General features: G+C 50.7%; 45 protein-coding genes and 1 other annotated feature. Of the genes, 25 read left to right on the top strand and 20 right to left on the bottom strand.

Annotated elements, in window-relative coordinates:
- Nucleotides 1–219: 219 nt before the first annotated feature.
- Entirely contained in the window at nucleotides 220–3,072 is a 2,853-nt protein-coding gene (locus DEF47_RS24495) for a VWA domain-containing protein (RefSeq protein ID WP_012187809.1), read from the top strand.
- A 65-nt stretch (nucleotides 3,073–3,137) separates the two neighbouring features.
- Here the strand turns inward: DEF47_RS24495 and DEF47_RS24490 are convergent, their stop codons facing one another.
- On the bottom strand, nucleotides 3,138–3,647 hold the full coding sequence (locus DEF47_RS24490) for a GNAT family N-acetyltransferase (RefSeq protein WP_012187808.1): 510 nt from the start codon (nucleotides 3,645–3,647) through the stop codon (nucleotides 3,138–3,140).
- Between the two features lie 106 nt (nucleotides 3,648–3,753).
- Here DEF47_RS24490 and DEF47_RS24485 point away from each other — a divergent pair, with 106 nt between their 5' ends.
- The 8 genes from DEF47_RS24485 to DEF47_RS24450 all read left to right on the top strand — a co-directional run bounded on the left by DEF47_RS24485 (nucleotide 3,754) and on the right by DEF47_RS24450 (nucleotide 17,869).
- Nucleotides 3,754–4,617: a MerR family transcriptional regulator gene (locus DEF47_RS24485; protein ID WP_012187807.1), complete on the top strand. Its 864-nt coding sequence runs from the start codon at nucleotides 3,754–3,756 to the stop codon at nucleotides 4,615–4,617.
- A gap of 1 nt (nucleotide 4,618) precedes the next feature.
- The gene (locus DEF47_RS24480) at nucleotides 4,619–5,350 is read left to right on the top strand and encodes a DUF4386 domain-containing protein (protein ID WP_012187806.1); all 732 of its coding nucleotides are present in this window, start codon (nucleotides 4,619–4,621) and stop codon (nucleotides 5,348–5,350) included.
- A gap of 370 nt (nucleotides 5,351–5,720) precedes the next feature.
- Nucleotides 5,721–6,647 (top strand): bifunctional riboflavin kinase/FAD synthetase, encoded by a 927-nt coding sequence (locus DEF47_RS24475; protein WP_287045376.1) that lies wholly within the window; start codon nucleotides 5,721–5,723, stop codon nucleotides 6,645–6,647.
- Nucleotides 6,648–7,005: 358 nt separating this feature from the next.
- Nucleotides 7,006–10,659, top strand: a complete 3,654-nt coding sequence (rpoB, locus tag DEF47_RS24470) for a DNA-directed RNA polymerase subunit beta (RefSeq protein ID WP_012187804.1) — start codon at nucleotides 7,006–7,008, stop codon at nucleotides 10,657–10,659.
- Between the two features lie 78 nt (nucleotides 10,660–10,737).
- Complete coding sequence (locus tag DEF47_RS24465; protein WP_012187803.1) at nucleotides 10,738–11,430, top strand: LAGLIDADG family homing endonuclease; 693 nt, start codon at nucleotides 10,738–10,740, stop codon at nucleotides 11,428–11,430.
- 17 nt (nucleotides 11,431–11,447) lie between these two features.
- The gene (gene rpoC, locus DEF47_RS24460; protein WP_012187802.1) at nucleotides 11,448–16,079 is read left to right on the top strand and encodes a DNA-directed RNA polymerase subunit beta'; all 4,632 of its coding nucleotides are present in this window, start codon (nucleotides 11,448–11,450) and stop codon (nucleotides 16,077–16,079) included.
- 156 nt (nucleotides 16,080–16,235) lie between these two features.
- Complete coding sequence (locus DEF47_RS24455) at nucleotides 16,236–17,036, top strand: hypothetical protein (protein WP_012187801.1); 801 nt, start codon at nucleotides 16,236–16,238, stop codon at nucleotides 17,034–17,036.
- Between the two features lie 11 nt (nucleotides 17,037–17,047).
- Nucleotides 17,048–17,869, top strand: a complete 822-nt coding sequence (locus tag DEF47_RS24450; RefSeq protein WP_012187800.1) for a hypothetical protein — start codon at nucleotides 17,048–17,050, stop codon at nucleotides 17,867–17,869.
- A 28-nt stretch (nucleotides 17,870–17,897) separates the two neighbouring features.
- Here DEF47_RS24450 and DEF47_RS24445 read toward each other — a convergent pair whose 3' ends face one another.
- From DEF47_RS24445 to DEF47_RS24415, 7 genes are all read right to left on the bottom strand, one after another.
- Entirely contained in the window at nucleotides 17,898–18,278 is a 381-nt protein-coding gene (locus DEF47_RS24445) for a YbjQ family protein (RefSeq protein ID WP_012187799.1), read from the bottom strand.
- Nucleotides 18,279–18,280: 2 nt separating this feature from the next.
- Nucleotides 18,281–18,820: a D-glycero-alpha-D-manno-heptose-1,7-bisphosphate 7-phosphatase gene (locus tag DEF47_RS24440; protein WP_012187798.1), complete on the bottom strand. Its 540-nt coding sequence runs from the start codon at nucleotides 18,818–18,820 to the stop codon at nucleotides 18,281–18,283.
- A gap of 80 nt (nucleotides 18,821–18,900) precedes the next feature.
- Entirely contained in the window at nucleotides 18,901–19,431 is a 531-nt protein-coding gene (locus DEF47_RS24435; protein ID WP_502697259.1) for a D-sedoheptulose-7-phosphate isomerase, read from the bottom strand.
- Between the two features lie 144 nt (nucleotides 19,432–19,575).
- Nucleotides 19,576–20,649, bottom strand: coding sequence for a serine/threonine protein kinase (locus tag DEF47_RS24430; RefSeq protein WP_012187796.1), 1,074 nt, complete (start codon nucleotides 20,647–20,649; stop codon nucleotides 19,576–19,578).
- Between the two features lie 9 nt (nucleotides 20,650–20,658).
- Nucleotides 20,659–21,906 carry a serine/threonine protein kinase gene (locus DEF47_RS24425; protein ID WP_012187795.1) on the bottom strand — a complete coding sequence of 416 codons (1,248 nt, stop codon included), beginning with the start codon at nucleotides 21,904–21,906 and terminating at the stop codon, nucleotides 20,659–20,661.
- A 2-nt stretch (nucleotides 21,907–21,908) separates the two neighbouring features.
- Nucleotides 21,909–23,015, bottom strand: a complete 1,107-nt coding sequence (locus DEF47_RS24420; RefSeq protein ID WP_041305112.1) for a glycosyltransferase — start codon at nucleotides 23,013–23,015, stop codon at nucleotides 21,909–21,911.
- Nucleotides 23,016–23,324: 309 nt separating this feature from the next.
- Nucleotides 23,325–24,053, bottom strand: coding sequence for a LysM peptidoglycan-binding domain-containing protein (locus DEF47_RS24415; RefSeq protein ID WP_012187793.1), 729 nt, complete (start codon nucleotides 24,051–24,053; stop codon nucleotides 23,325–23,327).
- A gap of 175 nt (nucleotides 24,054–24,228) precedes the next feature.
- Between DEF47_RS24415 and DEF47_RS24410 the strand changes: the two genes are divergently transcribed.
- Nucleotides 24,229–24,888 carry a PspA/IM30 family protein gene (locus DEF47_RS24410; protein ID WP_012187792.1) on the top strand — a complete coding sequence of 220 codons (660 nt, stop codon included), beginning with the start codon at nucleotides 24,229–24,231 and terminating at the stop codon, nucleotides 24,886–24,888.
- A 64-nt stretch (nucleotides 24,889–24,952) separates the two neighbouring features.
- On the opposite strand, the gene DEF47_RS24405 is transcribed toward DEF47_RS24410, so the two are convergent.
- The 5 genes from DEF47_RS24405 to DEF47_RS24385 all read right to left on the bottom strand — a co-directional run bounded on the left by DEF47_RS24405 (nucleotide 24,953) and on the right by DEF47_RS24385 (nucleotide 30,221).
- Nucleotides 24,953–26,548, bottom strand: a complete 1,596-nt coding sequence (locus DEF47_RS24405) for an ABC transporter ATP-binding protein (RefSeq protein ID WP_012187791.1) — start codon at nucleotides 26,546–26,548, stop codon at nucleotides 24,953–24,955.
- 18 nt (nucleotides 26,549–26,566) lie between these two features.
- Complete coding sequence (locus DEF47_RS24400; RefSeq protein WP_012187790.1) at nucleotides 26,567–26,818, bottom strand: hypothetical protein; 252 nt, start codon at nucleotides 26,816–26,818, stop codon at nucleotides 26,567–26,569.
- A gap of 135 nt (nucleotides 26,819–26,953) precedes the next feature.
- A complete protein-coding gene (locus tag DEF47_RS24395; protein ID WP_012187789.1) occupies nucleotides 26,954–28,048 on the bottom strand; it encodes an alpha-hydroxy acid oxidase in 1,095 nt (364 codons plus the stop codon).
- 90 nt (nucleotides 28,049–28,138) lie between these two features.
- The gene (locus tag DEF47_RS24390; protein WP_012187788.1) at nucleotides 28,139–29,242 is read right to left on the bottom strand and encodes a hypothetical protein; all 1,104 of its coding nucleotides are present in this window, start codon (nucleotides 29,240–29,242) and stop codon (nucleotides 28,139–28,141) included.
- Between the two features lie 64 nt (nucleotides 29,243–29,306).
- The gene (locus tag DEF47_RS24385; protein WP_012187787.1) at nucleotides 29,307–30,221 is read right to left on the bottom strand and encodes a DMT family transporter; all 915 of its coding nucleotides are present in this window, start codon (nucleotides 30,219–30,221) and stop codon (nucleotides 29,307–29,309) included.
- Between the two features lie 251 nt (nucleotides 30,222–30,472).
- Here DEF47_RS24385 and rplS point away from each other — a divergent pair, with 251 nt between their 5' ends.
- The 6 genes from rplS to DEF47_RS24355 all read left to right on the top strand — a co-directional run bounded on the left by rplS (nucleotide 30,473) and on the right by DEF47_RS24355 (nucleotide 35,713).
- Entirely contained in the window at nucleotides 30,473–30,829 is a 357-nt protein-coding gene (gene rplS, locus DEF47_RS24380; RefSeq protein ID WP_012187786.1) for a 50S ribosomal protein L19, read from the top strand.
- Between the two features lie 81 nt (nucleotides 30,830–30,910).
- On the top strand, nucleotides 30,911–31,579 hold the full coding sequence (locus DEF47_RS24375; RefSeq protein WP_012187785.1) for a class I SAM-dependent methyltransferase: 669 nt from the start codon (nucleotides 30,911–30,913) through the stop codon (nucleotides 31,577–31,579).
- A gap of 48 nt (nucleotides 31,580–31,627) precedes the next feature.
- The gene (gene rnhB, locus DEF47_RS24370) at nucleotides 31,628–32,251 is read left to right on the top strand and encodes a ribonuclease HII (protein WP_012187784.1); all 624 of its coding nucleotides are present in this window, start codon (nucleotides 31,628–31,630) and stop codon (nucleotides 32,249–32,251) included.
- 55 nt (nucleotides 32,252–32,306) lie between these two features.
- Nucleotides 32,307–32,849: an SH3 domain-containing protein gene (locus DEF47_RS24365; RefSeq protein ID WP_012187783.1), complete on the top strand. Its 543-nt coding sequence runs from the start codon at nucleotides 32,307–32,309 to the stop codon at nucleotides 32,847–32,849.
- Between the two features lie 10 nt (nucleotides 32,850–32,859).
- Nucleotides 32,860–34,059 carry a tryptophan synthase subunit beta gene (gene trpB / locus DEF47_RS24360; protein ID WP_012187782.1) on the top strand — a complete coding sequence of 400 codons (1,200 nt, stop codon included), beginning with the start codon at nucleotides 32,860–32,862 and terminating at the stop codon, nucleotides 34,057–34,059.
- A gap of 40 nt (nucleotides 34,060–34,099) precedes the next feature.
- Nucleotides 34,100–35,713: a PD40 domain-containing protein gene (locus DEF47_RS24355; RefSeq protein WP_012187781.1), complete on the top strand. Its 1,614-nt coding sequence runs from the start codon at nucleotides 34,100–34,102 to the stop codon at nucleotides 35,711–35,713.
- A gap of 195 nt (nucleotides 35,714–35,908) precedes the next feature.
- On the opposite strand, the gene trpS is transcribed toward DEF47_RS24355, so the two are convergent.
- The gene (trpS, locus tag DEF47_RS24350) at nucleotides 35,909–36,895 is read right to left on the bottom strand and encodes a tryptophan--tRNA ligase (RefSeq protein WP_012187780.1); all 987 of its coding nucleotides are present in this window, start codon (nucleotides 36,893–36,895) and stop codon (nucleotides 35,909–35,911) included.
- Between the two features lie 48 nt (nucleotides 36,896–36,943).
- Nucleotides 36,944–37,187: a binding site (T-box leader), on the bottom strand.
- 321 nt (nucleotides 37,188–37,508) lie between these two features.
- On the opposite strand from trpS, the gene DEF47_RS24345 reads away from it, so the two are divergent.
- From DEF47_RS24345 to DEF47_RS24320, 6 genes are all read left to right on the top strand, one after another.
- The gene (locus tag DEF47_RS24345) at nucleotides 37,509–39,257 is read left to right on the top strand and encodes an ABC transporter ATP-binding protein (protein WP_012187779.1); all 1,749 of its coding nucleotides are present in this window, start codon (nucleotides 37,509–37,511) and stop codon (nucleotides 39,255–39,257) included.
- Between the two features lie 117 nt (nucleotides 39,258–39,374).
- On the top strand, nucleotides 39,375–41,186 hold the full coding sequence (locus tag DEF47_RS24340) for an ABC transporter ATP-binding protein (protein WP_012187778.1): 1,812 nt from the start codon (nucleotides 39,375–39,377) through the stop codon (nucleotides 41,184–41,186).
- Between the two features lie 74 nt (nucleotides 41,187–41,260).
- Nucleotides 41,261–42,334, top strand: a complete 1,074-nt coding sequence (locus DEF47_RS24335; protein WP_012187777.1) for an adenylate/guanylate cyclase domain-containing protein — start codon at nucleotides 41,261–41,263, stop codon at nucleotides 42,332–42,334.
- 196 nt (nucleotides 42,335–42,530) lie between these two features.
- Nucleotides 42,531–42,968, top strand: coding sequence for a WXG100 family type VII secretion target (locus DEF47_RS24330; RefSeq protein ID WP_012187776.1), 438 nt, complete (start codon nucleotides 42,531–42,533; stop codon nucleotides 42,966–42,968).
- A gap of 366 nt (nucleotides 42,969–43,334) precedes the next feature.
- Complete coding sequence (locus tag DEF47_RS24325) at nucleotides 43,335–43,475, top strand: hypothetical protein (RefSeq protein WP_287045375.1); 141 nt, start codon at nucleotides 43,335–43,337, stop codon at nucleotides 43,473–43,475.
- A gap of 121 nt (nucleotides 43,476–43,596) precedes the next feature.
- Nucleotides 43,597–44,538 carry a TolB family protein gene (locus tag DEF47_RS24320; protein ID WP_041303814.1) on the top strand — a complete coding sequence of 314 codons (942 nt, stop codon included), beginning with the start codon at nucleotides 43,597–43,599 and terminating at the stop codon, nucleotides 44,536–44,538.
- Nucleotides 44,539–44,656: 118 nt separating this feature from the next.
- Here the strand turns inward: DEF47_RS24320 and DEF47_RS24315 are convergent, their stop codons facing one another.
- From DEF47_RS24315 to DEF47_RS24290, 6 genes are all read right to left on the bottom strand, one after another.
- Nucleotides 44,657–45,136, bottom strand: a complete 480-nt coding sequence (locus DEF47_RS24315; RefSeq protein WP_012187773.1) for a hypothetical protein — start codon at nucleotides 45,134–45,136, stop codon at nucleotides 44,657–44,659.
- Between the two features lie 9 nt (nucleotides 45,137–45,145).
- On the bottom strand, nucleotides 45,146–45,754 hold the full coding sequence (locus DEF47_RS24310; RefSeq protein WP_012187772.1) for a hypothetical protein: 609 nt from the start codon (nucleotides 45,752–45,754) through the stop codon (nucleotides 45,146–45,148).
- Between the two features lie 45 nt (nucleotides 45,755–45,799).
- The gene (locus DEF47_RS24305; protein WP_012187771.1) at nucleotides 45,800–46,978 is read right to left on the bottom strand and encodes a DNA double-strand break repair nuclease NurA; all 1,179 of its coding nucleotides are present in this window, start codon (nucleotides 46,976–46,978) and stop codon (nucleotides 45,800–45,802) included.
- 294 nt (nucleotides 46,979–47,272) lie between these two features.
- Nucleotides 47,273–48,592: a gluconeogenesis factor YvcK family protein gene (locus DEF47_RS24300; RefSeq protein ID WP_012187770.1), complete on the bottom strand. Its 1,320-nt coding sequence runs from the start codon at nucleotides 48,590–48,592 to the stop codon at nucleotides 47,273–47,275.
- 29 nt (nucleotides 48,593–48,621) lie between these two features.
- A complete protein-coding gene (locus tag DEF47_RS24295; protein WP_012187769.1) occupies nucleotides 48,622–49,293 on the bottom strand; it encodes a hypothetical protein in 672 nt (223 codons plus the stop codon).
- Nucleotides 49,294–49,303: 10 nt separating this feature from the next.
- Complete coding sequence (locus tag DEF47_RS24290) at nucleotides 49,304–50,050, bottom strand: class F sortase (protein WP_012187768.1); 747 nt, start codon at nucleotides 50,048–50,050, stop codon at nucleotides 49,304–49,306.
- 137 nt (nucleotides 50,051–50,187) lie between these two features.
- Between DEF47_RS24290 and DEF47_RS24285 the strand changes: the two genes are divergently transcribed.
- The 3 genes from DEF47_RS24285 (at nucleotide 50,188) to DEF47_RS24275 (ending at nucleotide 53,324) form a co-directional block, all read left to right on the top strand.
- Nucleotides 50,188–51,441 carry a DUF3095 domain-containing protein gene (locus tag DEF47_RS24285; RefSeq protein ID WP_012187767.1) on the top strand — a complete coding sequence of 418 codons (1,254 nt, stop codon included), beginning with the start codon at nucleotides 50,188–50,190 and terminating at the stop codon, nucleotides 51,439–51,441.
- A gap of 34 nt (nucleotides 51,442–51,475) precedes the next feature.
- Nucleotides 51,476–51,847 (top strand): response regulator transcription factor, encoded by a 372-nt coding sequence (locus DEF47_RS24280; protein ID WP_012187766.1) that lies wholly within the window; start codon nucleotides 51,476–51,478, stop codon nucleotides 51,845–51,847.
- Nucleotides 51,848–52,001: 154 nt separating this feature from the next.
- Entirely contained in the window at nucleotides 52,002–53,324 is a 1,323-nt protein-coding gene (locus DEF47_RS24275) for an RtcB family protein (RefSeq protein WP_012187765.1), read from the top strand.
- Nucleotides 53,325–53,468 lie beyond the last annotated feature (144 nt).

Raw genomic sequence — 53,468 nt, 5'->3', positions numbered from 1 at the left:
TCACCCCCAACCCCTCTCCCACTGCGGCGGGAGAGGGGAGTTTAGCGCAAGGGTTTCACACGAAAAATGGGGTGAGGGAACCCAATCTGATGATTTAGCGTTCATGCTATTCAGTTGAAGTCTAAATCGAAACGTTCAACAGTTCGGCGTTTGCTGGCGCAAGCTGTTCATGGAGAGGTTCCCGATGCCATTGGCATTTGGCCTTGCTAGGATGAAGTTATGCTATCGTTCGTCCGACCAGAATATCTCTGGTTTTTGCTGGCGCTGCCACTGGTCTGGCTGTTGGGCTGGCTCAATAACCGTGGTCGCACAGGCCAACGCCGTTGGTGGGCCTTGGGCTTACGCACGCTATTGCTGCTGTGTTTGATCGGCAGCCTTGCCGGAACCCAAGTACGCCAACCAGTTCAAAACCTAACCACGGTATTTTTGCTCGATAGCTCCGACTCAATTGCCCCGGGCCAACGCTCTAACAACGAGCAATTTATTGCCCAAGCGCTCGAAACCATGCAAGAAGGCGATAAAGCTGCCGTCGTGGTGTTTGGCGAAAACGCTTTGGTTGAGCGGGTTCCCTCTGAAATTCAGCGCTTAGGCACAATTCAATCGGTGCCAATTGCTGCGCGTACCGATATTAGCGAAGCAATTCAGCTTGGTTTGGCGCTGTTTCCCGCCGATACCCAAAAACGTTTGGTGTTGCTCTCTGATGGTGGCGAGAACAGTGGCCGCGCCTTGGAGATGATCCCACTGGCGCAACGCCGCAATGTGCCAATTGATATTGTGCCAACAGGCATTGGCCAAGGCAACCCCGAAGTGGCAATTAGTGCCTTTCGGGCACCATCAGCCGCCCGTTCAGGCCAAGAAATTCAGTTGATCGCCACGATTGAAAGTAATACCGCCCAATCAGCCCAATTGCGCTGGCGAGCCGATGAGCAAATTGTACTGGAAGAAGCGATCAATCTACCAGTTGGCACGAGTAGCTTTACCACAACGCTCGTTGTCAACGATCAAGGCTTCCATCGCTATAGTGCCCAAGTTGTGCCAACCAGCGATACGCGTGCCCAAAATAATGTGGCGGCTTCGTTGGTGCAAATTGGTGGCCCGCCCAAGGTGCTGCTGGTTGAAGGCGAAGTCGGCGATGCAAGTGCGCTCAAGCCAGCACTCGAAGCTGCCAACCTTGTACCAGTCGTTGTTCCAGCCACTGGCTTGCCCACCGATTTAGCAGCATTGAGCGATTATGAAGCAGTCTTGTTGCTGAATGTGCCGTCGCGCGATATCGATCAAGATACCCAAAAATTATTACGCTCGTATGTTGGCGACCTTGGGCGTGGCTTGGCAATGATCGGCGGTCGCCAAAGTTTTGGCGTGGGTGGCTACACGGCCACCCCCATCGAAGAAGCCTTGCCCGTCAATATGGATGTGCGCAATCGCCAACAACGCCCTGATATTGCTTTGGTGTTTATCATCGACAAATCGGGCAGTATGGATGCTTGTCACTGTAACGGTGGCGATATGGCGGCGCGTGAAGGTGGTGGCACGCGCAAAATCGATATTGCCAAAGAAGCGGTGGCTCAAGCCGCTGCGGTGCTGGGCAAAGACGATAAATTGGGTGTCGTGACCTTTGATGATTCGGCGCATTGGACGATTGAACTCGATAAAGTGCCCAGCCAAGATGATGTTGTCGCGGCTTTGGCTCCTGTGCCACCAAGCGGCCAAACTAACGTGGTTAGTGGCATGAACGCTGCCTATGAGCAATTGCGCCAGAGCGATGCTAAAATCAAACATGCGATTTTGCTGACCGATGGTTGGGGCCATGCTACCGATATCGGATCAATCGCCGAAAATATGAACAAAGATGGCATTACGCTCTCGGTGGTTGCAGCAGGTAATGGCTCGGATAACGCTTTGCAACGCTATGCTGAGCTGGGTGGTGGACGTTATTATCCAGCCCGCGTGATGGAAGAAGTGCCGCAAATCTTCTTGCAAGAAACGATTCAGGCGGTTGGCACTTATATCGTTGAAGAACAATTTACCCCGGCTTATGCTGGCGATAGCCCGGTGCTGGCCGATTTGCAAGAAGGCTTGCCAAGCTTGTTGGGCTATAACGGCACAGTCGAAAAAGATAACGCTCAAGTTATTTTGACTGCCAGCGATGGCTCTCCCATTTTGGCCCAATGGCAATATGGGCTTGGCCGGAGCATCGCTTGGACGAGCGATCTCAAGGGCAAATGGGCCTCAAACTGGGTCACATGGGAAGAATTTCCACGCTTCACGGCGCAGTTGGTTGGTTGGCTTTTGCCACGTATCAGCAACGATAATGTCAGTGGTGAGGCCTCGTTAATTGGCAGCGACGTGCAAATTGATATTGTTGCCAACGACGAGAAGGGCAATCCACAAACTGCGATGAACGTCAATGCTCGTTTGATCGGGCCAACTGGCGAGGCGATTGATGCAACCTTGGCTGAAGTTGGGCCTGGCCAATATCGCGCACGGGTGGCTAGCCCAATTGCTGGCACCTATTTGATTCAGGTGATCGGCAATGATGCAAACGGCAAGCCAGCCTTTGCCCGCACCTTGGGCTTGATTGTTCCCTACTCGCCAGAATATCGCCAAGGCCAATCTAACCCTGAATTGCTGAGCACTTTGGCCAAAGCCACTGCGGGCCGCAGCTTGAGCCAACCAATGCAAGCGTTTGATCATACGCTGGATGCAGTGCGCCGCGCTACGCCTATTGATTTGGGCTTGTTGTTTGCAGCTTTGGTGTTGCTGTTGCTTGATATCGCAATTCGCCGCCTCAACTTGCGCCGCAAAGATTTTGCCGCCTTGCAAGCAGCTCGCAAAGAGCGCCAAACGATTGCTGCCGCCCCAACTGCCACAATGAACAGTTTGCAGGGAGCCAAGGGGCGTGCCCGCCAGCAAATGTTCAGCGATAAGAGCGAGCGCGAAGTTAAGCCCAAAGAAAACCCAGCAACTACGCCATTACCAAGTACACCAAACAATCCAACCAAAGCCGTTGATGAAGCCGAAGATCCACTCGAACGGCTCCGCGCCGCCAAAAATCGTGCCCGCAGGCAATAAGCTTTGATCCACGAAGGCCACGAAGAGCACGAAGAACTATTCTTTGTGTTTCTTCGTGGCCAATATTATTCATTCTGCGTGAAATTCCGATCCCCGCTCCCCAACAACCGCTCCCCAGACTTTACGTTCTTAACCAAGTATGTGGGTTGCTCATGCTCAACCTCAAAGCCGCAGGCCTGATAAAAACTTGCGGCTTCAGGATTATCAGCTAGCACCCAAACCGCGCTTATCGTCTGTTCGCGCATCCATGCTTCCATTGTTTGCAAGAGGGCTTGACCGATGCCTTTACGCCGCCAGTGGTGATGCACGCCAATTTCGTAGAGCAAGACCTCACTACCTTCGCCTGAGCGCAACGGCACAACCACACAGTACAAAAAGCCCGTAATGATTTCAGCCTCACGCGCGACCCAATATAACACCGCTGGATTGGCCAAAAATTGGCGTGCCGCTTGATCATCAAGCGCGGTCAGTGGTTCATCAGTTTCAGGTTCAAGCCCAAATAGCGCATCATCCAAAGCCAATTGTTGAATAATCGCCTCGTCGCCAACCCCCAGCCGATCGATAGTGATTGCCATAATTCAAACTCCTTACACTGTAAATCTATTTTAAAAATTGCTGCTTGACTCTGCCACTGTGATAGGGTGTAGCATCAACGACATCAGATTTACAAGGATGGTTGCTATGTTCAAGATTGGTGAATTTTCGCGTTTGGCTCAAGTTTCGGTGCGGATGCTACGCCATTACGACAAATTAGGCTTGCTCATTCCCAACCAAATTGATCAATGGACTGGCTATCGTTACTACTCAGTTGAGCAATTGCCACGGCTGCATCGCATTGTGGCACTCAATGGCCTGGGGCTAAGTCTCCAACAAATCGGCGAATTATTGAACCACGATGATCTTTCGGCTGATCAACTGCGTGGGATGTTGCGCCTGCAAGAAGCCCGCTTAACTGCTGAACTGGCCAAAAAGCAAGCCCAACTAGCCGAAGTCAGTGCTCGCTTGGCCCAAATTGAACATGAACAAGAGCCATGGCCCTATGCCATGATGCTCAAATCGACCGCTGCTGAGCCGATTGTCAGCATGCGAGCGATTGTACCAAGCCTTGATCAAATGGGTTATTACTGTCATCGGCTTTATGCATCGCTGTATCAACAAGTGCAACAGCAGCGCATTCCAATCCTTGCCCAAGAAATTACGATCTATCACAACGAGGAGTTTATCGAAACCGATATTGGAGTCGAAGTAGCAGTCAGTTTGGCCGAGCACAATATGGCTCAATTGCCCGATAGCAACATCAAGTTTCAAACCCTGCCTAGCCTCGAATTGGCCGCAACCCTCGCTTTCGAAGGCAGTTTTAGCGAAATTCACGCCGCCGCTTTGGCGCTGTTGGGCTGGGTTGGCTTGCACAACTACGAAATGATTGGGCCACTGCGCGAATTTCATCGTTCAGGGCCAGCCCACAATGCTCAAGGCGGCATTCAAGAGCCAGCGGTAATTGAATTACAACTACCAATCAAACTACGAGATAATGAAAGGAATTAAGATGATCGCCACCAAAGCCTATCCTACAACCAACCAAACTGAACGAAGCATGACCAGCACCTATCGCTGGGCAGCCGGATTACTTTTCGCTCAATTTAGCGTGTTTCTAGTTGCCTTTTTGGTGCTCAGCAGCGCAATCGATTGGCCTGCCAGTCTCGATAATCCAGCTTCGCAATCGTTGCCCTTGATTCTACAAGAACGCTCGGCAGTTGCACTCGGCTATACGGCCTATTTCCTTTCGGCAACTATGCTTATTCCGATCGCTTTGCTACTATGGCAAATTCTGGCGAGCGAAAGCGCCTTGATGCGGGTTACGGCTGGCTTGGGTATGTTGGCAGGCTTTGCCAAATTGCTGGGGATTGGGCGCTGGTTGTTGATGATGCCAACCCTTGCCGAACAATATAGCGCCACCAGCGATCCTAACCTACGCGCCACCATCGAAGTGATTTACACTAGTTTCAATAATTATGCTGGCGGTGTTGGCGAGCAAATTGGCGTGGCCTTGTTTGGTGGTTTATGGACGGCGGGCGTAGCCTTGACGATTCTACGCCAAACAACATTGCCGCGCTGGCTGGGCTATAGCGGGCTGATCGCCGCCGCCAGTGTGTTGGTTTCGCTAATCGAACTCTACGGTATTAGTGCTGGGCCAATGTTGACGGTCAGCGGCAGCCTTTGGCAATTTTGGCTGATTACGCTTGGTGGTATGTTGTTGCGCCATAAATCCAAAGCATAAACTTATTCTTACAACTATTATTAAGGAAATTGAAGGTATAGTCCCTCACCCCCAACCCCTCGCCCACTGCGGCGGGCGAGGGGCGTTCCCTATCATCATGATGGACGGTTCCCCCTCGCCTCGCGTGCGGGAGCGGGGGCTAGGGGGTGAGGGATCGCTGACAATCCTTACCCCTAAAACCTTACCCAAACTCACCTATTTTCATCCCCGCATCCTTCATCCTTCATCCTTCGCCAACTCTGCGCCTCTGGGTTAAAACATCCTAGCCCCTGATCCCTAACCCCCTGATCCCTCGCAACCTTTGCTATTTACCAATGACAATGGTATCTTGTGAGGCGATATTGGCAACTTTATGAATTGGAACCAGGCCATGCATTTTGCTGAACTTGCCAGCGTGCACTATCAAACTCCAACGCTCTTAACTATTGGCAAATTTGATGGCGTGCATCAAGCCCATCAACAACTCCTGCGCCGTTTGGTCGAACGCGCTCGCCAGCACAATTGCCATAGCGCGGTCTTGACCTTCGATCCGCATCCTGATGAGATTTTGCGGCCTGAGCGTGAGATTCGCTACTTAACCACAATCAATGAGCGAGCAGCATTAATGCAAGAGCTAGGCATCGATTTGCTGGCGGTGTTGCCGTTCACCCATGCTACCTCGCAGCTTAGCCCCAAGGCTTTTTTACAATTGCTCTTGAATCATGTGCCAGTTCGTGAATTGTGGGTTGGCCCAGATTTCAAGCTTGGTCATCGCGGCACTGGCACAATTCCGGTTTTGCAGGAGTTTGGCCAAGAGTTGGGATTTACGGTCGAGCCAATTCCCTACTGGACGCTTGATGGCGAGATTGTTAGCTCAACTGCGATTCGCACTAGTTTAGCTGCTGGCGATGTCCAAACTGCCAATCATTATCTTGGGCGGGCATTTAGCTTGCAAGGCACGGTTATACCAGGCGATCAGCGTGGGCGCAAGATTGGCTTTCCAACCGCCAATGTGCAAATTGCCAGTAATCATACGTTGCCCGCTGATGGTGTTTATGTTTGCAAGGTTCAGTTGCTTGATGATCGGCGTAGTTTTGGCGCTGTGACCAACATCGGCGTGCGGCCAACTTTTGGCGTGCTTGGTCGCGCAGTTGAAGCTCATTTATTTGATTTCAACGAAGATATTTATGGTCGCCCGTTGCGAGTTAGCTTTTTACAACATATTCGCGGCGAACAAAAATTTGCTGGCATCGAACAACTGGTGGCCCAGATTGGCCGCGATGCCCAATTTGCCCGTGAATGGCTTGCCAACGCCTAAAAAACCAACCCCTTTTTTAGAATTCAAAACATTTGTGCGAATTTCTAAAAAAAGGGGTTGACTTCTACCGAGCGCGAGAGTATAATGCCCGCAAGTTTAAACCTCGTATTGTCTCTTGACACCTCCAACCGTTGGTGCTATAATCTCCTTTTGCAAAAATAGCTTTTCGTAGTGTTTGGACGAGGCTTTCGATCCACGCCAAGAACTTAAACCAATACCACGCCATTGGGCGTATTTTTCGTTGCGCTGCCGCCAAAAGCAGTCAAACTCGCAGCCGGACAACCACAAGTCGCATTTTTGACTACGGGTGTTTGGAGGTGAGCATTTTGTGCTTTTGCGGGGCTAGGGAGCGAAGCTGATGCCGCAAGTTCAGTCAACTGTTATCCTGCCACCGCTGATCACGTCCAGTATCTTCCGCGATGACCAAGGTCGTGCGATGATCGCATCACGTCGGAGTTTTGCTCGCATTACCGATGCGATTGAATTACCGAAGTTGATCGAAACCCAGATCGATTCGTTTCGCTGGTTTCAACGTGAAGGGCTACGTGAATTGTTCGATGAAATTAATCCCATCGACGATTTCACGGGCAAAAACCTAGAGCTTTCGTTTAGCGATTATGAGTTCGGCGAACCCCGCTATAACGAATTTGAGTGCCGTGAACGTGATATGACCTACGCCGCCCCCCTGCGGGTTCGCGTGCGCTTGAAGGTCAAAACTACCGGTGAAATCAAGGAAAGCGATATCTTCCTTGGTGACTTCCCATTGATGACCAATAATGGGACGTTTGTGATCAACGGCGCAGAACGGGTTGTTGTGTCGCAGTTGATTCGCTCACCTGGCGTGTATTTCAAGGAAGAAAAAGAGCCAACCAGCGGTCGTTCGCTCCACAGTGCTAAGTTGATCCCCAACCGTGGTGCTTGGCTGGAGTTTGAAACGAATAAGCGCGATGTGCTTTCGGTCAAGGTTGACCGCAAACGTAAGTTGCCAGTCACGATCTTGATCCGCGCGGTGCTCGGCTTATTTGGCGATAAACCACTCGATCAATGTGGGCTGAATGAAGACGTTATCGCCTTATTCGCCAATGTCGATGTTAACCGCGACCACCAATATATCGCTTCAACCTTGGATAAAGATCCATCAACCAATGCCAAAGAAGCGATTATGGAATTGTACAAGCGCTTGCGCCCAGGCGATCCAGCAACTGTCGATAACGCCCGTTCGTTATTGGAAACCTTGCTGTTCAACGCCCGCCGCTACGACTTGGGCAAAGTCGGTCGCTATAAATTAAATCGCAATCTGTGGGAAAAAAGCCGCCTCTTCGAAGGCCAAGAAATTCCCAGCCTAACCATGCGCGTGCTCAGCAAAGCCGATTTGTTCAAAATCGTCGAGCGCTTGATCGATCTCAATAATGGGATTGGCAACCCCGATGATATTGACCACCTCGGTAACCGCCGCGTGCGGACTGTCGGCGAATTGATTCAAACCCAATTCCGCGTCGGTTTGCTGCGTATGGAACGGGTGATCAAAGAACGCATGTCGTTGCAAGAACCAGAAGCTGCAACTCCCAATGGCTTGATCAATATCCGGCCTGTGGTTGCCGCTATGCGCGAGTTCTTCGGCGGTTCGCAACTTTCCCAGTTCATGGATCAAACCAATCCATTGGCTGAGTTGACCCACAAACGCCGCCTTTCAGCGCTTGGCCCTGGTGGTCTGAGCCGCGACCGTGCAGGCTTTGAGGTTCGCGACGTTCACCACTCGCACTATGGCCGGATCTGCCCGGTTGAAACGCCTGAAGGTCCAAACATCGGTCTGATCGGTACGATGTCAACCTTTGCACGGGTTAACGAAATGGGCTTCCTTGAAACGCCCTATCGCCGTGTCTATCGCGAAGTTGATAATGCCCCGCTCTGGCTTGAACGTGGCATGACTACCCGCGATGTGCGCCACCTCAGCACTGGCGAGTTGATCGCTCGCGCTGGGGCACGGGTCGATGCTGAATTAGCCAAAATCATTGCGATCGGTGTGCTCAATGGACAATTGCTGCGTGAAGATATTGTCAACCCAGCGACTGGCGATTTGATTGCCGAAGCTGGTTCAGAAATTGACCGCGCCTTGGCAACCAAAATTGCCGATTTGCCCTTACGTGCAATCAAAATTCACCCAGTTGTCACCAATGAAACCGACTATTTGCCAGCCGATGAAGAAGATAAGTTCATCATTGCCCAAGCTAACGCTTTGCTTGACGAACGCTTCCGCTTTATCGACCCAACGGTTTCATGCCGCCATGCTGAAGATTTCGTCCAAGCTCCAATCGCCTCGGTCGATTATATGGACGTTTCGCCCAAGCAGGTGGTCAGTGTTTCAACCGCGTTGATTCCGTTCTTGGAACACGACGACGCAAACCGTGCCTTGATGGGTTCGAACATGCAGCGCCAAGCTGTGCCGTTGTTGCGCCCTGATGCGCCAATTATCGGTACTGGCATGGAGCACAAAGCCGCCCGCGACTCAGGTCAGGTGGTTGTGGCTCGTGCCGATGCTGTGGTGCTTTCATCGAATAGCGAACGCATTTTGGTTCGCGAAAACGATGGCACTGAACGCACCTATCCATTGCTCAAGTTCTTGCGCTCGAACCAAGATACCTGTATCAACCAACGCCCAAGCGTCTTTATTGGCGATAAAATTCGGGCTGGCGAGGTAATTGCCGATAGTTCTTCGACCCAAAATGGCGAGCTAGCGCTTGGCCAAAATATTCTCGTGGCCTACATGCCTTGGGAAGGTGGGAACTTCGAAGACGCGATTTTGGTTAGCGAACGCTTGGTACGCGAAGATATTTTCACTTCGATTCACATTGAAAAATATGAAGTCGAAGCTCGCGATACCAAACTTGGCCCCGAAGAAATTACCCGCGATATTCCTAACGTCGGCCAAGATAGCCTTAAAAACTTGGACGAACGCGGGATTATCTATGTTGGTGCTGATGTTCAGCCAAACGATATTTTGGTTGGCAAAATCACACCCAAGGGCGAAACTGACCTGACCGCTGAAGAACGGCTCTTGCGAGCTATCTTCGGTGAAAAGGCCCGCGAAGTTAAAGATAGTAGCTTGCGCGTTCCCAACGGGGTCAAAGGTAAAGTCATTGATGTCAAGGTCTTTACCCGCGACGAAACAACTGAAATGCCTGTCGGTGTCAATCAAACGGTGCGGGTGATGCTCTGTCAAAAGCGCAAAATCAGCCCAGGCGATAAGATGGCAGGCCGCCACGGCAATAAAGGCGTGGTCAGCCGCGTGCTGCCAATCGAAGATATGCCATTCTTACCCGATGGCACGCCTGTTGATATCGTCTTGAATCCGTTGGCGGTGCCAAGCCGCATGAACATCGGCCAGATTTTGGAAACTCACTTGGGTTGGGCTGCTTCACGCTTGGGCTTCCGTATCGCCACGCCAGTCTTCGACGGCGCACGCGATGAGGATATTATCAAAGCTCTCGCTGAATCAGGCCTGCCATCCGATGCCAAGATCGATCTCTACGATGGCCGCACTGGCGAGAAATTCGATAATCCAGTGACCGTCGGTTACAAATATATGCTCAAGTTGGCGCACTTGGTGGAAGATAAGATCCACGCTCGCTCAACTGGCCCTTACAGCTTGGTGACTCAACAGCCACTCGGCGGTAAGGCTCAGTTCGGTGGTCAGCGCTTTGGTGAAATGGAAGTTTGGGCGCTCGAAGCCTATGGCGCTGCTTACATTCTCCAAGAAATGCTCACGGTCAAGTCCGACGACGTGGTTGGTCGGGTCAAAACGTATGAGGCGATCGTCAAGGGCGATCCAATCAACGAAGCCGGCGTACCTGAATCGTTCAAGGTCTTGATCAAAGAGTTGCAATCGCTTGGTCTGTCGGTCGATGTGTTGACCGCTGATGAACGCCCGGTTGAGCTAACCGATAGCGAAGCCGATGACTTAATCTCACTCGACGGCATCAACCTGTCGGGGATGGAAAAAGGCGAACTCTAAACTTCGGTTGCGATCCATTGCTCTCGCGGTAGTTCCCAATGACGTGAACTACCGCCTCTCTATCGCACGGTGCTAACCATGGCTCGACCTGCTGCTAGCAATCCTTTCTTTCGCACATGGTCACCAACCATGGCCTATGTTCTAGGCTATTGGTGGGCTGATGGATATATGCGAATTCATTCCAACACTGGTGGTCATTTTGTTCAGATCGCTAGTATTGATATAGAACACTTACAAGCAATTGCCGATGCTATGGGTGCGACAACAGCTTTGCGTCAAGTACGTAAAGAATCAACCTGTCACGAAATGGTTATTTGCAATCAAGGCTTGTATCACGATCTACTCAATCTTGGGGGAATTCCAAATAAATCGCATGTTATAGGCTTTCCTAATGTACCAACCGAATATCTCGTGGATTTTATTCGTGGGTTTATTGATGGTGACGGTACCTTAGTTTGGAATGGAGATCGGCCTGTCATTCAAATTTACTCTGGTTCTCAGCAGTTACTGCTGGAAACAGGTAGATGTATTGAATTAATGACTGGAATTCCAGCACCAAATATTAGCCATAATCGCAATAATTATTACATCAAGTGGAGCACAATTCGTGCTAAGTGTTTAGCAATATGGCTGTATCATAATAATAGCCTGATGCTAGCACGTAAGGCTGCTATCGCGCAGCAATTTGAGCAATGGCAACCAAAGAAGTCGCCTGAGCGGGGAACAATTACCGAGAAGATGCGCTTGCATTTTGCAAACTATCTTCCTTAACCGAGGAGCGTTCAACCATGCTCGAAATCAATGAATTCAATGCAATTCGTATCAGTCTCGCTTCACCAGAAGATATCCTGAGCTGGTCGCACGGTGAAGTAACCAAACCAGAGACGATTAATTATAGAACTCTGCGTCCTGAACGCGATGGCTTGTTCTGTGAAAAAATCTTCGGACCTACCCGCGATTGGGAATGTTACTGTGGGAAGTACAAACGTGTGCGTTATAAGGGCATTGTATGCGATAAATGTGGCGTAGAAGTCACCCGATCCAAAGTGCGACGCGATCGCATGGGTCATATCAAACTTGCCTCGCCTGTATCGCATATTTGGTTTGTTAAAGGCACACCATCGCGTTTGGGTTTACTTTTAGATATCTCGCCACGTAATCTTGAGCGAGTGCTTTATTTTGCCTCGTATATTATCACCGATGTCGATGATCTGGCATTGGGCAATGTACGTGAGCAAATGAAGACCGACTTTGGCGTGCGGCGCAAAGATCTCGAAGAAAAAATTATCGAACAACGTGGCGAAAAGGCAACCCGTTTAAGCAAAGACCTTGCGGCGATGGATAATGCCATGGAAGGCACGTTGGAGCGAACGCATGAACAATTTGCCCGCCAACGCCAAGAAATCGAAGATGAAGCCAATGCATTGCGCGAACACCTCGAAGAACTGATCGGCATCGACGCACTAGCCGATGAAGATATTGTTTATCGTGGCACGGTGCTGCTCGAAGAAAACGAGCCAGTGCGCGAACGCAGCTTGGAACAGCTCGAACAACTGATCGATCAAGAGCGCGAAAAGCTTGAACAACGCCGCGAATACGAGATTGAAAACGTGCGCTTGTTGGCCGACGGCGAGCGTGATCAACGCCAATCGGTGGCTGATGCTGAACAAGAACGGCTAACCACGGCCTTGATCAAACAGCTTGAAGATCTCAACAAAGAAGAAAAAGACAAGCTTGATCGCTTGGATGATATTCAGTTGCACCGGATTATTTCGGAAAACGAATATCGGATTCTGCGTGATTTAGCGCCCTACACCTTCAAGGCTGATATGGGTGCTGGCGCGGTGCGCGACATCGTATCGATGGTTGATCTCGACGAATTGTCGAACCAAATGCAAGCCGAAGTCCAAAGCTCATCGGGTCAACGCCGCAAGAAAGCCACCAAACGGCTGCGCGTGGTTGAAGCATTCCGCAAGAGCGGCAATCGTCCTGAATGGATGATTATGACCGTCTTGCCAGTGATTCCACCAGATTTGCGCCCGATGGTCCAGCTTGATGGTGGTCGGTTTGCGACCTCTGACTTGAACGACCTGTATCGACGGGTGATCAACCGCAACAACCGGCTCAAGCGCTTGATGGAGTTGAACGCTCCTGAAATCATCGTGCGCAACGAAAAACGTATGTTGCAAGAAGCGGTTGATGCCTTGATCGACAACGGTCGCCGTGGCCGCCCAGTCAGTGGCAAGGGCAAGCATCGCCTTAAGAGCCTGAGCGATATGCTCAAAGGCAAGCAAGGCCGCTTCCGCCAAAACCTCTTGGGTAAGCGGGTTGACTACTCAGGCCGTTCGGTGATTGTGGTCGGACCAACCCTGCAATTGCACCAATGTGGTTTGCCCAAGAAAATGGCCTTGGAATTGTTCAAGCCATTCGTCATGCGCCGCTTGGTCGATAAAGGCTTTGCCCACAACATCAAATCAGCCAAGCGCTTCGTTGAGCGGGTTCGCCCCGAAGTGTGGGATGTGCTCGAAGAAGTCATCAAAGACTACTTGGTATTGCTGAACCGTGCGCCTTCGCTGCACCGTTTGTCGATTCAAGCCTTTGAAGCCAAGCTGATCGAAGGCTCGGCGATTCAATTGCACCCCTTGGTGTGTGCCGCATTCAACGCCGACTTTGACGGCGACCAAATGGCTGTGCACGTACCATTGTCGCGCAAAGCCCAAGAAGAAGCCCGTCGTCGTATGATTTCAACCTACAACCTGTTGTCACCGGCAACTGGCGACCCAATTATTACGCCATCGCAAGACATCGTGTTGGGTTGTTTCTACCTGACCCAAGTTCGACCTGGGGCTAAGGGTGGCGGCAAGCGCTTTGGGTCAATTGACGAAGCTTTGTTGGCCTACACCAATGGTGTTGTACATATTCAAGCACCTGTTTGGATTGTGATCGAAGATTACATTCTGCCAGGCAGCGATTTGCGTGAAAAGGAATTGCCATCGTTGGATGGCGTTACGCCACGCGTTTTGATCGAAACCAGCGTTGGGCGGATCATCTTCAACAATGCGTTGCGCTACCAAGGCGAGCCAAAAGCTGGCGAAAACGGCTATCGCTCACCATTGCACTATCGCAACTTCTTGGTTGGCAAATCGGGATTGAAAGCCTTGATCGCCGACTGCTATCGCTTCCACTCACAGCGCGAGAACATCATCGCCGACGTGTATCAAGAATTAATTGAACGTTTCGGCCCTGAAACCTCGGAAGAATCGCTGTTGCGTTTCTATGCCTCAGAACGGACGGCGCGTTTGGCCGACCGGATCAAGGCCTTGGGCTTCAAGCACGCGACCTTGGGCGGGATGACCTTCTCGGCTTCGGACGTAGAAGTGCCTGATACCAAAGATGCAATTGTGCAAGAAACCTACAAGAAAGTGCAAGACATCGAAAAGATGCAACGTCGTGGTTTGATTACCGACGACGAGCGCTATCGTGAAGTGGTTACGGCGTGGCTCGATGCTACCAACCAAATCAAGGTTGAAGTTCAACGCTCATTGAATCCATTCGGGCCAGTTTCGATGATGTCAACCTCGGGTGCGCGTGGTAACGTCGAGCAAATTCGCCAGATGGCGGGGATGCGGGGCTTGACCACTGACCCAACCGGACGGATTATCGAATTGCCGATTACCGCCAACTTCCGCGAAGGCTTGAGCGTTATCGAGTACTTCATCTCAACCCACGGTGGTCGGAAAGGTTTGGCTGATACCGCCTTGCGGACAGCCGACGCTGGTTACTTGACCCGCCGTTTGGTGGACGTGGCCCAAGATGTGATCGTGACGATCGAAGATTGTGGCACAACCGAAGGTATGTGGATTCGGGTCAGTCGCGATATTTTGGCCTCGGTCGAAGATCGGATCGTTGGCCGCGTGACGGTGGCTCCGGTCACTAATCCCGTGACTGGTGAAGTCATTTTCGATACCGATAGCGAAATCTTAGAAGACGATGGCAAGCACATTGCGAATGTGCTGAAATCGTTGGACAAAGAGGCTCAAGCTGAATTTGGCATTTATGTCCGTTCGGTACTGACCTGTAACGCCGATTATGGCATTTGTCGCAAGTGCTATGGCCGCAACCTTGCCACTGGCAAGATGGTCGAAATTGGCGAAGCTGTCGGGATTATCGCGGCGCAATCGATTGGTGAGCCAGGGACGCAGCTGACCCTGCGGACGTTCCACACTGGTGGTGTGGCAACTGATACCGACATCACCCAAGGTTTGCCACGGGTGCAAGAAATCTTCGAAGCCCGGATTCCGAAAGGGAAAGCGGTGCTGGCTCAGATTGCTGGCCGTGTCCAGATTGTGCGCGAAGAAGAAGGCATTCGGCGCTTGCGGATCGTCTCTGAGGAAGTCTATACCGACGAGCAAATGTTGCCCAAAGATTACCGCGTGGTGGTCAAAAACGGCGATGCTGTCGAAATTGGCAACCTCTTGGCCGAAAGCAATGTCGATGGCGATGGTCGTGCACCATTGGTCGCAGGCCTAGCTGGCAACGTCTATGTTGACGATGATCGCTTGGTAATTCAAGCCAAAGACATCGAAGAACATGAAGAAGTGATTGCCCACGCTGCTCGTTTGCGGGTCAAAGATGGCGATTTGGTGCAAGTTGGCCAACAAATGACCGAAGGCTCATCTGACCCTCAAGAAATGCTGCAATTGCGTGGTCGCGAAGCAGTTCAAGAATACCTGACCAACGAAGCCCAAAAGGTCTATCGTTCGCAAGGTGTGGGGATCAACGATAAGCACATTGAAGTGATTGTGCGCCAAATGTTGCGACGGGTACGCATCGAAGAGCCAGGCGATACTGAACTCTTGCCAGGCGAATTGGTCGAACTCCACGAACTCAATCGGATCAATGCTTCGATTGTGAGCCAAGGTGGTGACCCAGCATTGGCAGTGCCAGTTTTGTTGGGGATTACCAAGGCCTCGTTGTCAACCGACTCATTCTTGTCGGCGGCCTCGTTCCAAGAAACCACGCGCGTGCTGACTGAAGCTGCCGTCAATGGCAAGATCGATTACCTGCGTGGCTTGAAAGAAAACGTGGTTATCGGCAAGCTGATTCCAGCTGGTACGGGGATGGAGCAACGGCGCAAATTGGCTGAAGAAGCCGCCTTGCGGGTTGCCCAAATCACCAGCACTCCCGCTGATCGCGAAGTTCCAGCAGCAACGCCTGCGCCAGCAGTGATGAGCGAACCCAAGCCCGCGCCACCACGCTCATTCGACGAAGCCTTGAACGCTGTCACCAACATCGACAGTGGCAATGGACCAAAGGATGACTTGTTTGCCCAAGCCATGGCTCGTTTGCAAGCTGAAGAAGGTCGTAAACCAACCCTGAGCGAACTCTTAGGCACCGACGAAGACGAGGAAAACGTCTAAGCAATAGCCCAAAAGTTCAATCAACAAAACACCGTTGGAGCCATTCCAACGGTGTTTTTGTGCTATTCCCCCAACCAGTGATCGCCTAGTACACTAAAACCCTTGCTAGCTAGCTGCGTACCTAGCACACAGCAATGCAGCGAAAGGAGCCAGAGCATGTTTGATTCATGGCGCAGTTTAGGCTTTCATCTAGCGGCAGGGTTTTACAACAGCGTTTTATGCGTGGTTATCGGCGGAATTCTGGGGTTTCTTACGCCACCGCCATGGTCATTTGCGCTGCTTGGCATCGCTTGGCTGGGCATTAGTGCCTATTGGGCTGGCGCTACTGATGGCCGTATTAGTAGTAGTTTCGCAGGCATGATTATTATCTGGCATGTGGTTATTTTGATGTTTGCAGGCATGGGCTGGCGCTATATGCGCTATACCGCTGGCAAAGAAACTATCAACAACATTACTGCTGCCGAAATCCCCTATTATCCAAATGGTGCAATCTTTTACTTCAATGATGCTGTGGTACAAACCAACTATGCCACCGTCCACAAAGTTGCCAGCAAAGATCGCAAAAGCTCACGCATCACCTACAGTTACTACAGTCTTGCGCCACTGACCACCAGCGATTGGCAATATGGTGACCCTGTGCCTGCTTGGGCCGCTTGCAATGCCGATTACAACATCGCTTGCTACGATTGGGATGAGCCGATTCGTAATGGCGCGTTGCCCGAAGAACTGTACCTTGATAAATACACCGTTGCCAAGCTCACAAACCTTGCCACATACGATTATGTAGAGCTAAACAACGCTTCAATGCTAGAAGTTGGCTCAGGCTCGAATAGCTTCAACACCGCCAAACGCTGGCAATGGCTATTCGTGTGGATCATCATGGTTTTGGTCTGGGCCGTGCCAATTGTGCTGATCGGTTGTGTACGCTTTACATGGCGTTGGTTGCGCAATAAATAGATAAGGAACAAATGATGAAAATTCAATGGCTAAACTTTGGGCGCACGTTGATAGTAGGGATACTGTTTGGTTTGTGGTGTGCAGTTCTGGGTGGGGCAATTGGTTTTTGGCTGGGCGAGTCAGCGTCCTATCTACTCGGTGTTATTGCTGGAATCGCCAGTATTTTCCTGTTTGTTCGCCTCAGCCATCGCTGGATCAATCATACACTGTTGGGCGTGATCTGTTTGTTGAATATTGGCACGCTGATCGGCACAGCGATTGGTACAAGTAGCGAACGCCTGTATTATGGTCAAGTTCAAATTGACAACATTCGGGCTGAGCAAATCAGCCAACATCCCGAAGCCATGATCTTCACGTTGGAGCAAGCAGTTGTGCAACATGAATATGGTGTAACCTTTGCTTACACTACCAGCGATGCTCGCCGCTCAAGCACAACCTGGCATGCGATTAGCGTTGCGCCGCTGACCAGCCCCGATTGGCAGCCCGACCAGCCAGTTCCAGCATGGGCCGTCTGTGGTGGCTATTTTGAATATGAATGTGAAGAGTGGCAGCAACCAATCAAGGCAGCGCTGATCTCAAAACCAACCAATCAAAATCCACAACAGACCGCGATCACCAAAAACCTTGATACTCATGGCTATAGCGCAATCGAAAATGCCCCGCGTCTGTATGTTGGCAGCAGCGTTGAGAGCTTGATGGCCGACCACCGCTTTATTTGGCGGTCTACATGGTTGTTCGTTAATGGGATATGGGCTGTGCCATTTTTCATCTTTGTGGGAGCCGAGCTGCTTTGGAATACGCTTAAGCAATTATTTACAAAAAAGCCAAGCTAGCATGAGCAATAGCTTGGCTGATTTTGGCTTAACGAATTGGTTCAACAATTACGGCACTACCATAGGCCAGCACTTCAGTCACGCCAGTGCTAATTTCGGTGGCATCGTAGCGCATCGCAATAATCGCGTTTGCCCCAATTTCGGCGGCATGCAACGACATAATTTCGAAGGCTTCCATGCGAGTTTGCTCACATAGCTTCGACCAAATGGTAATATTGCCGCCAACCAGGGTTTGAAATGATGCGCCAATTGTGCCAAAAACCGAGCGCGAACGTACCACAATGCCCCGTACAATCCCACGATTTTGCACAACTCGGAAGCCTGGCAAATCGAAGGTGGCTGAGATCATCCATGGTGGTACGATTTGAACTGGTGGTGGTTGAAGTGGTTGCGGTGCTTGGGGTTGCATACTTACTCCTGCACAATCAAATCGACAGCAGCATTAAGATTTGCGACCAGCATAGCATGCTCAGGCAAATCGTGTTGATGCTGTGTGCCGTAGCCAGTTGCCACCATAATTGCGGGTACGCCCAAATTGATGCCTGCTTGCACATCGAGCAGCTTATCGCCAATCATCCACGAACGACTGAGATCGATCGCGAATTCGGCTTGAGCTTGCTCGAACATACCCAAATTGGGTTTGCGACAAGCACAATCGCCCGTTACCTCAGGATGATGCGGGCAATAATACCAAGCATCAATATGGGCATTAAAGGGCTGTAACAATTCACTAATCCGCTGATGGACCAAATGCATATCCTCAGCGCGATAATAGCCACGAGCAATTCCTGATTGATTGGTCACGACCAACACCAAAAATCCAGCTTGATTCAAACGAGCGATCGCTTGACCAACAGTTTGCTCAAGCTGAACCAATTCGGGCTGATGCAGATAATTAACTTCAACATTGATCGTACCATCACGATCAATAAACACGGCTGGTTGGCTCATTGGTCTATCTCAACTATAAAATTTAATTAAAAAACGCAGAGATCATCACAATCTCTGCGCCATTGCGTCGATCAAGCTCGTTATTTGGCAAATAAAGCTTGTTCAGTCAGGTCGCATAACAAATGGCCGACGACCATCGAAATTTCTTGCACCAAATAGGGCAACTTGAATGGCACAACCAAAGCATGATCGCACAATGGCAAAATCTTGCCACCATCGCCACCAAGCAAGGCCAGAACGGGGTTGCCCAGTTCACGAGCAACTTCGGCAGCCTTGATCACATTGACTGAATTGCCACTGGTGGTCAGACAAACCAAGACATCCCCTGGGTTCATATGGGCTTTGACTTGGCGCGAAAACACCTGATCATAGCCATAATCGTTGCCCACAGCGGTTAAGGTTGAAGTATCGGTATGCAAGGCCAAGGCCGGAATAGGGCGGCGATCGATCAAATAGCGCCCGACAAATTCGGCGGCCAAGTGTTGAGCATCGGCGGCGCTGCCACCATTGCCACAAAAAATAGCCTTGTGGCCCTGTTGATAACACGCGATCAACACATTAGCCATGGTATTAATCGTTGCTGATTGTTCGGCCAAGACGCGCTCGGCCATCGCAATATGTTCACGAAAACTTTTTTCAATATAGGCGCTGTAATCAGCCACGGAAGCGACTCCTTTGATTTTAAAGCTCAAATACGCCAAGCATACCACAAAATCTTGCTCAGCGCAGATTATCACTATGTGGATTATGACGAACTAATTCATAGCATTGGTTATCCAAACCATCAAGCCAACAAGAAATAACAGTACCATCAAAAATGTCCATAGCTGCTCTAAATTGAGGGATGATTCACTTTTTTCTTGATAGGTGATCTGTTGGGGTGGCACTTGCGGTTGCAAGATTTGCTGGGCTGATAGTGCAGGCTTGGTCGCTGTCGGCAAGACGATTGTCGCAACTGCTGGGCGTTGGACGATTGTTGGTTGGCCGGCGCTGCTCATCAGGCTTGGCTGATTGTAAAAACTTTGTTGCAATTGCTGGATAAATTGATCGATGCTCGCAGGCCGTTCGTGGGCTGGCAACGCCATGGCTTGGGCTAAAACTGCTGCCATTGCAGGCGAAACCGCTGGATTTAAATTAACTGGATTGACCAACGGATCTGGCTGGCCATTAATCAAGCTGCTGGCGCGAGTGAGCGCATCGGCTGGCTCGCAATTGGTCAACAAATGATAAAGGGTTGCAGCAAAACTATAGACATCGCTGCGCTGATTGACTGGGCTGGTGGCTTGAATTTGCTCTAAGGCGGCGTAAGCCAAGGTATAGGCCACGACACTTTGGTTTGAGGAAGCCCATTGTTTAGCCAAGCCAAAATCGACCAAGATCAATTGGCCATCGGGGGTACGAATAATATTTTGCGGTTTAATATCACGATGAATGACAGGCGGCGTTTGATAATGCAAATAGCTGAGCGCTGGAGCAAGTGCCTTGGCCCACGCCAGCACCACATCTGGCTCAAAAGCAGCGCCACGTTGGAATAGCAACGTATCAAGATTCTCACCTTCGATCAAATCCATGATCAAAAAGGCGGCATCGCCAACTCGCTGTAAATCGTAAACTCGTGGCAATGATGGATGGCGCAAACGGGCCAAAATTTGGGCTTCGCGCTGCAAATTGCTCTGAAACGTGGCATCCTGACCACGAAAATATTTGATTGCGACCTGATGATTAAGCTGTTGATCGAAGGCGGCATAGACCGTGCCCATACCACCTTGGCCAATTAAGCGCAAAATTTGGTAGCGCCCAAGTAAAACTGAACCAACCCCTAAACTCATAACTGCTCCCTAACCCAAATATTGACATGCTCCAATAAAAATGATAATCAGCAGAAAAAACAATACATTCATAACCTGGCTTGGGCTGATCACGTCGTCATCATCGTCAAGTGCTGCGTTAATTCTGCTCTTGGTTGCATCTTGAGCAATCATCCATTGCGGATTATTAAGCGGGCTAAATGGCTTAGGATCTTCGCGGTCTTGGTACAGTTGCTGATAATTGGGCATACTCCATTGGGCGCGACTCATCTGCTCAGCCGCACTCCAGCGCGAGATCGAGCGGCGTGGACGCGGTGGAGCAGCCGGAGTTGAAGCCGGAGCCGGACGTGGCTCGAAGCGCCGTGGCGTGGCATAACTCACCCCATCAGGCAACTGCGAATCAACCCGAATTGTCGGCTGCCCAGCACTGTTAGCCGCAATCAAGGGCACGCTGACTGTTGCTGATTGCGCTGCTTGCAATAAACTGACGACCGCACTAATGCTTGCTGGGCGGGCATCAGCGCGTAACGCCAAACTATCCATCAGCACCCGATCAAGCGCTGGCGTAACTGTGTTATTTAGGCTACTTGGCAAGGGCAACGGGTCAGGGTTGGCATAAATTTGGGCACTGGCCCGAGTCAAGGCATCAACTGGCTCGCGATTGGTTAGCAAATGATAGAGCGTTGCGCCAAAGCCATAGACATCGCTGCGTTGATCCAGCGTGTTCGTGCCCTGAATCTGCTCCAACGAAGCATAGGGCAGGGTATAGGCAATCACGCTTTGCTGGCCGGTTGACCATTGTTTGGCCAAGCCAAAATCGAGCAAAATCAATTTGCCAGCAGGTGTACGCATCACATTATGCGGCTTGATATCGCGATGAATCACGGGCGGCGTTTGTTGATGCAGGTAGCTCAATGGCTCGGCCAAGGTTGCTGCCCACGCCACCACGGTTGCAGGCTCGAAGCCGCTGCCGCGTTGGCTTAGCAACGTGCCAAGGGTTTCGCCCTCGATCAAATCCATGATTAAATAGGCATCATCGTTCTCGCGGCGAATATCATAGACGCGGGGCAAGGCGGAGTGTTGCAACCGCGCCAAAATTTGGGCTTCGCGGTCGAGGCTGGCGTGCAAAGCAGGATCGTGATTGCGAAAGTGTTTAATCGCGACAGGCGTATTCAATTGGCGATCAAACGCTGCATAGACAGCGCTCATACCGCCTTGGCCGATTGCCCGCACGATGTGATAACGCCCCAACAATTCGGTTCCTGCTTGAAGCAACATACCTAACTCACAATCTCACGATAAAGTTCTTCAATCTGATCGAGCATGCGCTGTGGACTGAACGTGCTGCTCGCGCGTTGACGACCGTTAGCTCCAAATTGCGCCCGCAAGCCTGGATTTTCCAACAGCACAGTGATTGCCCGCGCCAGTGCCGCCGGATCGGCTGGTGGCACAACAAACCCAGTTTGGCCGTGGGCGTTGACAAAACTTGTGCCAGTGCCCAACTCAGTGCTGACAATTGGAATTCCAGCGGCTAATGCTTCGAGTTGCACGATGCCAAATGCTTCTGCTCGTAAATGAGATGGTAGCACAAATACATCGGCAGCGGCATAGTAATTTGGTAAGGCTTGATCCGGGACTTCGCCAGCCCATATAATACGTTCGCCAACACCCAAGCGTTGCGCCAACTCGCGCAAACGAGCTTCCTCAGGGCCAATGCCGACCAACACCAATTTGGCCTTGGGAATTTTTGGCAAGGCTTCGAGCAAAAAGTGCAGGCCTTTGTAATGGCGGAAGCGCCCAACAAACAACACCATGGGTGCTGCAACCTGCTCACGCAACGCCTGAATCGCCGCATGATCAAGTTGATTGAAGCGCTCGGTATCGACGCTCAAGGGAATTACGCGGCATTTGGCGGCATGAGGAGCCAACCATGGCGAGGTTTGGATATACTGCGGGCTGGCCGCGATAATTCGATCGGCGGCGTTCAAAGTACGGGTAAGCAATGGTCGATAGAGTTGCAACAAACGGCGTTGGCGCACAATATCGCTTTGATAAGTAATCACCAATTTAGCCTTGCCACCACGCAGCCAATACAGCAAATCGCCAGGTGGGAAGGGATGATGCAAATGGATAATATCGGCGGGTACACGCCAACTTAATGGCAAACTCATCGGGCTAATCGGGGTTGATGCCTTGCGCAACCATTGGGCTGCTTTAATAATCGCTACACCATTACGGCGCTCGATTTCGGTTTTTGGGTAGGTATTGCTGACTGCCACCGTAACTTGATGGCCGCGTTCAGCCAAGCCCTCAGCCACTACCCGAATATGGTTTTCCATGCCACCAAGCACTGGAAAATAATCTTTATAGACATGAAGAATATGCATTGCTAGGGTGATACTCGCGCTCAAATAATTGCTGAGCACATTATAGAACATTGAGAAAAGGATGAGGGATGAGGGATGAAGGATGAAATGGGAGGGAAGGGTCGAGGGATCGTAGGCAGGTTTAACGCAGCGGCGCAAAGAACAGAGATTAGGGTTCAGGGGCTAGGGGTCAGCCCATACGCTACGAAACCTTCGTGTGCTTCGTGTCCTTCGTGGATCAAGCTTTAACCATAGGCTATGGGCTATCGGAAATTGGTCGGAATACCAAAAGCCCATAGCCTATAGCCTATAGCCTGATTACCTTAGGTGCTATTCGGGGATGATAAATTCTTGGCCGACGTGAATTACATCAGGGTTGGGAATGCGGTCGCGATTGGCTTGATAAATTCGTTTCCACTGCATTTCATCGCCATAAAAGCGTTGGGCAATCGCTCGCATGGTGTCACCAGACCGCACAGTATAGGTGCGTTGAACTGGTAGTGGGGTGCTTGCATCGGGAATCACAAATTCTTGGCCAACGCTAATCACATCGGGATTATTGCCAATAATTGCCCGATTGGCTTCATAAATTCGTCGCCATTGAGCTGCATCGCCATAGAAGCGGGCTGAAATTTTGCCCAAGGTATCACCACCTTGAACCGTGTAGCGTTGTTCAGCGGCAGCTTCAGCCTTAGCTGCTTCGGCTTTGGCAGCCTCGGCTTTAGCGACTTCTTGGGCTTTGGCAGCTTCTTGAGCTTGACGCAACGCATCTGCAACCGCATTGTTGGTTGCAGCCGACTGAGCTTCGGCCTTTTCACGAGCTTCTTTGGCTGCTTCTTGAGCATCTTTGATCACATTTACTGCATTGGAGACTGATGATGAGGCTGCTTCTTCCTGTTTCTCTTGAATATCGTGCAAGCGCTCCATCATTTGGCCAATCACGTTACCAGGGGCTGGGGCAGTGGGCTTGGCTTCGGCACTCTCGCGGCTTTGCTCAATTGCATCCTTCATTTGATCAGCCAAATTACCAAACAAACCCTTCTTTTCCTTGTCGGCCATGGTTCAACTCCTTTAGCAAGCGGTTGTCACGCAGGCATATATAAGCATTATAGATGCCAACGGGCACAATGCAATGGTTGATCCTTGCGTTTGCTCTTGCAGATCAGGTATGCTTAAGCAACATTCCAAAGGCTGGCCCGTACTACCCAACAGTAGTCAGTAGGAGCAAAACGCTATGTGGAAACGAATCAAAGACCTTATCCGCGCTTGGTTGCACGCCTTGTTTGATCGCGCTGAAAACCCCGTAACCATGGCCGATGAGTATATTCGCCAGCTTGAGGCGCAATATGGCGAGGCCAAACGTGCAACGGCTATGGCCATGGGTCAGGCCACACGTATGGAGCAAAAGCGCGATGAAAACCGTAAGCAAGCCGAGGATTGGGAACGCAAAGCTGTCAATGCGCTTGAACGTGGCGACGAAGAATTGGCTCGTTCAGCTTTGGAACGCAAGCGCCACTTCAGCGCTGCCGCCAGCGAATATGCAACCCAATCGGAAACTCAAAATGCCCAAGTTAAAGATTTTCGGAATTCGATCAGCCGTTTGGAACTGCAAATTAATGAAGCTCGCGCCAAACGCGATTTGATCAAAGCTAAAACTAGCCGTGCCGATTCGCAAGAAGCCGCCACTCGTGCGCTGCAAAATATGCAAGGCAGTGGCGAATTGGGCGATCGCTTGGGAGCAATGGAAGAACGAATTGATGATCGGTTGTACAAAGCTGAAGCCATGGCCAAATTAGAAGGCGATTCGTTGGAAAATAAATTTCGCAATTTGGAGCAAGAAACCTCGCTCGAATCAGAATTGGCAGCGCTCAAAGCTAAAGTCAATCAAAGCTAAATCTGTTAATTTGATTGAGCACAAAACCCTCTGTTTGTTGATCGCAGAGGGTTTTTAATTATTGTTACGTGCCAGCCAGTACATCGGCCACGCTCAGCCAGCCAAATTTGGGGAATAGCTTGCCAACCTGGGTTGAAAACAGCAGTGAATCACCCAAAACCACTTGGGGCGTGCCTTCAACCACGACCTCGCCTTCGCCCAACAGGACCACTCGTTGGGCACACAACGCCACAAATTCCACATCGTGGGTTACCACGATGATGCCATGTTGCTCGCTGGCCAAGCTTTGTAGAAAATTGGCTAATTGCTGTTTGGCAGCGTAATCCAAGCCCCGAGTTGGTTCATCGAGCAAGAGAATTTGCGGGCGAGCCACCACAATTGCAGCAAAGGCAGCTCGTTGAGCCTCGCCACCCGAAAGATCACGCGGGTGACGCTCACGCAGATGCAGCAAATTCAAGCGTTGCAAGGTTTGTTCAATCTGCGCTGGATCAGCCGCTTGACCATGGTTGGTAAGCGTCCACGCTAATTCTTGCTCCAAACTGGGGTGAAACAGAATATCACTTGGGTTTTGCGGCACAAAGCCAATCTGCTGGGCCAATTGCTCAACTGGGCGATTGGTGATCGGCTGTTGTTGTAGTAGCACCCGCCCACGAATTGGTTGTTGCAAGCCCACCAAATGGCGCAATAAGGTGGTTTTGCCGGAGCCGTTACGACCCATAATTGCCACAATTTCGCCAGCGTACAAACGCACATTTACGCCTTGCAGGGCAGGTTGATCGGCATAACTGGCATCTAACGCTTCGGAGCGCAAGAGTTCTGGGCCAACTGTGGTAACCGGCTTTGGTTGGGCTTGGGGTGTAATTAGCTGTTGACGCGCGGCAGCACGACCTTGCTTGATCGTCAGCGGCAAGGGCTGCCAATTGAAATGGCGGGCAACTTCGACCAATGGCGGGGCAAATGGCATCTGGGCCAAAACTACCTGTGGTGTATCGGCTAAGCCAATTTTGCCCGCATGCATCCAGATAATTCGATCGACATATTGCACCACCCGCTCTAAACGATGCTCCGAGAGCACAATCGTCAAGCCCAAATCGGCGTTGAGCTTTTGCAGGGCAGTCAATACTTCTTCAGCAGTGTGGGGGTCGAGCTGTGAGGTTGGTTCATCGAGCACCAAAATTTGCGGCTGAACGGTTAATGCAGCAGCAATTGCCACGCGCTGGCGTTCGCCGCCAGACAAGCTAGTCAATGAACGATGGCGCAAATGGGCAATTTCAAGCTGATCGAGCGCTTCTTCAATTCGGCGGCGCATAATCGCTTGCGGCAAACCAGCGTTTTCCATGGCAAAAGCCAGTTCATCCTCGACAATTTCGACCACAAACTGAGCATCGGGGTCTTGAAACACAAAACCGACCAATTCAGCCAAATCGCGCGGCGAGTTGCGGCGGGTATCACGGCCACAGACTTTTAATTGGCCTTGCCATGTGCCACCATGAAAATGCGGAATTAAGCCGTTGATCGCGCGAAGCAGGCTTGATTTGCCGCTGCCTGAAGCACCACAAACCAATACAAACTCGCCTTCGGCAATCTGCAAGGTACAGCGATCGAGTGCTGGCGCAGTGGCTTGGGGATAGTAATAGCAAACCTGTTGAAAATCAATCACGCCACGCTCAATTCAGGCTCAATCTTTATCACGATAGCGATCAACCACGGTCGGCGTTTCGCGGCCACTCAGCACATTGACAATATCATAATCGCGCTGACGATTGGCGATATCGTCGTTATAGCGCTTGACCTTACGATCAAATTCATCGTGCTCCCAATTGCGCTGGGTCTCATTATCCCAACGGCGGCGCAAATAGATTGGCCCAATTATCAAGACCAAGCCACCAACGATCATCGTTAGGGTCAAACCAATCACAAAACCATTCATGAGTACGACCTCCTAGTAATCATGAATTATACCATTGCGATCGAAGGGTCAGGGGTCATGGCCAGGTTTTGATCCACGAAGGCCACGAAGGACTCCTGTCGTATGGACTGAACACTAGCCCCTGACCCCTCTATTTTAGAAAACCATGCCGCTTGGTCGCACTAAGCTGCGATCGATGCTGGCTAAATTGGGGCGGCCACATAGCGCCATCGAGCGTTGCAATTCACGCTGCATGGTCGTCAGCACATCGGCAACCCCAGCACTACCCGCCACTGCCAAGCCCCATAAGACTGGCCGCCCAAGCATAATTGCCTGCGCTCCTAAGGCCAAGGCTTTAAGCGCATCGCTGCCGCGGCGAATCCCGCCATCGATATAAATTTCGCACGGGCTTTGCGCCAATGCTGCGACAACTTCGGGCAAGGCTTCAAGCGTGGTAACTGTACCATCAATTTGGCGGCCACCATGATTTGACACCACGATCGCCGCCGCGCCTGCCTCTGCCGCCAACAGCGCATCCTCAGCGGTCAAAATCCCTTTGACGATGATGGGCAAACTGGTCACTGAGCGCAACCAAGCGATCGATTCCCAAGTTAACCCAGCATCGAACATATCGGCTTTGGGGTCGGGCAAGGCATTCGGGCCAGCACGCCGATAGTTCTGAGCGGCAGGCACATCGCGAAAATTGGCCATACTCAGATGAGCAGGCACGCCAAAACCACTGCGTAACTCACGCTCGCGCCGCCCAAGCCACGGGCGATCAATCGTCAACATCAAAGCTTGATAGCCAGCAGCTTCGGCGCGAGCAATCAAACGCTCCGACACGCTGCGATCACGATAGACATACAATTGAAACCAGAGCGGGCATTCGGCGGCAGCCGCAACTTCTTCCAACGAGCGGGTGGCGAGCGTGCTTACGGTGAAAATTGAGCCAGCTTGAGCCACACCGCGTGCAGTTTCACATTCGCCCTCAGCATGGGCCAAGCCATGGTAGGCCGATGGTGCAACCAAAATTGGCGAATCAAGCGGCTTGCCTAGCAGAGTTGTAGCGGTTGAGACTTCACGCACATCGACCAAAAAGCGTGGGCGCAAACGTACCTGCTCAAACGAAAGCAGATTCGCTCGCAAAGTCACTTCATCCTCGCAGCCACCTGCATAATAATCGCAGGTTGGGCCATCCAACAGCGTCATTGCCTGTTGCTCATACTCGTGGAGATTAATCGGCTTGCTCATTGCAGCGATCCTTTCGCAGCCTGAAATAATCCGGTGGCTCTAGTGTAGCAGATGCTCAAGCCAATTTCAGTAGCACAATTGAGCCAATCGTTAGCGCTGCGAGCGGATAAACAGCAGCATTGGAATTGCAAGGATTGATAAGGTTAATATTGCTCCCGCAAAATCATAGGCAAGAATAAAATCGGCATTATTATCAAGTTGATCTTTATAAAATGGCTTAATGATTATTGGAATAGTGCTAACTTCGTTGTTTTGCTTAAACTTATACATATCAATATAGGTAAAATCAAACTCTCGCTCACAATTAGGATAGGTGGGAACAGAATGCAGGGCTGGCATATGTTTGAGGTAAAATCGATACCTATATATATCATTGTTATATATGTAGCGTTCACTATCATTATAGAGATCGGTATACATTGGGTAAAATTCAAGATCAGTAGTTTGGCTTTGAATCGCATTAGGAAACATTTTTATGCCTTCGCCTAATGGTTGATATGTTTCATTAGCAACTATAATCATTGAGTAGCAATAAAGCGGCGGTTTTTGATTGAAATTATAAAAATCAATATGAAAAATAACTATTATTAAAAATAATTTACTTAATAATATGGCTACTACTAATTTTTTGGTATATAATTTATTTCTAAATAGAATAACCAAAATCACACCATACATGATCGATAAAAAGATTAATCCAATGCCAATAATAGTTACAGTCATTAATATTCCATCTATTGATTGCGTAAATTGAAAACCATAATAATTAAAGTCGTTAATATCGGCTTTGTATTCAACATCAAATGGTTGAGTATAGGTTTTAGTGCTGGCAATAACTTCTAATACAAATGAATAATGCTGTGGCGCAAAACTATCTTGGCATTCAAGCGTTGCAATAGGCTTAATGCCAAAAAAGTTTTCTAGATCAACAAACTTAACATGGTTATTTTTTTGATTGAAATTGAAACTAAATTGGGTCGATGGATTATTCACTAAGGCAAATTGTAAGGTGATTGGTTTAGTCGGGGCTGGTTCAATCGCCAGAATCCGATCAATCATCACCAAACGTTGACCTGTTGGCAGTTGGGTGGTTGGGGTATTTATGAGTGGACGAAAGCAATCAAGTTGCGCTAGTGGCTCTTGGCAACCAACCAACAGCAGCACCATTCCAGCCAATAATAAGCGCCGTAGCATAGCCTTGCTCCTTCTAAATCGTAATAGAAGTAGCATAGCAAAGCTAAATGGATATTAAATGGCGTTAGTGACTGAACCAACTGTGCAAAATCATGCCTAAAATAATCACGCCAAGGCCTGCCAATGTCAGTGCTGTTGGCGCAGGGCTATGCAAAAGCACAATCTCGCCAACCAAGGCAAAGACGACTTCGCCTGCTTGGGTTGCCTCAACTGCCGCCAATTGGCCTTGATGGTGCTGAGCTAAATCAGTCGCTTTGAAAAATAGCACGGTTGCGATTACGCCTGCCAATAGCGCAACCAACAACGATTGGAAGATTTGGCTTGTGCTCGGCCAACCAACCGTGGTTGCCGCCACGCCTGCCAAAATCAGCCAAAACGGTAGGCTGGCAATTGTCATGCCCAGCACGCGTTCAAAGGTTGCCAAGCGCTGGCCACAGAGTTGCATCATGGCGCGATTGCCCAGCGGATAGGCAAATGCGGCGATGACAACTGGCACAAAGCCCAAAAGAACTTCACGCCAGCCAATCGCCGCTGCATGTTGCAATTGAATCACTGCCACACCCAACAAAATCAGGCTCGAAATCGCTAAACTGCGCCAATGCCAAGCAGGTTGGCTGGGGGCAGCTTTGGTTTGCAACAACGGCGCAACCAAGGCTCCAGCAATAATGGTGATCTGCCAAGTGCTGGCAACCAACCACGCTGGAGCATATTTGGCGGCAAAACAGAGCGGCGCATAAAATAAACCAAAGCCAATCGTGCTCCAGCATAGCCATTGCCAAGGCTGTTGACGCAACTCTTGCAACACCAAACCGAGCTTGCCGCGCCATACCACAATCGCCAATAACGGAACCAGCATAAACAAATAACGCAGGCTGGCACTCCACAGCCAATGGCCTCCCGCCAACTCCATCAAGCGATTGAGCACAAAGGTCGAAGCAAAAAAGAGCGAGGCCAACAAGCCTAACAACAGTGCACGCATAGCTTTGATCCTAGATTAACTGGGCTGAGAATTGGTAAAGTATAGCATTGCTGTGTGATCTGTGCAGTTGCCATAACTAACCAGCTATGCTATAATCGCGCGGTCAATTGATTGGCACGAAAAGAAACGGCGTGTGAAGTTCACACGCTTGTTGTTTGTCCAGCGACCGTATCCGCTGTATGCCAATGAACTTTAGCGATTAATCAGCGCCGAGAGATACGGCTCTACGCACTAGAAATAAAGGCAGAGCAATGCAACAGGCTCCCGTTATTCACGAAATTGAAAACGAATATCTGCGCAAAGATGTGCCAGAATTCCGCGTTGGCGACACGGTTCGCGTTAGCGTCAAAGTTGTTGAAGGTACCCGCGAACGGATTCAAGACTTTGAAGGTGTCGTGATTCGCCGCCGCCGCATGGGTGTCAACGAAAACTTCACCGTGCGCCGGATTGCCTCACACGGTATTGGTGTTGAGCGGACATTCTTGCTGCACTCACCACGGATCGACGGCGTGAAATTGGTACGGACTGGTAAAGTTCGCCAAGCCAACCTGTACTACCTGCGCGGTCGCACTGGTAAAGCCGCTCGGATCAAAGAACGCCGCGGTTAATCGTTTTCGTTATAGCTGCAAAACCCTGCGCGGGTGTGGGCCAAGCCTGCACTCGCGTTTGTATTTTTGGGAGCATTGGCGATGCTGCAACGAATGCAAGCGTTGGTCATTTGGGCCTTTGAGCGCTTTTATCATGAAGCTGCCTTTACCTATGATTTGGTCGCGTGGCTGATGTCGCAGGGCTATTGGAGCCAATGGGTGCTGGCAGCATTGCCTGACGTTGCTGATCAGCACTTGCTGGAGCTTGGCTGTGGCACGGGCTATGTCCAACAAGCTCGCCAAGATCAACCAAGCCTTACAATTGGCCTTGATGAATCACGCCAAATGTTGGGTTTGAGCCGCCGCCGAGCGCCCCAAGCCACGCTGGTTCGGGCAGTTGCCCAAGCCTTGCCCTATGCTGATGCCAGTTGGTCGGCGGTGCTTTCGACCTTTCCAGCGCCTTATTTATTTGATCGACGTACCTTGGCCGAATTGCAACGGGTACTGACCAGCGATGGCAAATTGTATATTGTCGATGGCGGCAGTATTCCCAATAGCCTGTATGCCATGATCATCGGGTTAATCTATCGGCTAGTGTTTGGGCGACACAGCAACCCTGAAGCGCCAACCAGCCAACTTGACCCACGCATCCAGCGTTTGCAAGAAGCAGGCTTTCGCGTCAACACTCACATCAAACAGGTTGGGCGCTCGCAAGTCCAAATCTTCATCGCCGAAAAAGCTAACCAATTAATTGATATTAGACTGGATTAGGGTCTGACTCAACCCAGCCCCCAATCCCCAGCCCCCAACAACCAACCTATGACAATTGGAATTCACGAAGAACAACAACTTTGGCGCAACGGTGCGCGAATCGTCGCAGGAGTCGATGAAGTTGGTCGAGGCTGCTGGGCTGGCCCAGTTGTCGCCGCAGCCGTCAGCTTCCCAACCCATTTGCTCAACGACCCTGTGGCCTTGGCAGGCATCAACGATTCGAAAACCTTGAGTGCCGAAGCTCGTCAGGCGATGGCCCAACAGATTCGCCACTTGGCCAGCGGGATTGGCCTCGGCGTGGTTTCGGCCCATCTGATCGATTTATTTGGGATTGCCGAAGCTACCAAATGGGCTATGATGCATGCGGTTTTAAGCCTGCCAAGCTTGCCCGATGGATTAGTGATCGATTGGGTTAAATTGCCCGAATTGCCATTATTGCAACGCTCGCTGCCCAAAGGCGATGCAATCAGCATTTCGGTGGCAGCGGCCTCAATTATCGCCAAAGTCTATCGCGATAACTTGATGCACGAATACGACCAACGTGACCCGCGTTATGGCTGGGCCGCGCATAAAGGCTATGGCACAGCCCAGCATCAACGAGCCTTGGCAGCCCACGGCCCATCGGGCTTACATCGACGCTCGTTCAAGCCACTAGCAGCCTTCGTTGATTGACAAAATCGCCAGAGAATGATACTAAGGTCAAACATGGCTTTTATGGAGTGTTGATATGCCTTCGCCATATTATGATCAGGGGCGGCGTGATGCGGAAAATGGCACGCTGAATCAATTGTTTTATCACACCTACCACGATTATAAACGTGGCTATGATGAAATTGTGAATGGCCCACCCAAACCAAAGCCAAATTTTCTCTTTTTCTTGATTCCGGCGCTGTTGCTGGTGGGGCTGGCTGGTGGTTGGTTTTTGCGCGATCGCGGCGTTTTGAGCACGCCACCAACTCCGCTAGTTGTGATGGTGACGGTAACTCCGGTGACTGCTTCGCCAACCTTTCCACCTTTTGCGATTGCCACTCCTGCCCCACCAACCCCAACCCAATTGGTGATTGAAATTGGTGGCGAGGCGATCACCCTCGAACAAGTGCGCATCCGGCCTGATCCCAGTATTCAAGGTGAGCCGATTGGGGCGCTTGATCCAGGCGAGCTGATTACGATCATCGATGGGCCACGCCAAGGCGATGATTACACTTGGTGGCTGATCGAATCGGCAATTGGCCAAGGTTGGGTTGCTGAAGATTTTATTCAAGCACGCTAAAGGAACAATTATGACCGATCACGCTGTTCTTGATGAATTAAATGGCCGCTATGGGGATTTCGGTGGACGCTATGTGCCAGAAACCTTGATGGCCGCGATCGAAGAATTAACCGAAGCCTTTTTTCGGATTCGCACCGACCCTGAGTTTCAGGCTGAACTCCAACATTTGCACCAGACCTATACGGGCCGACCAACTGCCCTCACCTATGCCCGCCGCTTGACCGAGGAATTGGGTGGTGCTCAAATTTGGCTCAAACGCGAAGACCTGACCCACACTGGCGCACATAAAATCAATAATGCCTTAGGGCAAGGCTTGTTGGCCAAACGCATGGGCAAACAGCGGATCATCGCTGAAACTGGCGCTGGCCAGCATGGCGTTGCTACCGCTGCCGTTTGTGCCCTGCTTGGGCTGCAATGTGTGGTCTATATGGGCACCGAAGATATGGAGCGCCAAAAGCCCAATGTCTTTCGTATGCGCTTGCTGGGAGCCGATGTGCGTGGAGTCAGCACTGGCTCGAAAACCCTCAAAGATGCAGTTAACGAAGCCATGCGCGATTGGGTCAGCAACCCCGATTCGTACTATTTGCTTGGCTCGGCGCTTGGCCCACACCCTTATCCATTGATGGTACGCGAATTTCAAAGCATCATCGGAATTGAAGCCCGCGAGCAAATTTTAGCAGCAACTGGCAAATTGCCCAACACGATTATTGCTTGCGTTGGGGGTGGCTCGAACGCAATCGGGATGTTCCACGCCTTTATCAACGATGAACATGTTGATTTGCGAGGAGTTGAAGCTGGTGGTCATGGAATTGAGCTTGGTCGCCATGCAGCGCGGTTTGCAGGCGGGCGCTTGGGCGTTTTCCAAGGCACCCGTTCGTATGTGCTGCAAAATAGCGATGGCCAAATTGCCAATACCCATAGCATTTCTGCTGGTCTCGATTATGCTGCTGTAGGCCCAGAGCACGCTTGGCTCCACGACGAGGAACGGGCTTTCTATACCTATGCCACCGACGAAGAGGCCTTGAATGGTTTTCAAATGCTCTGTCGAACTGAAGGCATTATCCCAGCCTTAGAATCGTCGCATGCGATTGCCGAAGCTGTACGTTTAGCCCCAACCATGAGCAAAGAAAGCATTATTTTGGTCAATCTGTCGGGGCGTGGCGATAAAGATATTTTCACCGTTGCAGATGTATTGGGAGTGCAAATGTAGCGGAATGGCTTCGAGCGAAGCCAATGTGTAAGGAGTAGTTATGGCTCAATCGTGTGTCGTTTGTCGAGCCGCGCTTGCCGATGGCTCGGTCTATTGTTCTGAATGTGGCTCGCGGCAGCCCGCCGCAGGTCAATCAACCCAAGTGTTGGGCAGCGCGGTTTTCGGTTCGCAGCCCTTACCAAGCAGCAGCGATCATGATGATTCGCCGTATGCGCCACGGCGGAGCGGCACGCAACCGCTAAATGATCCACCAACCCAAGTCGTCAACAACTACCAAAGCCCTAGCTCAACCAGCAATGTTGGTGGCTTTGGGCAAGGGCCATCAACCCAACCCAATTTTCCGTTACCTCAATATACCCCGCCGACCCCACCCAACTATGCCCAACCTACTGCAAAATCGAAGAACCTTGGGCATTGGTTGATTGGTGGTGGCTTGGCCTTGCTGTTGATTGGCGGCGGCGCAGGGGCTTATTATTTCCTCGGCAACAACGATTCAAACAATGGCGAAAGTGGCAATGTTGCGACTGGCCCAACCTGGACTCCGATTCCAACCAAAATCGCCGAGCCAACCGAACAAGCAGCTGGCGATCCACTGGTTGAGCCAACCAGCGAGCCAACTGTTGAGCCAACTCAAGGCCAAAGTGATCCGGCCGATCAACCAACGCCAACCAATGAATCCAACGATTTGCCAACTCAAGCGGCTGGTGGTAGCGCCCCAACTGATCTCACTGGCGAGCTGATTTATCTTGATGATAGCTTTGAATTGGTGCGCCAAACCATGAGCACTGGCTCAGTCAGCCCGCTTGATCTTGGCGGACAAGCCTATTACAACGATTTACTGAGTTGGTCGCCTGATGGCAAAACTATGGCCTTTTTTGTACGCGACGGCGCAAAAACCAACATTTATTTAGCCGATGGTGATGGCAGTAATAGCCGCAGCGTGATTGAATTGCAGAATATGGCTCCCCAAAGCTTGAGCTGGTCGCCTGATAGCAGCAAATTTGCCTTTATCACCAGCGATATCGATTTTGAAACCAAGGAAGATCAAAATCTATATGTTTATGATCTGGCCAGTAATAACGAAAAACAACTGACAACCACCGGCTTGATCGATTTTGATCCGTTGAGTTGGTCGCCTGATAATCAAACGATTTTGTTTGCTGCTGGTCAGGATGGTATCGAATTCAATGTGATTAATGCTGATGGCAGCAATCTCGCCAAACTTGCCGATGTGTTTACTTCTGATGCATGGTGGACCAAGGATAGCAAAATCATCTACGACGATTTTTGCGATCGTTCAAACTTTGATCGTGGGGTTTGTTTGCTCGACCCAGCCACGGGCGAGGTTGAAACATTGCAAAAAATTGGCGATTTTTATCTGAGCGGAATTTCGCCCGATGCCAATTGGTATATGCTCGATAATTATAACGATGGCTCGTTGCTGCTGATCAATGCCGATACTGGCGATAAAGAATTAGTTGCGCCACCAAGCAGCGGCGGTTCCTACGAAGTTCGGGTGTGGGGCAAGTGGTCACCCGATGGACGTTATGTCACCTACGAAACGATTGGCCAAGGCACGTTTATCTATGAAATTGGCTCGGGCCAAGCCGCCGCACCTTTCGTCAATGGCTCAATTATGGAGTGGCTGCCATAAAAATATGAAGGATGAGGGATGAAGGATGAACAGCAGGCTATAGGATCTAAGCTATAGCCTGCTGTTTAAATTTAGGTCGCGATCCACAGAAGCATAATCACAAAAATCTGTGCCAATCTGTGCCAATCTGTGGCTAAAAAGCAGTCTTCGTGCTCTTCGTGTCCTTCGTGGATCAAAAACTGACCTCGTTAAGAATTAGCGCAGCCCAAGTTGTTGATAAGCCCGTAACAAGGTAGCGTTAGCAACTTCGGCAGCGCGTTCAGCGCCACGTTTGAGAATCCCATCGAGTTCAGCTGGATCAGCGGTGAGTTGATTGTAGCGTTGTTGCAATGGCTCCAAGGTAGCGATCACCACATCGGCAACTGCACCTTTGAGTTTGCCATAGCCTTGGCCTTCAAATTCAGCCTCAATCGTGGCTTTGTCTTTGCCAGTCAAGGCTTGATAAATCCCCAAAAGATTGTTGACCCCAGGTCGGGTTTCGTCGAATTTGATTTCGCTGCCCGAATCGGTGACTGCCCGCATCATGGCCTTGCGCGTTGCCTTCAAATCGCCCAACAAAGGAATTGAATGATTGGCTGCTTTGTTGCTCTTGCTCATCTTCTGGGTTGGGTCGTCGAGGCCCATCACCCGCGCCGCCACAGGCCGAATCAAGGCCTCGGGGATGACAAAGGTTTCGCCATAAAGATGATTAAAACGCTCGGCAATATCGCGAGTTAGCTCAATATGCTGACGTTGATCGTCGCCCACTGGCACAACTTGGGTGTCGTAGAGCAAAATATCAGCAGCCATCAGCGTTGGATAATTCATCAAGCCAGCCGCTACGGTTTCTTGCTTTTGCGATTTATCCTTAAATTGGGTCATGCGATTCAACCAGCCCAAGGGCGTTTGACAATTTAAAATCCAGCCTAGCTCAACGTGAGCTGGCACATGCGATTGGACAAAAATCGTGGCATGCTCAAGGCTAATGCCTGCGGCCAGATACAGCGCGGCCAAATCGCGCACATTTTTGCGCAACTCGGCTGGATCTTGTGGCACGGTGATCGCATGCAGATCGACAATACAGAAGAAATTATCGTATTGATTTTGCTCTTGCACCCAGGTATGAATCGCCCCCAAATAGTTGCCAAGGTGCAAATTGCCTGATGGTTGAATGCCCGAAAAAACCCGTGGTAACGAACCCATAATGGCAACACTCCGTCTAACTAAAACAAGGCCGTCTCTCGAATCCACATACGGGACGAGAGACGGCTTGATTCTCGCGGTACCACCCGAATTCGCAACCATCACAATGGTTACGCGCTCGCAGCCCGCTAACGGAGGCAATCACGGCTCAGCCTACTACCAGGTAGCAACCCAGATTCGGTGAGCAACTCAGCGGGCCATTCAGCAAAGACAGCTTGATTATCCTCGCAGCTAATGGATAACTCTCTGGACAAGTGCGCTTTTGCATACTCTTCCGCGTCAACGTTGTTTTCAATTGTTGGCTATTCTATTCAGCCTGTGTTTGCTTGTCAATCCGCCGAAATACCGATCCACGAAGAACACGAAGGGCACGAAGGGAGTAGGCTATTGTTTGAACCGCCCCAAAATACTCCGATAGCCATTGTTGCCCTGCACCTCTGCGTTACCCTTTGTGTCCTTCGTGCGCTTCGTGGATCAAAACCCGATCCCCAATCCCCAACAACCGATCTCCAAAATCTATCTGCTTATGTGCAATCGGTCATAAGTATGGCGGTAGCAACGGTGTTTCAATGGTAAAATATCCAGCAGACGCTTCCAACTGGAAAGGGATTTCATGGCGCTTTCGAATAGTGAATTTGTGGTTGAACGATCGTGGAAGATCAATCGTTCAACGCCGTTGCGCTGGGTTTGGTCGCATGCGCGGCGCAATCTTTGGTGGATTATTGGGCTATTTATTGGGGCATTTGGCAACGCATTATTCGCCGCTCAAGTGCCAGTCGTCACGGGCCAAGCCTTCGAAGCAGTTAAGGCTGGCGATAAAAATGGCTTGTGGTGGGCAGCTTTGCTGATTGTTGGCGGGCAATTTTTGAGGGCATTTGTCCAGCTATTGCGCAATTTCTCCTCAGAAGTGATCGGCCAACGGCTCGAACGCGATGTGCGCGATGAACTCTACACCAGTTTATTGGGCAAAAGTATGGCCTTCCACGATAGCCAACCAACGGGTGATGTGATGGCCCGCGCCACCAATGATGTGCGCGAAATGAACTTGATGCTCAATCCTGGGGTCAACTTGGTAGTTGGTTCGGCAATGTTTTTAATTATGCCGCTGATCGCCTCGCCCCACCCCCAACTGTTGGTTGTGCCAATTCTGTATTTGGTGTTTTATGGGTTGTTGGTTTGGCATTATTTACGTCAACTCAAGCCTGTCACCACGGCGGTGCGCCAAAGTTTTGGTGAACTCAACGCCACCTTGGCCGAGGCAATCGACGGCGTAGAAACGGTCAAAGCCACCGCCCAAGAAGAGCGTGAGCGCAACCGATTTCGAACTGCCGTCAGCAAATGGCGCAACGCATTTGTGGCTCAAGGCAATGTGGAAGCGGTCTTTTTACCAGTCTTATTGCTTGGTTTAGGTCAAGGCTTGGGCTTTATCCATAGCCTGATTCTGTTTCGCAATGGCCTGATTAATGTTGGTGATGTCGTTTCATTCAATGGCTTGTTGCTGTTGTTTGGCTTCCCAACCTTCACCGCCCAATTTGCCTACTCGCAGCTTTCGAGCGGCCTCGCAGGCGGACGGCGTATTTTGGAATTAATTACCACAGAAACCGAGCTTGACGAAAATGCCCAAGGCTATGCCGAGCCAATGCGCGGCGAAATTATCTTTGAAAACGTGGCCTTTGGCTATCATAGCGATGTTGATGCCGTGCAAAAAGTCAGTTTTCGAATTGCACCTGGCCAAACAGTAGCCTTAGTTGGCCAAACTGGCGCTGGCAAAACAACGCTTACCAAATTGCTCAACCGCACCTACGATACCCGCGAAGGTCGCATTTTGATTGATGGCGTTGATGTACGCGATTGGAATTTAGCAGCCTTGCGTCGCCAAATCTCAATCATCGAGCAAGATATTTTCCTGTTTTCGCGCTCAATTGCCGATAATATTGGCTTTGGTGTGCCCAACGCTACCCGTGAGCAAATTATCGAAGCCGCCAAAGCGGCGCAAGCCCACGATTTTATCGGGCGACTCGCCGATGGCTACGATACGATCATCGGCGAACGTGGCGTGACGCTTTCCGGTGGGCAACGCCAACGCCTAGCTTTGGCGCGGGCCTTCTTGACCGATCCCACAATTTTGGTGCTTGATGATTCGACCAGCGCGATCGACAGCGCGACTGAAGATCGGATTCAACAAGCGATTGAACAAGCCTCGCAAGACCGCACCACGATTTTGATTACCCATCGGCTTTCACAAATTCGCTGGGCCGACCTGATCATCGTGATTCGCAAAGGCACAATTAGCGCCGTTGGCACGCACGAAGATCTCATGCAGCAATCCGAAGCCTATCGGGCAATCTTTGCCAAATTATGAAGGCAGAAGTCAAAAAACAAAACGTTTGTTAATTTACAAAATGTTGGCCTATTCCAACTATCCTATTTTGACCTTTGACCTTTGACTTTTGACTTTTGACTTTCCAAAAGGGTGCTTATGTTTGCAGGATTAGATACCGAAAATTATGATCGTCAGTATGGCGACCGCGAATTAATGGGGCGCATGTTGAGCTATTTTCGTGCTCATCGGCGCACCGCATTTTGGACGATAGCCCTGATTTGTGGCTTGGGCTTGCTCAATACAATTCCGCCATTTTTGGTCGCTCAAGCCGTTCAGCGGATTGGTGAAGCCAACCCCGATTGGAATTTTATCTGGTTGCTTGCCAGTGGTGGGGTGGTTTTTGGAGTGCTGCAATGGGCCATGGGCTGGTTGCGCCAACGCATGACCGCTCAAATTGTGGCCGATGTGATTAGTGCTTTACGCAATGATGCCTTTAACGCAGCCATTAGCCATGATCTCTCGTTTTTTGATGAACTGCGGTCAGGTCGAATTATTAGCCGCATCACCTCAGATACCCAAGAATTTGCCCAAGTTTCACGCTTGATCATCGAAATTGTCAGCCAAGTGCTAACGGTGATTGCGCTGTTAGTCTATTTGCTCAGCGTTTCAGTGCCGCTCAGCTTGGGGATTATTGGCTTCACCCCGATTGTGATTGGCTTGGCTTTAGGCTTTCGGCGTTTGGCGCGTTTCGTCACCCGCAAAGGCTTTCAGGTGCTGGGCGAGGTCAATAGCTCAATTCAAGAAGCGGTAACGGGGATTAGCATCGCCAAGAATTTTCGCCAAGAAGCCCGCATTTATGGTGAATTCAGCGAGATCAACCAACAATCGTATGGAGTTAACCTACGACGTGGTTTTGTGCTCTCGAATGTGTTCCCAACCTTGAACATTGTTTCAGGCTTTGGCACGGCGGCCTTAATTTATTGGGGCGGCTTGTCGGTGATCGATCTCACAATTAGTTTGGCAGCTTGGTATGTCTTTGTGCGCTCGGTTGATCTGTTTTGGTTTCCATTGCTGAATATCTCGGCTTTTTGGAGCCAATTTCAAGCTGGCTTGGCGGCGGCTGAGCGCATTTTTGCCTTGATTGATGCCGAACATAGCGTCAAACAACACGATCAGCAAACCACCAAACGCCTGCGCGGCGAAATTGTGTTCGATCATGTTGAGTTTCGCTATGGGCGCAAAGAGCCGGTGCTGAACGATTTTAGCCTCAATATTGCTCCAGGCGAGAGCATCGCCTTAGTTGGGCATACGGGCGCTGGCAAATCGAGTATCGCCAAATTGATCACCCGTTTCTATGAGTTTCAATCAGGCAAGATTACGGTCGATAGCCATGATATTCGCAGCTTGGATTTGCGCAGCTATCGTCAGCAATTGGGAATTGTGACCCAAACTCCATTTTTGTTTGATGGCACAGTTGCCGATAACATTCGCTATGCAGCGCCCCAACTGAGCGATGCCGAGCTTGAAGCAGTTGCCAACCAAATTGGCGGCGGCGAATGGCTGGAAACCTTGCCCCAAGGCTTGCAATCGCAAGTTGGCGAGCGCGGCAATAAACTTTCGCTTGGGCAACGCCAGCTGGTAGCTTTGACGCGGGTCTTGGCGGCGCAACCAGCGATTTTTATTCTCGATGAAGCAACTGCCAGCATCGACCCATTTACTGAAACCCAAATTCAGCAAGCCATGGATTTGATTCTTTCGCGCTCGACGGCAATTTTGATTGCCCACCGCCTTTCGACCGTGCGCTCGGCGGATCGAATTATTGTGTTGAATCAAGGCCAAATTATCGAAGAAGGCAACCACGATCAGCTGATGCAGCAAGGCGGGCATTATGCCGATTTATATGATACCTACTTCCGCCATCAATCGTTGAGCTACATCGAATCGCGCGGGGCAGTACGCAGCGTTTAGCAAATATTTCGATTTGGGCTGCCCATTGCGACCAGACAGTGCTACAATTTTATAGGTATCTAGGAGGCTATGGTATGGCTTTGAACGAAGAACAACATTCAACATCAAGTAGCGCGTTGGTCGCAGAATTGGCTAACTATGGCGTAGCCGCAACGGTTCGCACGGCCCTCACCAGCATATTGGATACAGCACCAGGGGCGATGCTCTATCGCTTTAATCCAGCGTACTTGGCCGAAGAGTTGGGGCTTTCGCGGCGGGCGGGCTTACAATTGATGGCCGCAGCAGTGCGTGTTGGCTTATTCGACTTGAATTGGGAAGCACGTTGTATTTATTGTGGCTATCAAGCCCATGCTTTTGATAAATTAACCCAAGCCCATTCGCAACAATATTGTGCGATGTGCCGCGATAATTTCCCCGCCAAGCTCGATGAAGGCATTCATGTGACCTTCACGGTGGCAGCGCAGGTGCGCAGTTTGCCAGCAGGCATCGACAACGACACATGGCGCGAAGCAATTGATCAACGTTTAGGCGTAACAACCTCGCATGAATTGCTGACCGTGCAAGCCTTCCGCGATTTGTTTATCGATGAACCATTGCCCGATGGCGAAAGCTTCCAAATCAAATGGGCTGCCTTGATGTTCACCGATCTTGGTGGCTCAACCGCCTTATATGCTCGCAAAGGCGATCCACGGGCCTACAGCTTGGTGCGCGAACACTTCAACATCTTGTTTGCTGTGGTCGATCAAGCTGGTGGTGCGGTGGTCAAAACCATTGGCGATGCCATTATGGCGGTGTTCGTTGATGGCGCGGCGGCAGTCAAGGCTGGCCAAAATGCCTTGGCGGCCATTGAGCAATTTAATATCGACCGTGAATTAGGCGATGATGAACGCTTAACGCTCAAAGTTGGCGTGCATGCTGGCCCAACACTGGCCGTAACCTTGAACGATCGGCTTGATTACTTTGGCACAACCGTCAATGCCGCTGCCCGCGTACAATCAAGTGCCAATTATGCCGAGTTGGTAGTAACCCAGCAAGTGCTCGAAGCGCCAGGTGTGGCCGAAATTCTCCCCAGCGATTTGGCCAACGAAACCCTGATTTTGCGCGGCCTTGATGATTTGCCCTTCAACGTCGTGCGCTTCCACAACTAAATTAAGTTGATTCAGCAACCATCCTCAGCAATTTGGGGATGGTTGTTGATTAAAGCCCAAATCCCCCCTTTTTGGGTGAGGTTTTTAATCAGCCGATCACCTATACTACGCAACGACGGATGAGGGATCGTACTTTTTATCCCCCTTTTTAACTGAGAGAATCATCCAAACAACAATTTTTGGTACGGGAGGAACTATGCCAGCCCCGATTATTCAGGTGGAATACAACCACCTTCTTCAAGTTGCCCAGCGTTTTCGAACCAAGGCTGAGGCAGTCGTTAGCCTACGTCAACAGCTACGGGCTACAGTTGGCCAATTGCGCAACGATTGGAGTGGCATAGCCGCGACAGCCTTTTTCCATGAATTTCAGGCTGAAGTTGATCCGGCGCTTGAGCGTTTACGTGAAGCTCTTGAAACTGCTCGCGACGTTGCCATGGCCATTCATACAGGAATGCGTAGTGCCGAAGAAGCGGCTGCCGCACTTTTCAAGGGCAATTTTGGCGATATTGCTACTGAGGCAGTCGCAGCGGGCTTGGGAGCAGCCCTTGGCACAACCATTGGCCTGCGCACGGCTCCGCCTGCTCCACGGCTAGGCTCAGCCAACCTGCCTGGCGGGCCGTCTTCGATGCTCTGATGGCAAGCTTATTCGTTTCGACCTAACCTTAGATGAATTTGAAATGCTGACGGCTAGCGAACGGATTCAATGGGTTGAAGCCCTAGAGCGACAGGCTATCCCAATTCCTTCCATAACATTCAAGATATTATTGCATTTTTTGATGAATCATCAGCGCTTGGACATATGGGGCCAGGTACATGGGCTTCATGGGCCGATGCTGGGGTTTTAGAGGCTATTCAGAATGGATTTTTCTTATTTCAGAATGAGGGAAGTCCAATTCCAGCTGGATTCAATGATTGTGCTGGGGCAGCATCTGCATGGAAAGAGTTCTTTTTTCAACAGGCAAGTGGACTAGAACAAGAAAAACTTATCCCATGTTGGGCTATGGCAGAGCAATTAGGGGTAACCTATGGCTCGGATGCAGCAAATCTACGGGCTGGAGTTCCGGCTCCTGGAACAACTGCCGGCGATCTTATTCCTCAGTTTGTGGCGTATGGCAACTTTTATCGATTGATGGCCGCTTGATCCAGGCCGCCGGAACTCGAATGAACCATGATGGATCGTATACCTTAAGCGATGGAACACTTGCCAAATGAAACAACTTTTTATGTTTACAGCTTTTTTATTAATAGCTAGTGGATGTACTATGCAAACACCTATGACTCAGATCCCAACTACACCGATTACACCAACCCAATTAGCCGTCCCTGCGGGAATTTATTCAGGGCTAGCTTGGCTTGATCAAGGTCTAGTGCTACAAGCACGAACAGCCAACAATCCTGTTGAGAATTTGTATTGGATTGATCAACAAGGAAACCTTGGTGAATCATTATCAATTCCACTTGAACAAGCATTTGTTATGACTTCATATTATTTCCCCCAACGCCTTCCTAATGGCAAACTTGGCCTGCGGCGCTATAACTGGAATCCAAATCTTGAGACGGGCATTTCCGAACGTGAGTTTGGTGTATGGCAATTCGATCCAACAACCAATGATCTTACCCCACTTTTACAACCTGCTTTACCCCAAGATCTCAGCCAACATCTGCGGTTTAGCCTTGCTCCTGATATGCAACGCGCGATGCTCTCCGATGGCGGCTATCTTCAGTCACGGCTCTTTTGGTGGTCGGCGGAGGCAGGTCATCAACCGCTTGATGCAGGGGTGGCTATCTGTCAATACTTTGCATGGTCACCCGATGGTACGACCATTGCCTATGCTGGTTCACCGCATGCAGCCGATTCCATGGCAACCTTAGGTGGAGTGCGCTCAACACTCTATTTGATGGATAGTGATGGTGGGAATCGGCGCGAAATCGGCACGAATATTCGCAATGTTTCAGGGTTGCAATGGTCGCCCGATGGTCAATGGCTGGTCGTTCTGGGCTACTTCGATGGATTCGATAATCAGGTCTGGTTGGTAAATCCTACGAAAGCTGAGTGGCATCAACTCACGACTACGGTTGGAAATTATCAATGGCCTGCATGGTCACCCGATGGCAAGCAGATCGCCGTCATTTGGCGTAAACCAGCTGATCTTGGCCCCAGTGATTATGTGATGACGTTGGATGTTTCAGCGTTTATGCAATAACTTCCATACAGCGCTAGGCTGCTTGGAATCAGCAGCCTAGCCTAGCGCACAAAGAGCAGAGGAGTTAGGATGCGTTATATGGGGTTCAATCTGAGGCTAGCTTTTCCAGAAAAGCAGCCTACATCACCAACAACCAAATCAATAACGCTGCCCCAATGACAACTCCACCAACCACTAAACCAAGCATAAAACCATTGCTTTGTTGTGGTTGGTTCCATGGCAAGGGCGAACTACCAAGCGGATCGGCGGTTGGGGCAGCAGTTTTCCAAGTGGTTGAACTGGTTGTCGCTTGGGGGTTGCCAAAATTACTTTGGGCATTACCAAGGTTGGTTTGGCCTTCAAGAATATCGGGAATGCCATTGCCATCACGATCAACAAACACTTGCTTGAGTTGATCGTTGGCTCCATTGGTCAGATTGATCTGCTGTTGATTGAGATTGACTGATTGAACCTTGCCAGTTTGATTGAAAATATCGGGCACGCCATCGCCATCGTGATCGCCCAATAAGCTCAGCGTTTGTTGATAGAGTTGGCGATCCTCGGCGGGCATTTCATCAACACTGCGATACTCACGACCATTGACAATCAAGTTTGGCATAGTAGGCTCCTAACTAGTCAACATTCGCACCAACACCCGCAACCGATCATAATCATCACGCAGCAACCGCGCTAATTCGCGGCCTGCATATAATTCATATTCGCGCCGATTGGCTTGTAGTGCCGCCGCATGGCGAATCGCCGTGCCCAGCAATTCATCAGCAATCGGCAAATTGGCATGCAACACCATGCGAAAAAAATCGCAATGCTGGGTAAAACGCTCTACTGTGTCATCATCGCATAGATGTACGCTGTAGTGCACGGTTGGCGGTTGCGGCGGCAGATAGTGAATAATCCGGCCTGCCCGCTCGTAGCCAATCACCAAAGCACTCCACTCGGTTTGTAGCACCGCCGCCAGATCAGGGTGTTCGCTATAAATTTGGCCGTCGTAGAACTCGCTACCATCGTAGCGCCGCCCGCCACGCACCATGGCCTTGCCACCAAGATCACGGCTGCCAGTGCGAATATCATAGACTAAGCCATAAATGCATAAATCGTTATCATGGCAACCAGCCTTGATCAACGAGCCAAATGGCGGCGCATTCAATAATTCATAGGCTCCAGTTGTCCATTGGGTTGAGCTTGCTTCGATCACTTCGCCAATTCGTTGTTCTGTCATATGCGTTGGGTATAGGCTATCGAGGATAGGCTATAGCTAAAAGAGTTAAACCCGCACTTGGGCTTTGGCATCTTGTTTTAATGATGAGCCATTGTTCAAACGGGCATGCCACAGCGCTTGCTCGATCATCTGGCGAAATACCCGACGATCGCTTTCGCGCACCACGGCTTGCTCATGTGCCCGCGCTAACGCCACCGGATAGCCACCACCACGATGAGCTTGATCATACGCTACTGCGTGAATCAAATCAACCCATTCGGGGCGTTGCGCCACCCATTCGGGCATTTCGATCCGCGCTAATTCAGAGCCAACATTTAAATAGAAGAAATAAATCGCATGGTCGCGATACTCTTCTACGTTGATTTTAGAGAGGCTTTTGAAAAGCGCACTGCGTTCGCCATCGCCCAACCAACCATTGCCAAACAATTTGGTATCGTTGATCCCAGGATACGGATCAACAAGACCTTCAGCTTTGTTGGTATTGTTCAGGGTTGGATTGACGATTAAACGGGCAATTCCAGTTACTTCGGGGGCTTTGGGGTGGCTAATGTAGGAGCAGGTCGGCACATCAGCAGCGCGTAACGCCGCCAAACCTTCATCAAGATAGCGCTGCAAAAAATGTGCTCGCACCCATGGATCAAGCCCACTCAACGACCAACGAATCAGCGTGCCATCTTGCATCGCAACTAAAGGCGTGGTGCTCTGTTCTAGAATTTCTTGGGCTAAACGAGCCAGCGCAATGCCTTCACGGGTATCGCGTTCGGCATGGACCAAAGCGCCAGCCATTTTATAACTACGGCCATCCTTATCGCGCAGCAACAATTCCTGATCGTTGTAGTGCAAAGCTGGCACTGAATGCAATTTAGAATAAGGCTGTTGACCATATTGAATCGTCACCAAGCCGAGATTAATCAAATAGCACTCGACCGCCCAATGGCGATCAAGATCGATCTGCGAGCCATCGACTGCGGCTAAACAATAATTTGGTGGAAATTTTGGTAGTTGATAGCGGTTGATAATCGGCTCAGCTGGAGCTGCTAAAAGCCATGGGCTACGCAAATAATTCTCTTCAGCATGGCGTGCCCAATGCTCCCAACGTGGGCTTTGTTCCTCTAATTTGGCCCATGCATGAGCAACCAATTGATCATGGTGATTGGCAGTTTGGCGCAAATCGCCGCCCATTTGCTTAATTTGTTGGCCAACTTGATTAAAATCGAGTGGCATGCGGTGCTCCTCTGGTAGTTGGCTTGATCAAATATTTAATCATTATGGCTTCACCCTTCCGTCCCGCCTCAAGGCGGGAGACGCAGGGGGCTTTAATCCCCCTGCACCCCCTCAAGCACATTTGGTGGTTCGCAAAGGTTGTTTAATGAACATATCGATTGGTATTTCCAATCCCCGACCCCCAACAACCGATCCCTGCTCCCTCGCTTCGTGTTCTTCGCGGTTGCGTACTTCCTGAACCCTAGCCCCCTGACCTCTAACTCCGACCCTAGCATAACAATGTGTCAATAGTTGTCACAAGCGGCCCATTTGGCGTTCTTTTTCGAGCACCCGCATCAACTCCCGCGCCAAGCGTACTGGATCGTGGCGCAGTGGATTGGCTGGATTGATCACGTTGGCGGTGCGCACGCGAATTGGCAAATCTTGGGTTTGATCGAGTGGCACAATTGTGGTGCGACCTTGCCATTCGGGCGCAAAACGATGGTTTTGGCGATCGTCGCTATTGGCCAAGGCCACATCGAACACATCGGGGCCAACATGCTCAACCAATGCCTGCAAGTGGTCGCGCACGCCAAAATGGTCGGTTTCGCCTGGCTCAGTCGCCACATTGCAAACATAAACGCGCACTGCCTGCACCGCCTCGCGCATCGCTTGGTTGATTTCGCTGATCATCAAGCTCGAAAGCAGGCTCGTGTACAAACTACCAGGCCCAACAATAATCAAATCGGCCTCTTCGATCGCTTTGATTGCGGCGCGTACCGCCAGCGCACCATGGGGCTGGAGATACACCCGTTTAATCCGCTGGCCACTTTTGGCGATGCGCGATTCACCGCTGATATGCTCGCCATTTTCCAATTCGGCCCACAGCACTACATCATCAAGTGTAGCTGGCACAATTTGGCCGCGCACCGCCAAAACGCGATTGGCCTCGCGCACGCCTTCGCCAAACGAGCCAGTGACCTCGGCCAGCGCGGTAATAAATAAATTGCCAAAGGTATGGCCTTCGAGGCTGCCAGCCTGAAAACGATGCTCAAACAAACGGGTCATCAAGGGTTCAGCTTCGGCCAAGGCTGCCAAACAACGCCGAATATCGCCTGGCGGTAGAATGCCAAATTCTTGGCGAATGCGGCCTGAAGAGCCACCATCATCGGCAACCGCCACAATCGCCGTAATATTATCGGTATATTGTTTGAGGCCACTGAGCAAGGTCGAAAGGCCGTGACCGCCGCCAAGGGCCACGACTTTGGGGCCATGCCGAGTGCGGCTACGGCCAATCAAGGTTTCAGCCAAATCGATCGGGGCGGTGTTACGCGGCAAGGCGGCGCTGAGCAACACCCGATTAAGATGGCGAAAAGCAAAGCCAGTAGCCGAAATTCCTACCAAACACAAAATGATCATGCGAATGGTGCGCGGCCAAAATTGTAGGGTCAAATAATAGAAAATCGCTGGTAACTCAACCGTGGTATAGAGTTCGCGCAGGCCAAAAGCCAAGCCCAGTGCCGAGAACATCAGGCCAAACAGCATGAGCGCCAGCCAACGCTTGACCCCAATTCCAACTTTGAGCCAACGACTATCTAATAATTTGCGGGCAGATGCAGGTACAGATTGTTTCATAGTTTTCCAATTATAGACCCAAATGGCGGCTAAAAGGGCACGATTTGGCGACGTAAATAATAGCTAAACCAAATACTCAAAACGAGTGGATAGATCGCAAGAATGGAAATGATGAAGAAGGTTATCGCAAAGCCATCAAAGTTGTTGAGCACCAACCAATGGCTAATGCTGGCAATTACAAAACCTAGCCCCAACTGACTCAAAAGCCAGACTACAGCCCAGCTGCTTGGTCGCATCACCAGCGCGATCGGCCCAGCTACACAGCCAATTGCCGTAAGCATCGCACTCAGCATATGTCGATAGTAGGTTGTATGCGGGCTATTGGTCAGCCAGAGTAAACTTGGCGGCCAATTGAAAAGAATGTATGCAGACCAATAACCCACAAACACGGCCAAAACCACCCAGCGAACCTGACAAATCGCTACTTTCCGCAAAATCCAGCCAATCAGCCAGCCAAAACTTGCAAAAATTAAGCTGGCCACGCCAATACTCACAATACTCAGCCGTTGCATGCCCAATTGCCAGATTACTGGCGAACGCACACTATCGTTGAGATCGTTAATCGCGACAATGGCCATCAGCCCAAAAAAATCGCCGACGAACAAGACCGCAAACATATACCACCACAAACGCAATTTGCTATAACGCTCACCTAACGTTTGAACTGCTGGCACATGCAAATTTGGCAGGCTTTCGGACATTGGCACAACCTCAGCGAAGTGGCTCGGCGATCGTAATCAAGCGATGGCTCATTTCTAAATTGCCTTCAACAATCACTTGATCGCCAATGCACGAAACCAGGGTTAGCCGCTCGGAGCCAACGGGCAAAATATATTGAACTTGATCAGGTGTGACCCAGACTTGTTCGGTCACCCGATAGCGATATTCACTCCCATCAGCACTATAAACCGTGATTGTCTCATCGATTGCCACATCTTTGACCCGCGCAAAGGGAGCTGGAACATTCGGCGCATCCTTCCAGCGCAGCACATGGCCCCAAAACACCACATTTTCGCCTTGGCCCGGCTGGGCACTCAGGTTATACCAGCCTGCATCGTGTTTGGGCACAATTGGCACATTGCGTTGATCCAAGCCCACTGAAACAGGCGCAAGATCCAGCCCAATCGCGTCGATCACAATCCGTACAGGCTGGCTCGGAGCATTGCTGGCATCGGCGGTTGGCTGCGGCGCAGCGGTGGGCGGCGCATTTTGGTCGTTCAGGGTTGGCGTATCAAGCTCAACTGGCTTGCTAGTAACTTCGGGGGCAACGGTTTGGGTGGGCAAACGAGTTGGCGTAGCAGCAGGCGTTGCCACAATTGTATTTGTTGGCACAACACTTGCCACCAGCGCTTGGGAAGTTGGCTCAAGGCTAGCAACCGCCGTTGCACTGGGATTGTTGGTCGTGCCACCACAGGCGACTAAGCTCCATCCGACGAAAATTAACAATATCCGACGCATGCCAGAAAACTCCTTGCTCAACAATCCATCCAATTGGCTTAGATTGCGTAAACTCTATTGTAATGTTTATTATGTAATATGATGCTTTAGCGAACGGCCAAATCCAGTTGGAAACCCTTTCATAATCGAGGTTATCGATGGCGCACAACTTCTATGCAACCTTACCCATTATCACCGATTTTGTCCAAATTACCGATGCCAATTGCTACCATCGCGTCCCTGACGATTGGGTTATTGTGGTGAGTGATATTGAGCAATCGACCAAGGCGATTGGCGAGGGGCGCTACAAAGATGTGAATTTTATTGGCGCTAGCACGATTGTAGCCTTACTCAATTTGCAGCCCAATCTCGATATCCCGTTTGTGTTCGGCGGCGATGGCGCAACCGTGTTATTGCCACCATGGTTAGTCGAGCAAGCCAAACCTGCCTTGCAAGCAGTCCAACATTTGAGCGAATCGATCTACAATTTGCATTTGCGGGTGGGTATTATGCCAGTCAGTGAAGTTTATGCCCATCGCTATCAGCTGGAAATTGCCAAATTCGCCGCCTCGGACAATTATGCCCAAGCGATGATCAATGGTGATGGTTTGACCTTCGTCGAACAAACGATCAAAGATCCCGTGGCCGGTGCGAAATATTTGCTAGCCGCCCAGTCGAGCGATCAACCAGGCTTGCTCGATGGCCTCGAATGTCGCTGGCAAGAAATTCCCAGCCGTTACGGCGAAACGGTTTCGCTCTTAGTTCGGGCCGAGGCCAACACCACTACTCAACGTAATGCAATCAATCGCCAAGTTATTGAGCAGATTGAGGCTATCTACGGCGCTGACGATTCGCATCACCCCGTCGATGTACAACAACTAAGCCTAACCTTACGGATTCAAGATCTGTGGGGTGAAGCCCGCTTGCGTGGTGGTACCAGCAAACTGCAACAATTGCGCTATCTCAATAATATTTGGTGGCTGAATGTGCTGGGCAAATTGCTGTTGGCAACTGGAGCTAAAACCGAATTAACCGATTGGGCCGAATACCCACAGATTTTGCAAGCCAGCACCGATTATCGCAAATACGATGCAATGCTGCGCATGGTGATTGCCGGAACTCCTGAGCAACGCCAGCAGCTTGAACAATTTCTGAATGCTGAACGGGCGGCTGGGCGGCTCAACTATGGCCTGCATGTTTCCGATAGTGCCTTGATGACCTGTATCGTGTTTGAACGGATGGGCCGCCAAGTGCATTTTATCGATGGCAACAACGGCGGCTATGCCAAAGCTGCTGATCAACTCAAACAGCAAAGCCATTATCTCGAACCACCTGTTACAACCAAACCTGTGTCACAGCCAAAAACAGGACTTTTGGGGGATACTTCATCACCATCGTGGGGGACATGCTGAGTATAATGGCTCCATTGCACTTTTTGGAGGCCGTATGCACATTTTATTGGTTGATGACAATCAAGATATTATTCGTTTAGTTCAACAGGTTTTAGCACTGGAAGGCCATCGGGTTTCGATTGCGCGTGACGGATTGGAAGCATTGCAAAAAGTTGCTAGCCAACGCCCCGATGCAGTGATTCTTGATGTGAATATGCCCATGCTCGAAGGCACCGAAGTTTGCCGCCGGATCAAAATGAGCTATAGCATTCCAGTGATGATGCTGACCGTGCGCTCTGAACAGGTTGATTTTCAACGTGGAGCCGATGCTGGCGCAGATGCCTACCTCTCCAAACCCTTTGACATCCCCGTTTTCATCGAATACCTCAATGCTATGCTGCGTTTGCGCTATGGCAAAACCCACTAACCAAGGCTATGGGCTGGCTGGCGCTCAGGATTTAGACTGAGCTTAGGTCAACATTCGGCCTGATGCTTGAGCATGCCGCTTTTCAGTATAGTGGTTGTAGATTGAATAATAGCCGGTAGCCTAACGCGCTGGCCTAGAACTGAGCCTCACATTTATGAAACTCAACGTTTTGCTCAAGCCATGGCGTGGCGATAAACGCTTCACGGCCATTGCCAAGTATGCCGCCGCCTTGAAAAAAAGCGGCTCCAAGGATTTGCAAATTGTGGCCCAAGTCGAGGCCGAATTTGGCAAGCCCACCGAATTAGCTCGGATCAACGAGCAACCACAACCCTACAAGGCTTATGGCCAAATTGGGGTTGATATTGAAGCCGCCGCTTTGGAGCAATTGCTGTTGGCCTTGCGCCTGCCAATTGCCGCCCAAGGAGCGTTGATGCCCGACGCTCACCCGGGCTTTGCCTTGCCGATTGGCGGGGTTTTTGCCGCTCACAACGCCGTCTCGCCCATGATGGTTGGGGTCGATATCGGCTGCCGTATGCATCTCACGATTTTTGCTGAAGCACCCATGGAAATCCAACGCCAGCGTGAACAATTATTCCGTGATTTGGCTGACGTGACGGTGTTTGGCTCAGGCGCAAGTCGCAAACGCGGGCCAGATCATCCAATTTTAGGCATCAAACACTGGAATATCACCGCTCAAACCCGCAGCTTGCGCGAAAAAGCCATCGCGCAACTTGGCACAAGCGGCGGCGGCAACCACTTTGCCAATATCGTCGTTGGCGAACGCATTGGCGAAAACGATTTGCCGCGCCAATTTGTTGGCTTGCTGACCCATAGCGGCTCGCGCGGAGTTGGTTATGCGATTGCCAAGCACTATAGCAATATCGCCGTGCAAGAAACTGCACGCCAAGCCCATGTGCCCAAAATGTACGAATGGCTCAATTTGGATAGTGAGGCAGGCCAAGAATATTGGGCCGCAATGGAATTAGCCGGAGCCTTTGCCCAAGCCAATCATGAAGTGATCCACCGCTTATTTGCCCAACGCACCAAACTCCAACCAATCACCACCATCCAAAATCACCATAATTTTGCTTGGCGCGAAGGCGATTTGATTGTGCATCGCAAGGGTGCAACACCTGCGGGGGTTGGCGTGCGGGGAGTCATTCCAGGCAGTATGGCATCGGCCTCGTATGTGGTTGAAGGTTTGGGCAACCCCGAAGCCTTGCATAGTGCCTCGCATGGAGCTGGCCGCTTGTTAAGCCGCTCCAAAGCGCGGGCCACCATCAGCCCAAGTGAAGCCAAAAAAGTCATCAAAGCTCACGGCGTGCATGTCGAAGGCTGGAGCATCGATGAATCGCCATTGGCCTACAAAGACATCGAACGAGTGATGGAATTGCAAATTGAGGCCGATTTGATCAAACCCCTCGCCCGTATGAAACCTATCGCCGTAATTATGGCAGGCGAAGCGGGCGAGAATTAAAGTATAAGTCCCTCACCCCCTACCCCTCTCCCACTGCGGCGGGCGAGGGGAGCACCAATCTGGATAGTTACACTGCCAACCACGCGATTCTAATTTCATCGGCGAACGCTTGACCACCACCAATTGCCATTGAGGGGGTGCAGG

Source organism: Herpetosiphon sp. (genome assembly GCF_003512625.1).
Classification (GTDB): Bacteria; Chloroflexota; Chloroflexia; order Chloroflexales; family Herpetosiphonaceae; genus Herpetosiphon; species Herpetosiphon aurantiacus.
Note: the sequence above shows the minus strand (reverse complement) of the source record. Positions and strands in the feature narration are given on the sequence as shown.

Coding starts and splice junctions, on each gene's coding strand:
- DEF47_RS24495 (WP_012187809.1), top strand. CDS start 220: ATGCTATCGTTCGTCCGACCAGAATATCTCTGGTTTTTGCTGGCGCTG.
- DEF47_RS24490 (WP_012187808.1), bottom strand. CDS start 3,647: ATGGCAATCACTATCGATCGGCTGGGGGTTGGCGACGAGGCGATTATT.
- DEF47_RS24485 (WP_012187807.1), top strand. CDS start 3,754: ATGTTCAAGATTGGTGAATTTTCGCGTTTGGCTCAAGTTTCGGTGCGG.
- DEF47_RS24480 (WP_012187806.1), top strand. CDS start 4,619: ATGATCGCCACCAAAGCCTATCCTACAACCAACCAAACTGAACGAAGC.
- DEF47_RS24475 (WP_287045376.1), top strand. CDS start 5,721: ATGCATTTTGCTGAACTTGCCAGCGTGCACTATCAAACTCCAACGCTC.
- rpoB (WP_012187804.1), top strand. CDS start 7,006: ATGCCGCAAGTTCAGTCAACTGTTATCCTGCCACCGCTGATCACGTCC.
- DEF47_RS24465 (WP_012187803.1), top strand. CDS start 10,738: ATGGCTCGACCTGCTGCTAGCAATCCTTTCTTTCGCACATGGTCACCA.
- rpoC (WP_012187802.1), top strand. CDS start 11,448: ATGCTCGAAATCAATGAATTCAATGCAATTCGTATCAGTCTCGCTTCA.
- DEF47_RS24455 (WP_012187801.1), top strand. CDS start 16,236: ATGTTTGATTCATGGCGCAGTTTAGGCTTTCATCTAGCGGCAGGGTTT.
- DEF47_RS24450 (WP_012187800.1), top strand. CDS start 17,048: ATGATGAAAATTCAATGGCTAAACTTTGGGCGCACGTTGATAGTAGGG.
- DEF47_RS24445 (WP_012187799.1), bottom strand. CDS start 18,278: ATGCAACCCCAAGCACCGCAACCACTTCAACCACCACCAGTTCAAATC.
- DEF47_RS24440 (WP_012187798.1), bottom strand. CDS start 18,820: ATGAGCCAACCAGCCGTGTTTATTGATCGTGATGGTACGATCAATGTT.
- DEF47_RS24435 (WP_502697259.1), bottom strand. CDS start 19,431: ATGGCCGAGCGCGTCTTGGCCGAACAATCAGCAACGATTAATACCATG.
- DEF47_RS24430 (WP_012187796.1), bottom strand. CDS start 20,649: ATGAGTTTAGGGGTTGGTTCAGTTTTACTTGGGCGCTACCAAATTTTG.
- DEF47_RS24425 (WP_012187795.1), bottom strand. CDS start 21,906: ATGTTGCTTCAAGCAGGAACCGAATTGTTGGGGCGTTATCACATCGTG.
- DEF47_RS24420 (WP_041305112.1), bottom strand. CDS start 23,015: ATGCATATTCTTCATGTCTATAAAGATTATTTTCCAGTGCTTGGTGGC.
- DEF47_RS24415 (WP_012187793.1), bottom strand. CDS start 24,053: ATGGCCGACAAGGAAAAGAAGGGTTTGTTTGGTAATTTGGCTGATCAA.
- DEF47_RS24410 (WP_012187792.1), top strand. CDS start 24,229: ATGTGGAAACGAATCAAAGACCTTATCCGCGCTTGGTTGCACGCCTTG.
- DEF47_RS24400 (WP_012187790.1), bottom strand. CDS start 26,818: ATGAATGGTTTTGTGATTGGTTTGACCCTAACGATGATCGTTGGTGGC.
- DEF47_RS24395 (WP_012187789.1), bottom strand. CDS start 28,048: ATGAGCAAGCCGATTAATCTCCACGAGTATGAGCAACAGGCAATGACG.
- DEF47_RS24390 (WP_012187788.1), bottom strand. CDS start 29,242: ATGCTACGGCGCTTATTATTGGCTGGAATGGTGCTGCTGTTGGTTGGT.
- DEF47_RS24385 (WP_012187787.1), bottom strand. CDS start 30,221: ATGCGTGCACTGTTGTTAGGCTTGTTGGCCTCGCTCTTTTTTGCTTCG.
- rplS (WP_012187786.1), top strand. CDS start 30,473: ATGCAACAGGCTCCCGTTATTCACGAAATTGAAAACGAATATCTGCGC.
- DEF47_RS24375 (WP_012187785.1), top strand. CDS start 30,911: ATGCTGCAACGAATGCAAGCGTTGGTCATTTGGGCCTTTGAGCGCTTT.
- rnhB (WP_012187784.1), top strand. CDS start 31,628: ATGACAATTGGAATTCACGAAGAACAACAACTTTGGCGCAACGGTGCG.
- DEF47_RS24365 (WP_012187783.1), top strand. CDS start 32,307: ATGCCTTCGCCATATTATGATCAGGGGCGGCGTGATGCGGAAAATGGC.
- trpB (WP_012187782.1), top strand. CDS start 32,860: ATGACCGATCACGCTGTTCTTGATGAATTAAATGGCCGCTATGGGGAT.
- DEF47_RS24355 (WP_012187781.1), top strand. CDS start 34,100: ATGGCTCAATCGTGTGTCGTTTGTCGAGCCGCGCTTGCCGATGGCTCG.
- trpS (WP_012187780.1), bottom strand. CDS start 36,895: ATGGGTTCGTTACCACGGGTTTTTTCGGGCATTCAACCATCAGGCAAT.
- DEF47_RS24345 (WP_012187779.1), top strand. CDS start 37,509: ATGGCGCTTTCGAATAGTGAATTTGTGGTTGAACGATCGTGGAAGATC.
- DEF47_RS24340 (WP_012187778.1), top strand. CDS start 39,375: ATGTTTGCAGGATTAGATACCGAAAATTATGATCGTCAGTATGGCGAC.
- DEF47_RS24335 (WP_012187777.1), top strand. CDS start 41,261: ATGGCTTTGAACGAAGAACAACATTCAACATCAAGTAGCGCGTTGGTC.
- DEF47_RS24330 (WP_012187776.1), top strand. CDS start 42,531: ATGCCAGCCCCGATTATTCAGGTGGAATACAACCACCTTCTTCAAGTT.
- DEF47_RS24325 (WP_287045375.1), top strand. CDS start 43,335: ATGGCAGAGCAATTAGGGGTAACCTATGGCTCGGATGCAGCAAATCTA.
- DEF47_RS24320 (WP_041303814.1), top strand. CDS start 43,597: ATGCAAACACCTATGACTCAGATCCCAACTACACCGATTACACCAACC.
- DEF47_RS24315 (WP_012187773.1), bottom strand. CDS start 45,136: ATGCCAAACTTGATTGTCAATGGTCGTGAGTATCGCAGTGTTGATGAA.
- DEF47_RS24310 (WP_012187772.1), bottom strand. CDS start 45,754: ATGACAGAACAACGAATTGGCGAAGTGATCGAAGCAAGCTCAACCCAA.
- DEF47_RS24305 (WP_012187771.1), bottom strand. CDS start 46,978: ATGCCACTCGATTTTAATCAAGTTGGCCAACAAATTAAGCAAATGGGC.
- DEF47_RS24300 (WP_012187770.1), bottom strand. CDS start 48,592: ATGAAACAATCTGTACCTGCATCTGCCCGCAAATTATTAGATAGTCGT.
- DEF47_RS24295 (WP_012187769.1), bottom strand. CDS start 49,293: ATGTCCGAAAGCCTGCCAAATTTGCATGTGCCAGCAGTTCAAACGTTA.
- DEF47_RS24290 (WP_012187768.1), bottom strand. CDS start 50,050: ATGCGTCGGATATTGTTAATTTTCGTCGGATGGAGCTTAGTCGCCTGT.
- DEF47_RS24285 (WP_012187767.1), top strand. CDS start 50,188: ATGGCGCACAACTTCTATGCAACCTTACCCATTATCACCGATTTTGTC.
- DEF47_RS24280 (WP_012187766.1), top strand. CDS start 51,476: ATGCACATTTTATTGGTTGATGACAATCAAGATATTATTCGTTTAGTT.
- DEF47_RS24275 (WP_012187765.1), top strand. CDS start 52,002: ATGAAACTCAACGTTTTGCTCAAGCCATGGCGTGGCGATAAACGCTTC.